We start from the raw sequence: 57,671 nt of genomic DNA on the forward strand, positions 1-57,671 counted from the left end.
ATATTCGATGTTCGCGGTGAAGCGGCTGGACGAACGGGTGGTGGCGGCGGCCGAACCGATCACCGGCCCGTGGGCGAGCGAATTACGCGGGCTCGCCGCCGAATTCGGGGTGCACGTGGTCGCCGGCGTCGTCGAGGCGCCGGGCGGTCAGATCACCGATCGGATCTACAACACGCTGATCGCGGCCGGTCCCGATGCCGAGTTCGCGGCGATCTACCGCAAGGTGCACCTGTACGACGCGTTCGGATTCCGTGAATCGGACGTGGTCGCTCCGGGGCCGATCGAGGATCCCGCCACGTTCACCGTCGACGGCGTCACCTTCGGCCTGCAGACCTGCTTCGACCTGCGCTTTCCGGAGGGCTGCCGCCGGGTGGCGGCCGCGGGTGCGCAGGTGTTACTCCTTCCCGCGCAATGGATTCCGGGCCCGGGCAAGCTCGATCAGTGGACCACGCTGCTGCGGGCCCGCGCCATCGAGAACACGGTCTACGTGGCCGCCGCGGACCACTGCGCCCCGCGCGGTGCGGGCGCGTCGATGATCGTCGACCCCTCCGGCAATCTGCTGGCCGAACTCGGTGATTCCCCCGGTATCGCCACCAGCCGCGTCGACCTCGATCACCTGCGGCAGATCCGCACCACCAACCCCAGCCTGAGCCTGCGCCGATTCACCGTCGAGCCACAAGTCACCGCCGAGCCATAGACTGGACGGCACCATGATCTATCCGGATCGTCGGTCGGCCGGTCGCACGCTGGGTGAGTCGCTGTCGCACCTGCGGGCGTGGCATCCCCTGGTGCTGGGACTGCCGCGTGGTGGGGTGCCGGTCGCGGCCGCCGTGCGCGAGGTCATCGGCGGGGATCTGGATGTGCTGCTCGTCCGCAAACTCGGCGTGCCGTGGCAACCCGAACTGGCGATGGGCGCGATCGGCGAGGACGGGGTCCGGGTTCTCAACGACGATGTGGTGCGCCAGACCGGCGTGCGATCCGAACAGATCGCCGCCGTGGAGGAGGCCGAGCGCGCGGAGTTGTCGCGGCGGCAGCGGGTGGTGCGCGCGCAGGTGCCGCGGGTGCCGATCCACGATCGCGCGGTGGTGATCGTCGACGACGGGATGGCCACGGGCGCGACGGTCGCCGCGGCGTGCCGCGTGGCGCAGTCGCACCGGCCACGGTGGATCACGGTGGGGGTGCCGGTGTCGTCTATCGAGGCGATGGAACGGCTGCGCGGCCTGGCGCGGGAGACGGTGTGCCCGTGGATTCCGCGCTCCCTCGGCGGAGTCGGCGGGGCGTATCGCGATTTCCATCAACTCGATGACGACGAGATGCTGGATCTGCTGCGCACGGCGCACCAGCCCGGCGGCTGAGCCCGTGCAGGGCAGACGTTTTCACCATTCGTTGTCGTCGGCGACCACTCGTTCCGCGGCCGCGACCAGCGGGCGCAATTGCGCGGCGAAGGTTTCGGCGGTGACGCCGGCGATATCGACCTCCGCACGGGTGCGGACCGCGTAGCGGCCGTCACCAGTGACGTCGATCCAGCACAGCACGCCGAGCGGGCGCATGCTGTCGTCGGCGCGACGCGCGGAGACCACGATCTGGCCGATGCCGTCGCGGGGCTGTTTGAGCAACCGCCGCATCCGCGCCGTGGTGGAGGGGCCGGCGACCGGCACGGTCACCAGATCGCGACTGTCCTCGCGCACCCGGTCCAGCGGTGCCGTGCGGCGCGGTTCCGCCCCGGGCGGGCACTCCGGCAGCAGCGAGACCACCCGGGCCGCGAGGGTGCTGGAGTTCCCGACGAACAGCCGCACATCGCCGCCGCGGTCGGGCGCGCTGCCGTGGCGCTGGGCCGCGACCACCGTGATGTGGCCGGCGGCCGCGCCCAGCACCCGGACGGGCCGGGCCTGCCCCGCGCCGTGTTCGCCGAAGACCTCGACGCATACGGCGGGCCGGGCGAGCAGTCGCAGCGCCGCCTCCAGATCGGGGTCCACGGTGCGATCGCACCATTCGATCAGCTCCGGGAGCTGCGCGGCCCGTTCGGCGCTGTCGCGGGCGGACAATCGCACCGCGAGCGGATACGGGATCCGGTCACCGTCGATCCGTTGCCACGCCATCGCGAACTGGTCGGGCGTCAGCGTCCATTTCACCGCCGCCGGCCCGCCTGGTCACCCGCCGTCACCGCGCGATCAGTCATCCTCGGACCATTCGCCCAGTACGGGTGGGGTGGTCGGGGCGAGGTGCCCGACCAGTTCGCCGCCCGGCTCGGCCGGTTCGAGGAAGGTCGGTTCGTCGTCGAATTCGGGGTAGTAGTCCTCGTCGTCCTCGTCGTCGCGGCGGATCGGCTTCGCCGCCACCGGAGTCGACGGGCCCTGTCGCACGGCATCGCCCGCGGCGAACGCGCCCCCGGCCAGGCCGCCCACGATGCCCGCGCCCATGCCGGACATCGAGTCCGCGCCGGAGTTGCGGTCCTGGTCGTGGTCGTCGCGTTTTGTCGAATCGGAGCTCTGCGCCGTCGACGCCGGGCCGGTGGCCGACCCTGCGGGACCCACGGCCGCGGGGGCCACGCCCGGAGCGGCCGGCGCCCCGGTTCCGGGTGCGGGTTGCCCGTCGTTGGCCGGTTTCGATTGCGCGACAACCGGATCGGCGGTTGCCACCGGGGTATCGGGGACCGCGGCGGCGGGAAGGGTGCTGGTCACCGGAGTGGCGGCCGGTGCCGTGGGCTCTATCAGCGTCGTCGGTGCGACCGCGGCCGGCGTCACGGTTACGGGCCGGTCGGGGGCCGGCTGGTCACCGCCGGGCCGATCACCGCCAAGCTGATCACTGCCGGGCTGATCACCGCCGGGCCGATCGCCGCCGGGTTCGCTCGGCCGATCCGCCGGAACCGCTTCCGGTCCCTGGGGTCCGTCCACAGTCGGCGTCACTCGCGAGCCCGTCGCCCCGCCGACCAGGTCCGCACTGCCCCCACCCGGTGCGGTCGCCTCGTAACCCGGCGGCACGACAGCGGGATTCGGGTACATGCCGCCGTCGGGAAACGCCGGCACGCTGTCGCCGGTGCGCAGGAAGACACCGGCATAGACCGAATCCATCACCCGCACGGCGTCCTGGCGCACGTTCTCGGCGCTCTTCTGCACGGCGGCGTTGGCCGTCGCCTGTTTCGGATCCAGCAGCGCCGCTTCCAGATCCGGATGGGCGGTCGCCTGTTGCGATACCGAGGCACGCAATGTCTCGGCTGCGTCGGTGGCCTGCGCGAGTCGTTGGCCGACAACCGCCATCACATCGGACAGCTGCTGGCCCAGTCGTTCGAAGGCGGTCACCGCGTCGGCGGCCAGTTGCGCGGCCCCACCGCGCCAGCCGTCGGCGATGGCACCGCGGATTTCGGTGTGCGCGGACTGGACGGCGTCGGCCATCCCGGCCGCCGAACTCTGCCATGCCTGACGGCCCGCGCTGATGATCTCGGGATTCAATTCCTGCACCCCGCGCTGGATATCGCGATGGGTGAGGTTGTCGAACACCTCGACCGTCGGGGCGTAATCCGGATCGGTATGCCCCTGCGCCGGCGGTGTCCCGTTGCCGCTGACCCTATGCATGTCCGACCCCCACCGGCTGCGACGGCTGTACCACCGCCGGAGGTGGTGCGGTCTTTCCGATCGCCGCGGCGGCGTCGGCGTCGTGCTGGGCGTAGGCGGCTGCGGCAGCACGCAGGGTCTGTGCGAATTGCCGTGCGGCATCGGCGTATTCGCGTAAGCGATCGGCCGCGTCGGCGGCCTTTCCTTCGAAGCCGCGGCGCAGCGACCGGCCCGACTCGAAGCCACCGAATCCGGGCAACGACGCGGCCGCACCGAGTGCGCGGATCTGCTGCTCGACCTGGTCGGCCAGTGTCTCGTAGCGGCGCGCGCAGCGTTCGTGGGTGCCGTCGCCGACGAGTACGCCGTCGATCCACAACTCTCCGTCGTCCACCGCCTGGGCCAGCGCACCGACATCGTTGCGCAGATTCCCGGCCTCTTGTGACTGCATCGCGGTCCCCCTTTCTCAACCCACTTCCGTGGCGCCGTGACGACGGTCCGCGACCTCGCGAATCCACTCCGCGATATCGGCGGTGACCGCCGCATGCACCGGCTCGTGCAGCAAATCGTGCCCGGCATCGGTGTACTCGTGCAACCCCACCGACCGGTGCCGGGCCGACCACACGCGCGCGGAGTCGATCGGTGCGCGGCGGTCGTCGACGCCGTGCAGCGCCAGGATCGGCAGCTCGGGCGGCACCGCAGCGGGCGATTCGACGGCCCGCTTCGGGGTTCCGGTCAGCACCATGCCCGCGCACCCGGACATCTCCGGCAACGACATCGACGCGAGACAGGTCGCGGCCCCGAGGGAGTGGCCCGCCAGGAACAGTGGCGGACCGGGCTGCTCGGCGCGCATCACCCGGACCAGCGCGGCCGCGTCGGCCGCCAGTTCGGGCAGCGTTCCCGGCGCCCCCGGGTCGCCTTCGCTCAGCCCCTGGCCGGCGGTGTCCAGACACCAGACTTCGATATCGCGCGCACCCAGGCCACGGCCGAGCCGATGGTAATGCCCGCTGTGCTGGCCGGTTCCGGGCAGGAACGCCACCAGCGCCACCGGCCGCTCCACCGGCCACCGGCGGTAGTGCAGTCGACCGCGGGCACCCTGGAAGTACGGCATCACCCCATTGTCACGGGCGGGTCGCCGGTGCGCGGGTCCGGCCCGGCGACGTGAGACCGATATCCGACACGCCCCCCTCACGCCACGCCGTACGACCTCGAAAGATTACGCTGTTGCGCGACTCGGCACGCGAGCGGTGCGTCGGCCGCGTGCGGGTGTCCGGAACTCAGGAGGGCCGCGATTGATTCTGTTCGGTGATCGTGTCGTGTGCAGCACCGATGACCTGGTGAGGGCAGCGCGCTGCGAATTCGCGCTGCTGCGCGCGCTCGATACCGAACTGGGCCTTGTCGTTTCGCCGAATACGACCGATCCGGTGAGCTTTCCGCTCGGCTCGCGGGCACTGCCGGACGACGTGTTCGACGATGTGTACGCGGCCCTCGGCGCGAGCGTGATCTCGATCGATCCGCCGGCCGCCGCCACGGCCGCGGAGTTGCGCGGCGTGCACGACCGGACCGTCGCCGCACTCGGCAGCGATGCGCCGGCGGTATTCGGGGCCACATTCTTCGACGGGACCTTCGCGGCCGGATGCGCCGTTCTCGTCCGCCGCGACGACCCCGCACCGGTGCGCGTGCGGCGACCCGCGGCGCTGCCGGACATCGGCGCGTCCGGCGAGGCTCCGGCTGGGGGCGTCGCCGACGAGGCCCACGAAGCGTCGCCGATCCCGAGTTCCTGCTTCGTGCTGTACGTCCGCTCGACGTCGTCCGATGTGGCGGCGCTCATGGAGGCGGCCGCGTGTGCGCGGATGGTGCGCGACAACGGGTTCGACGTCGATCCGTGGGTCCGGATCCGGGACGGCGCGGGTGCGGAACGGATCTACGAACTCGGTCCGGCCGACACGGTGTACGCGGCGCGGCGGATTCGGCTCGCCGCGATCCTCACCGCCAAACAGGACGAACTGCTTCCCGTGCAGTGGGGAGACCGCCGCTACCTCGCCTGTGGGCGATGCGCGAGCTGTACCGCCGAACTGGTGGCCGGGCGCGATCTGCTGCTGGTGGCCGGGATGCGACCGTCGGTGCGGGCGCAACTGCGCGATGCCGGCATCACCACGGTCGATCGCCTCGCCGCCGCGGATTCGTCGGTGACCGGTGTTGCGGTGCAGACCTTTTCGACGCTGCGACGGCAGGCCGAACTGCAGTTGCGCCGCGAGCGCACCGGGCGCCCGGCCTACGCCGTCACCGATGCGGCCGCCTTCGGTGAGCTGGCCCGGCCCGACGCCGGGGACGTCTTCGTCTCGGTCGCCGGATCGGCCGTCGGAGTCGGAGTCTCCGCGCGCGGCGCGGACGGCGGCGACGGCGTGTTCCTGTTCCACGCCTTCACCACCCACGATCCGGTGGCGCTGCTGGAATTTCTCGCCGACCGCCAGCAGCATCATCCCGACCTGCGGATCTACCACTTCTGCTCGCCGATCCGGACGCTGCTGGCCGACCTGTGCGCGCGCTGCGGCGCCGACGAGGAGACCGCCGACGATCTGCTCGGCGCGCTGCTGGACCTGTACCCGATCGTGCGTTCCGCGCTGCTGATCGGCGCTCGATCCTACGATCTGCCGGAAGTACTCGGCCTGCTCGACCCCGAGGCGGAACCGGTCCGCGCCGATCTCGAATCCTCCTGTGCGGCAACGCTGCGGTTGCGCGAGCGACTGTGCGAGCTCGCCGCCGAGCACGACATCCAGCCCTGCCCGGTTCCGCGCCGCACCCTCGCCGAACAACCGGCCGCGGTGGAGGCGGCGCTGCGCGAATTCGCCTTCGACTACGACGAGACCCGCAGTGCCGGACAGCAAGCCGCCGCCATGATGGCCGCGGTACTGGGGTATCACCGGCGCGAGCGGCAACCGCTGCACTGGGCGCACGAGGACCGTCTGCATCGGCCGATCGGCGAATGGGCCGACACCCCGGGCGTTCTCGTCGCGGACTGGGCCAGCGTCGACACCAAATGGCAGCACACCGACGACCGCCCGATGCGGCGCTACCTGAAGCTGACCGGCAGGCTGGGCACCGGCCGCCCGCCGCCTCCGGGCACCGCGGTACGCACGCTCTACGATTCGCCCGTCCCCGACCTTCCGGCCACCCCCGGCCGGCGCGCCACCGCGGCCGCGACGGTGCTCGGCTTCGCCCTCGACGATAACTTCGACGATGTGGTGCGGGTGGAGGAGTTGCTGCCGCCGGGCTGCGCTCCGTACGACGAACTGCCGGTCGCCATCGTGCCCGATCCGCCGGGCCGTGACGACAATCTGGAACAGGCGCTGAACGCCGTCGCGCACGAACTGCTGGTCAGCCTGCCCGACGTCCCGCTGACGGCCGCCTTCGATCTGCTGTGCCGGCGCCGGCCCCGGCTGCACGGTGCGACCGCGCTGCCGCAGGTCTTCGGTGACTACGCGGCCGCGATCACCGCGGCGGTGCTCGATCTCGACCGCTCGTACCTCGCGGTGCAGGGCCCCTCGGGCACCGGCAAACTCGATACCGCGGCCCGGGTGATCGAGCGGCTGGTGACCCGCTACAAATGGCGCGTCGGTGTGGTGGCGCAAACACATTCGGCCGCCGAGGCGTTGCTCGACGCGGTGGTCCGCGTGGGCGTCCTGCCCGAACTGGTCGCCAAATCGGATGTGCACACCGTGGCTCCGGAATGGCTGGGAATCGCCGCCGACCGCTATCCGCGCTTCCTCGACAACGCGGTGAACGGCTGCGTGATCGGCGGTCTCACAGGCGATTTCACCGATCCCGAGCAGGTGGCGCCGCAGAGTCTGGATCTACTGGTGATCGCCGACGCCGGATATTTCCCGCTGGCGCAGGCGATCGCGGTCGGCGCCTCGGCGCGGAATCTGCTGCTGATCGGCGATCCGGCTCCGCTGCCGGGTACCGGCCTGCACCCGGAGCGCGTCCACGAATCGGCCCTGGGCCGCATCGTCGGCGACAACCCCACGGTCCCTACGGCTTTCGGTTATTTCCTGGAACGCACTTGGCGGATGCATCCGCAGGTGTGCGGGCCGGTGTCGTCGCTGCGCTACGGTCGCCGGCTGCGCTCGAACGAGACGGTGACACTGGCGCGCGAACTCGAGGGCGTCGCGCCGGGCGTGCGCGCGGTGCCGGTCGAACATCACGGCAACAGCACCGAATCCGCGGAGGAGGCCCGCGAGATCGTCCGTCAGGTCCGGTCCCTGCTGGGCCGCACCTGGCGCCAGGGCGTGCTGACCCGGCGGCTGCATCCGCACGACATCCTGGTGGTCACGCCCTATCACGCGCAGGTGGCGCGCATTCGAATGCTGTTGTCGCGGGCCAGGATCGAGGATGTGGTGGTCGGCACCGCCGATCGGTTCCGCGGGCGGGAGGCTGCGGTCGTGCTGATCTCGATGACGACCTCGGCCCCCGCCGACGCACCGCACGGCATGGACGATCTGCTCTCGCGGCACTGGCTGACCACCGCCGTCTCCCGGGCGATGTGGGCGGCGATCGTCGTGGCGTCCCCGCTGCTCACCGACTACCTACCCGATACACCCGAACAACTGCCCGATCTGGCCGCCTATCTCGAACTGACCGGGAGCGACTAGCCGAAGTTGCGGCCCTCGCCGCGATAGGTCGGCACCGTGGTGCGCCGGTCGCCGGCGTCCACGATGTGGATGGCGTCGAAGCGTTCGCAGAGCTCACCGGCCTTGGCGTGGCGCATCCACACCCGATCCCCGACGGACAGGTCCGCGGCACCGGTGAACGGCGTCTGCACCTCTCCCGCGCCCTCGGTGCCGATCAACCGCAAACCCTTGGGCCACACCGGCTTCGGCACCCGCGAGGCACCGGCCGGGCCGGAGGCGATATAGCCACCGGCGAAGACGGTGGCTATATCGGCGGCCGGGCGGCGCAGCACCGGCAGCGCGAAATACAGCGCGGGATGGGGCGTGAAGGCGCGATATCCGTCGAACAGCGTCGGCACGTAGAGACCGGATCCGGCGGTCACCTCGGTGACCTCGGGCGCCGCCACACTCACCTCGATCGACCCGCTGCCGCCGCTGTTGACGATCTCGAGTTCACCGGCCACCGAACGCACCGCCTCCAGCACCTGCGTACGGCGCGTGCCGATTTCGGCCGCGGAGAGCCGTTTGACCAGCCGCACCGCGGGATTGGTGTCGGGCAGGCCGGCGATCTGGGCCTCGTAGGTCATCACCCCCACCACCCGGAAGCCGCGCTCGCCGGCGGCGCGGGCCAGCCGCTCGGCCTGCTCCGGTGTCCGGATCGGCGATCGGCGCACCCCCAGGTGCAGCGGGCCGATCCGCAACGAGGCGTCCACGTCCAGGCAGACGCGCGGGCTGATTCCGGCGCCGCCGACCGCGGCGCGAATCAGATCCAGCTGCGCGACGTCGTCGACCATCAGCGTGATCGAATCGAGCAGGGTGGCGTCGCCGGCCAAGTCGGCCAGCGCGGCGCGATCGACGCTCGGATAGCCGAGCAGGATGTCGCGCGCCCCGTGTCCGGCCAGCCACAGTGCCTCGCGCAACGAATAGGACATGATGCCGGCGAATCCGCCGCGGCCGGTGAGCCCCGGTCCGAGCACTTCCTCGAGGACCGCGCGGCAGCGCACCGATTTGCTGGCCACCCGGATCGGCACGCCGCGGGCCCGGCGCACCAGGTCCGCTGCGTTGGCGCGCAACGCGCTCAGGTCCAGCGCGGCCAGGGGCGGATCGAGGTCCGCGGTGGCGGCGTGCAGGTCGGCGATGGGCGACGCGTCTGTCACCACATCAGACAATCACGAAACTGGTCACACGTCCAGGAGAACCGGGCGCGTCGTTACCGATCGACCGCCTTGGTGATCAGCGTGGCGACCAGATCGTCCAGCACCACGAGCGTGGTCTCGTCGTCACCGTCGGCGAGCCACCGCAGCACCGCACCCTGGATCACGGCCAGCACATACGCCGATATCGCCGCCACCGGCTCGATCCACTGGGTGTTCGAACGCTCGGCGCACGCGTCCAGCGCGGCGGCGACCTCGGCGTCCAGGTCACGCAGCCACTCCGTCGCCGAGAGCCCGGAGCAGTCGGCCTCCCCCTCCCAGCGGCGGCGTAAGGAACTGATCGTGAGATCCAGCGTGTGCACCTGCCGTTGCGGCGTGGCCCGGATGGCCGACCACATCGCACTCACGCCGGCGTGCAGAACCACCCGCAACGCGCGCGTGCCCGTGCAGTCGCAGGCGGCCGACGCGGCGTCGATGGCCTCCTGCACGATCGGCCGCGGCCGGACCCGAATCATCTCTCCACTAGCGCTCAACGACGACTCCCTCGGCGAAAGAACTCGCGCACCTCGCCTGCGCGGCTCGTTCAACGGGCATCGGATCCGCGGTGATCTCTTCCGAGGTCTACCTCGGGCGACCCGTTCAACATCCGTCAATGTTAGAGGGTTTTCGGGGATCGCGACCAGGTTCGATAGGCCGTTCCGTACTGAAAGATTGTTTTGTTACCTCTCCGACACACCCCGCGCGGTGGTTCGGCGGCGAATCCCCCACGGTCAGCGCGGGCGGCGCCCAAGCGCAAACGCCCAGAACTCTACGGCCTCCGGGCCGGAATCGTTATATCGATGTGGGCGAGCACACAGGTGGGCCAAGGCTCACTCCCCGCCTCGAACACGCCGATAACCTGGAGTCGTGACAACGGTGCGCCCCGATCATCTCCACATTCCCGGCACCTTCAACTACCGCGACGTCGGCGGCCTGCGCACGGCGAGCGGGACCAAGATTCGCAGCGGAGTTCTGCTCCGGTCGGCTCAGCTGTGCCGGCTGGACGAACGCGGACACGCCATCCTGCGCCGGCTCGGCGTCGCCACCGTGCACGATCTGCGCGGACCCGGCGAGGCCGACCGAATGGGCGTCGACATCCTTCCCGACGGCATTCGGCTGGAGGTGACACCGTTCCACTCCGGCGTCGGCGCCGCCCGGGCGCCGCACGAGGCTCCACAGGAGACGGCGCTGCCGCCCCATGAGGCCGCCGGACAGGACAACGCGGCCACGACCAGCCGCCACCTCGATCTGCTCGAGGTCTACGCGGAATTCCCCTCGATGCCGGAGGCGGGCGTCGCGATCACCGCCATGGCCCGGTCGCTGGCCCGCGGCGACGGCGCGGTGCTGGTGCACTGCGCGGCCGGCAAGGACCGCACCGGCTGGGCGGTCGCCACCCTGCTGCGGGCGGTCGGCGTCACCGAGGACAACGTCCTGGCCGACTATCTGCTCAGCAACGAGGCGGTCGAATCGCTGGCCGCCGACGTGGCACGCAATTCCGGCGAGCCGCTGCCGCCCGCCCTGCTGGGGGTGAGCATCGAATACCTCGCCGCCGGCACCGAGGCCATGCACCGCCGCTACGGCACCCTCGACGGCTATCTCGACGCCATCGGCATCACGCCGCAGCTGCGTGCCGCGTTGCACACCCGCATGCTGGAGTGATCCGGTACGACCGGCCCGCACCGGCTACCCGGTGCGGTGGACCAGACCGTCGGTATCGATGCTCACCTGATTTCCGGTGTGGAACCAACTGCCCGTGAACCGCGATTCGGTGGTCTGCGGGTCGTTCCAGTAGCGCGGGGTGATATTCGGGCCGCGACAGAGCAACTCGCCGCTGCCCACCCCCGCCCGCGGCCCCCACAGCGCCAATTCCGTACCGCCGAACGGGAATCCGAGAACGTCGCTGCCGGACGTCGCGCCGCTGTCCACCAGAGCCAATCCGATACCGCTGGTCTCGGTCGCACCCCACACCGACCACTGCCGGGCCAGCGGGAACACCTCGCGCAGCGCCTCGGCGACGATTTCCGCGGTGCCGGCGTCGGTCGCGGCCAGTTCGGCGCGATGTCCCGCGCTGCACACCTGACGCACGCCCTCGGCCCGCAATCCGGCCAGTTCGGGTAGCAGGCCCGCGAAGATGCGAGGCGTCGCGGCCACCATGTCGATACGTTCGGCGACGATCGTCTCGGCGATCATGGCCGGATCCGGGGCGAGGACGACCGTGCCGCCCACGGCGAAGGTCGGCAGCAGTTGATCGACACAGCCGCTCGCATGCGCCAGCGGCATCAGAACCAGATTGCGCAGTCCGTCGGTCGGCAGGTCGAAGGCGCCCACCACCGAGCGCACCGCCGAGAGCAGATTCTCGTTGGTCAACTCGACGCCGCGCGGACCGCCCGGCGCCTCCGAAAGGCCCTGGGCCGCAGCGCCGCTGGTGTAGCACAGCAGGGCGAGCTCGCTCAGTGACGCGCCGTCGTCGATGAAGGCCGCGCCGTCGGGGAAGTCGGCGTACCCGGCATCGGCGCCGCCGCCGTCGAGGACGAAATCCGCGCAGCTGTCCGCGATCACCTGGGCGGCCACGCCATCGGGCAGCCCGTCGTGCACCAGCACCGGCACCGCACCGGACAGCAGGGCGCCGAGGAAGGCCTGGACCCAGCGCGCGCCCACCGGCATCCGCACGGCAACCCGGTCGCCGTAGCCGATTCCGTGTTCCTGCAGTCCGCCGGCGATCCGGGAGGCGGCATGCCACAGCTGCCGGTAGGTCAGCCGCGGTCCGCCGATCTCGACGACCGCCTCCCGGCCCGAGAACGCGTGTACCTGCACATCGAGTAGTTCGGTGAGGGCCGGATTCAGATTTCCGTACCGCAGTACGCCGTCGGCTCCGCGAGCAAGAGGGTTGCCACACCATGGATTTCGCGTCTGCGGATATTCGATCAGAAGCTGCGTCATCAAGTCCCTCCGGATGCCTCGATCAACAGGCACCTGTGACTATATGACGCAGATCACAGCCGTGGGGCGTTAGGCGACAAACTTGTCCGGGTGATCACCGCCCGGTGTAGCTCGCCTTCCCCGGGCCGACCTCCAGGAAGCTGCGCACCGCACCCCGCAAATCCTCGGTGTCGAACAGTTCGCCGGAGACCTTGGGCGTCACCGAATCGGCATGCTCGACGCCGCCGGAACGCCATGCCGCGATGATCTGCTTGGTGGCCGCGTGGGCGCGGGTCGGGCCGTCGGCGAGGCGGGTGGCCAGCGCCCGGGCCGCGGCGTCGACGTCCTCGTGCACCGCGTTGACCACACCCCAGTCGGCGAGGGTGGCCGCGTCGTACAGGTCGCCGGTCATGACCAGCTCCCGCGCCCGGCCGGAACCGGCACGCTCGGCCAGCCGCTGCGGCCCGCCCATCGACGGCGTCAGGCCCACGACCGTCTCGACCAGCCCGAACTTGGCCTTCGGCGAGGCCAGCAGGATGTCGCAGGCCAGCGAGATCTCGAAGGCGGCGGTCAGGGTGAGGCCGTGGGCGGCGAAGACGACCGGGCACGGCAGCGCCTCGACCGGGTGGATGATGCTCTGGAACAAGCGCTGCCACAGTTCGGCGCCCTGGTCCACGCTCAATCCGTCGAATTCGTGGACGTCGACCCCGCCGGAGACGACCTTGCCCTCGGCGCGGATCAGCAACGCGCGCGGCGGGTTCGCGGTCAACTCGGCGAGATCGGCGGCGAGCGATCCCAGCAGCGCCGAATCGAACAGGTTCAACGGCGGATGATCGATGGTGATGATCGCCAGCTGGGCGCCGGCCTCGGTCTCGGTCCGCTCCAACCGGGTGGGTTTCGAATCGCTCATCGGCCGAATCTATCCAGAACCCGTCATAACCGGTACCCCGGCCGCCGGTCTGCCAGACTGGTGCGGTGGATACCTCGCCGACCGAGAACGCCGGTTCGAACACCGCGACCTATGTCGAGCCCGGCGAATTCAAGCGCGACACGAACTACATCACGACCCGCATCACCGCCGACGGCCGCGACGGTTATCCCGTCGAACCGCAGCGCTACCGGCTGATCGCGGCGCGGGCCTGCCCGTGGGCCAACCGCACGCTGATCGTGCGGCGGCTGCTCGGCCTGGAGCAGGTGATCTCGCTGGGGTTGTGCGGGCCGACCCACGACAAACGCAGCTGGACCTTCGACCTCGATCCGGACGAGGTGGACCCGGTGCTGGGCATCCACTTTCTGCGCGACGCCTATCTCGCGCGCGACCCGGAGTATCCGCGCGGCATCACCGTCCCGGCGGTGGTGGACGTGCCGACCGGACGGGTGGTCACCAACGACTACGCGCAGATCACGCTCGACTTCTCCACCGAGTGGACGCAGTTCCACCGACCGGGCGCGCCGCAGCTGTATCCCGAACCGCTGCGCGCCGAGATCGATCAGGTGAACCGGCGCGTCTACACCGAGGTCAACAACGGCGTCTACCGCTGCGGTTTCGCCGGCAGCCAGGACGCCTACGACGCCGCCTACGATCGGCTGTTCACCGCGCTGGACTGGCTGTCGGAACGGTTGAGCGAACAGCGTTATCTGGTCGGCGACACCATCACCGAGGCCGATGTGCGGCTGTTCACCACGCTGGTGCGGTTCGACCCGGTGTATCACGGCCATTTCAAATGCAATCGGAACAAGCTCACCGAACAGCCGGTGCTGTGGGCCTATGCGCGCGACCTGTTCCAGACCCCGGGCTTCGGCGATACCGTCGATTTCACGCAGATCAAGCGGCACTACTACATCGTGCACAGCGATATCAATCCGACCGGGATCGTGCCGAAGGGGCCGGAACTGTCGGGCTGGCTCACCCCACACGGCCGAGAAGCGCTGGGCGGCAAGCCCTTCGGCGACGGCACGCCGCCTCCACCGCCACTGCCGGCGGAACGAGTTCCGGCTGCCGACTGGGTCTGAGCCGGTGCGGAGGCGGTCCGCCTCCGCACCGGATCGGTTCGTGCGGTCGCTGCGTTATGCGGAGGCTCCCGCGTAGGTGCCGAAGCTCCAGAACACGCCCTCGGGATCGCGGCAGGTGAACCCGCGCGAGCCGTAGTCCTCGTCGCGGAGTCCGCGCACGATCGTCGCACCGGCGGCGCGGGCGCGTTCGTAGAGCGCGTCCGGATCGTCGACGACGATGTACACCGAGCCGGTCCCCGGCGGCTGCTCACAGAGCGCGGAATCCTCGCGCTGCGAACCGAGCATGATGCCGCCCCCGCCGGGCCAGCCGAGTTCGGCGTGCTGGACCACGTCGTCGGTGGCGTAGCGGGCGACTTCGACGAATCCGAAGGCACGCTGCAGGAAGTCGATCGCGGCCGGGGCGTCACGGTAGACGAACGTCGGCCACAGCGGGGCCGTCGTCGTCGCGCTAGCGGTCGTTGCGGTATCGGTTGTTTCGGTCATGGACCCAGCCTTTCTCGCCCGGCGCCCCGTCGTCTTGGACGAATGGGAACACCTCGCGCGCACGCCACACCGACGGCGGACAGCCGGCCAGTTCGCGCCACTCGCGGGCCATGTGGGCCTGGTCGTAATAACCGGTCGCGGCCGCCACCTCGGCGATGCTCACCTCGGGCCGGCGCAGCATCCGGTGCGAGACCTCGAACCGGGTCAGCCGCGCGGCCTCCTTGGGCGTGATGCCGAACTCGCCGGCGAATCGCGCGGCCAGATGTCTTCTGCTCCAGCCGATGTCGTGCGCCACCCGGTCGACCGCGGGTGCGCCCGCGGGATCGGTCAGCAGCCGCCAGGCCCGGCGGAGGTTGGCGTCCATCTCGCGCCGGCGCGGATCGATCGCGGCGACCCGCGCGCAGAAGACCTCGTCCAGCACGGCGAACCGCGCGCGCCAGTCGGAGGTCGCGGCGATCCGCTCCCGCACCCGCTCGGCGTCGGGCCCCAGCAGATCCGACAGATCGACGATCCACTCCCCCAGCTCACCGGCGGGTATTCCGAACAGCGCCCGCGCACCCAGCGGTGTGACCGCCAGCTGAATTCCGTGCTGGTAGCCGTTGTGCGCGACCAGTGTCGGCCGCAGCGTCAGCCCGCCGGCCAGCGCGTCCCAGCGGCCGCCGGCCTGGTCGGGGTGGGAGGACACCGGCACGTCGATCGGTTCGTCGATGGTGAGAATCACCGTGATCGCGGTACTCGGCATGCCGACGTGCACGCCCGGATCGAATCCACGCAGCAGATATCCGTCGTAGCGGCCGAGGTAGGGCCGCAACGACGGGGTGGGCAACCGGCGCGCTCCCGCGGAGACACCACTCACCCTCTCCACGGTAGGCGGCGCGCGGGCGCGGCGGAACCGGACCCGGGTGCGGTTCGTTGCACGAACGACGGCCGTATCGGCCACCGTCGCCGACTTCGTCCGCGGCCGTCGGATCGGCACCACTAGAGTTTGTGCCGACCGGACGAGAGGGGTGCGTTACCGATGTTCGACAGCGGCGTGGAAAAGGCCGTGCGGTCACTGCTGGACAACGGGGCACAATTGCAGGCTCCCGCGGTCGCGAAGTACGTCGACCGGTTCCGCCGAGCACACCCGGGCGAGAGTCCGGCTCAGATCCTCGACCGGCTGGAGAAGATCTATCTCACGACCGTGACGGGCAGCGGCACCGCGGTCGGCGCCACCGCCGCCGTCCCGGGAGTCGGCACCCTGACCTCGATCGCGGCGATGAGCGCGGAAACCACGTTCTTCCTCGAGGCCTCGGCCGTGTTCACCCTCGCCGTCGCCGCCGTGCACGGCGTCGCCCCCGAGGACAAGGAACGCCGGCGCGCGCTGGTGCTGGCGGTGGTGCTCGGTGAGAGCGGTATGGAGATCGTGCAGCAGAGCGTGGGCCATTCGGCCAAGAACTGGGGCACGCTGCTGGCGGAGCGGATCCCGGGCATCAAGGGCATGAACGAATCGCTGATGAAGCGCTTCGTCATCCAGTTCGTCACCAAGCGCAGCATGCTCATGTTCGGCAAGATCCTGCCGGCCGGAATCGGCGCGGCCGTCGGCGGATTCGGCAACCGCGCCCTGGGGAAGAATGTAATCGCCAACGCGCGCAAGGCATTCGGACCCGCGCCGATGCGGTGGTCCGGCGGTACCGCGCGCGGCACCGTGATCGACGCCGATCCACTACCGGCACTGGGTAATACGGACGGCACTGCCCCCGGTTCGACGGCCGAGCAACGATGAGCGCGGCCCGCTCGCTCGCCGTCTCGATCAGCGGACTGCACAAGCAGTTCGAGGGTGTGGTCGCCCTGCGCGATGTCGGGTTCTCGGTTCCGGCCGGAACCACCGCGGCCCTCGTCGGCCCGCCCGGATCCGGAAAGTCCACGCTCGTCCACATTCTGCTCGGACTGCTGCGAGCGGATTCCGGCATCGCCGAGACCGCCGACGGCGGCGGGATCGGCGCGGTGCTGCAGCCGCGCGGGCTGCACCCGGCCCGGAGCGTGCGTGCCCAAGTGCGGGTGTACGCGGCCGCCCTGGGTGTGGACGACGAGCGGGTGGACGCCGTGCTCGCCACGCTGCGCCTCGCCGAGGCCGCCACGACGCGGGTGCGGGACGTCCCCGACGGCGTGCGCACGAGGCTCGCACTGGCCCAGGCACTGCTCGCCCAGCCCCGCCTGCTGGTGCTCGACGACCCGTTCGACGGTCTCGAATCAGCCGAGCGGGCATGGCTTTTCGACTATCTGCGCGCTCATGCCCGGCGCGGTGGCACCACCCTGTTCACCTCGCAGAGCCTGGCCGCGGCGGTGCCGGTCTGCGATCAGGTAATCGTGCTCTCGGCCGGTTCGGTGGCCTATCAGGGCAGTCCGCGGCGGCTGCGGCGCAACCATCCGGATCGGCTGGTGGTCGCGGCGTCGAGCCCGATCGCGCTGGCCACCACGCTGGCCGCCCAGGGCTTCACCGACGCGGTGATGCGCGGCGACGGCAGACTCGCCGTCGCCGAGGCGTCACGCGCCGAGATCGAGGCGGCCGCGGCGCTGGCCCGCGTGCATCTCGGCGAGGTGGTGGCCGAACCCGTCCACCCGGATCGGGTGCTGGCCATCCTCACCAAATCGTCCGCGCCGCCGGCCTATCCCGCCCCCGCCCCTGCGACCATGTACGGAACGCGATGATGCTGCCGACCCTGCCTACCGTTCCCGCCGAGGTGAGCCGGGCGGCGACCGCCGAGCTCCGCAAGATCACCGCGGTGCGCTCCGGATGGGTGCTGCCGCCGGTGCTCGCGGCCGTGGGCTTCGTCGTCGCCTCGGCGTCCGCGCTGCGCGGTTCGGGTCCGCAACCCCGCGAGGCGCTGGTCACCGGGACGGCGACCGTCGGGTTGTATCTGGCGATCGCGGTGGCGGTGGGTTCGGCGGCGATCGGCGGCGCGGTCGCGGCCGGCGACGAATACCGCTATCGCAGCATGGGACTCACCGCGCTGTTCACCCCCGACCGGAACGTGCTCTTCGGCGCGAAAGCCGGTGTGGCCGCGGCCTATTCGCTGGTTGTGGCGGTGTGCGCGGAGGTCGGCGCGGCGCTGGGCCTGCTGGCATTCGGTCGGCACACCGTCGAATTCGGCTGGCGACTGGCCGGGGTGTTCGGCGGCGGCCTGCTCGCGGCGGTGTGCTGGGGCGTGATCGGCGTGGGCCTGGGATTGCTGGTGCGCTCGCCCAATCTGGCCGTGATCGCGATGGCGGGATGGCTGTTCATCCTGGAACCGCTGATCTGGCTGGTCGCCAAGGGCGCCGGGATCGCGGGCGTCGTGGTGCTGCTGCCGGGGTCGGCGACCATCGGCTCGGTCGCGATCGGTTCGTTCCCCGAGAGCCCGTTCCTGCCGCCGAATGCGGCCTCGGCCGTGGTGCTCGTGATCTGGGCGGTCGCCGCCGGGGCGGCCGGTTGGTGGTACCTGCGCACGCGCGACATCTGATTTCGACAGCCGATCCGGCCGGAATTTCCCGCACGGGGTGCGGGAAACGCGGGGTGTCGGGGCGCGTCGGTACCGTCGAATCGACATGAACGACACCGACACCCTCCACCCCGAACCCGGCCGCGACGCGGGCTCGGCCGCAGGGCCGCCGTCCCGCGCGCGGCGCCGCCGGGTGCCCGACGCGGGCCGCGGCGGCTGGTTGCGGCGGCTCTGGACCGCCTGCGCGGGTCACCCGCGGGTGCTGGCCGGCGTCGTTCTGGCCGTGGTCGCGGGAGCCGGTGCGGAGGCCGCGGCACCGCTGGCCGCCAAGGCGGCATTGGACCGAGCCCGGCTGGGCGAGGTCGGGGCACTCGCGCCGATCGCCGGAATCCTGGTCGCCCTCGCCGTAGCCCGATTCGCGGCGACCTACGGGCGGCGCTGGCTCGCGGGGCGGCTGGCCCTCGACGTCCAGCACGAGGTGCGGGTGGACCTGCTCACTGCATTGCACCGCTACGACGGACCGCGGCAGGCCCGGTTGCGCACGGGTCAGGTGGTGTCGCGCTCGATCAGCGACCTGCAACTGGTGCAGGGACTGCTCGCGATGGCGCCGTTGTCGGCGGCATCGCTGCTCATCTTCGTCTTCGCCGCGGCCGCCATGCTGGTGCTCTCACCGCCGCTGGCGCTGGTGTCGCTGCTGACCGTGCCGGTCCTGGCGCTGGTGGTGTATCGCGTGCGGCCGCGGCTGCACGCGGCCACCTGGTCGGCGCAACAGCGAGCGGCCGATCTGGCCCAGCACGTCGAGGAGACCGTCACCGGCGTGCGGGTGGTGAAGGGCTTCGGCCAGGAAACGCGGATGGTGCGGATCCTGGAGGAGCACGGGCGGCGCCTCTACGCCCATCGAATGCGCGCGGCCCGCATCGATTCCCGGTTCGCGCCGACGGTGTCGGCGATTCCGCAGGCCGGGCTGGTGATCGTGATCGCCCTCGGCGGCACGCTGGCGCTGCACGCGGTGATCGGCGTGGGCACCTTCCTGGCCTTCGCGACCTACGTGACCATGATGGCGTCGAGCACCCGGATACTGTCCAACGTCCTGGTCATGGCGCAGCTGACCCGGGCGGCGGCCGAACGCGTCTACCAGGTCATCGACGACGCTCCGGAGACCGTCGACCCACCCGATCCGCAACCCCTGCCGGAGGGGCCGCTCGGCCTGCACATCCGGGGCCTCACCTTCGGATTCGAACCGGGCCGCCCGGTGCTGCGCGATCTCGATCTCACCGTGCGCCCCGGTGAGACGGTGGCGGTGATCGGGCCGGCCGGGTCCGGAAAATCGACGCTGACACTGCTGTTGCCGCGATTTTATGCGCCGGAGTCGGGGCGGATCAGCCTCTTCGGGGCGGACCAGGATCCGGAGACCGCCGGAATCGATATCGCGCGGGTGCGGGCCGCCGACCTGCGCGAGGCGATCGGCGTGGTCTTCGACGAGCCGTTCCTGTTCTCCGACACCATCTCCGCCAATATCGCCCTCGGCACTCCGGATGCCGATCCCGAGCAGATCCGAGCGGCCGCGCGCGCGGCCGCGGCCGACGAATTCATCCGCGCACTGCCGGACGGTTACGACACCGTCGTGGGCGAGCGCGGACTCACGCTCTCCGGAGGCCAGCGGCAACGCCTGGCCCTGGCGCGCGCCCTCCTCGCCGATCCGCGCATCCTCGTTCTCGACGACGCCACCTCGGCGGTCGACGCCGTCACCGAGGCCGCGATCTTCGACGCCCTGCCCGCCCACGGCCGCACCACACTGATCCTCGCGCACCGCGAATCGACCCTGGCACACGCGGACCGGGTCATCCGGTTGCCGGGACCGGGCGGGAGCTTCGCGGAGCCGGGTCTGGATGCCGCCGCATCGGGCGACGGATTCACACCCCGCGGGGCGACCGTCCCGGATGCCGAACCCGTTGCTGCCGAAGGAGATTCGAGCCCCGAGCCGGATGCGCCACCGGAGATGCGGGCCGCCCTGGCGAGCCTGGCTCCGGCCACCGAACTACCGGGGCTCGACGACCGCGAACTGGAACAGCCGGATCCGAAATTCCGGCTGGTGCGGTTGCTGCGGCCGGTGCGCTGGCTGCTGGCGGCCGTGGTCGCGCTGCTGGCCCTGGACGCGGCCATCTCGGTGGCGTTCCCGGCGCTCACCCGGTTCGCGCTCGACGACGGCGTCGGACAGCATCGCGGCACCGTCCTGGCGGCCGCGGCCGTCGCCGGGGTGGTGCTGGTGCTCGTGAGCTGGGTGGGCGAGGCACTGGGAACCCGGCTCTCCGCGCGCGGCGGTGAACGGGTGCTGTACGGGCTGCGGGTGCGCAGCTACGCCCATTTGCAACGACTCGGCCTGGACTACTACGAGCGCGAACTGTCCGGCCGGATCATGACGCGGATGACGACCGATATCGATGCGCTGTCGACCTTCCTGCAAACCGGGCTGGGCACCGCCCTGATCAGCCTGGTCACGGTCCTGGGCATCGTGATCGCACTGCTGGTGATCGACGCCGCGCTGGCCGTCGTGGTGTTCGTGGCGCTGCCGCCGTTGCTCGTGGCGACGATGTTCTTCCGCCGCGTGTCGGCCTCGGCGTACTCGGCCTCGCGGGAACGGGTGGCCACGGTCAACGCCGACTTCCAGGAGAACGTCGCCGGCCTGCGTGCGACCCAGGCCTACCGGCACGAGGCCGAGGCCGCCCGCCGGTTCACCGGCTACTCCGACCGATACCGCCGAGCCCGGTTGCGGGCTCAGCGCGCCATCGCGCTGTATTTCGCGTTCGTGCTGGCCTGGGCGGATCTGGCCCAGGCGGCGGTGGTGTATCTCGGGGCCCGCGAGGTCGCGCACGGCACCACGACCGCCGGCACCCTGGTCGCCTTCGTGCTCTACCTGAGCCTGCTGTTCGGGCCGATCACCCAGCTCTCCCAGGTTTTCGACGGTTACCAGCAGGCCCGGGTCGGGCTGCGGCGCATCGAAACACTGCTGCACACTCCGTCCTCGATCGCCGCCGATCCGGCCGATCCGGTCGAGATCGAGGGCGGCCTGCGCGGTGACGTGCGCTTCGACGACGTCACCTTCCGCTATCCCGATGCCAGAACACCTGCGCTGGACAGTGTTTCCCTGCACATTCCGGCCGGCTCGACCCTCGCGCTGGTCGGTGAGACCGGGGCCGGCAAATCGACGGTGGTCAAACTGCTGGCGCGCCTCTACGACCTTCCCCGCTCCCAGCCCGGCGGCGACGGAGCCGGTGCGGCAGTGCTCTCCGGATCCACGCACTCCGGATCCATTCGGGTCGACGAGATCGACATTCGTGACTACCGGCTCGCGCGGTTCCGTGCCCGGCTCGGGGTGGTCCCTCAGGAAGCTCACCTGTTCACCGGCGATGTCGCCAGCAACATCGCGTTCGGGAAACCTTGTGCCACAACGGCAGACATCGCCAGAGCCGCCGCGGCGGTCGGCGCACTCGACATGATCGAGACGCTGCCCCGGGGCATGGCCCAGCCGATCGGTGAGGGCGGGCGCGGGCTGTCGGCGGGCCAACGGCAGCTGATCGCGCTGGCACGCGCGGAACTGGTCGACCCGGATCTCCTGCTGCTCGACGAGGCCACCGCGGTGCTGGATCCGGCCAACGAGGAAAAGGTGCTGGTAGCGAGCAGATCACTGGCTCGCGGGCGCACCACGGTGATCGTGGCGCACCGTTTGGCGACCGCCGCGCGGGCCGATCGGATCGCGGTCGTCGCGCACGGCCGGATCGTGGAATTCGGCACGCACGCCCAGTTGCTGGCAAAGCGCGGAATCTATAACCGACTCTGGGAGGCAGCCGATTCCGACGAAGGAATATTCTCGACCCGGGACGAGTCGTCACCTATGAGGCTGGGTCTGTCCGGGGGTCGTTAACCGGACAGTGGCGCGGCGGTGCGCCTTCGCATGGCCGCGCTGGGGCACGCTGTCACGGCTGGGCCTATCCTCAGAAAGGGCGCATCGGCGCACATCGTGCCGATCGACCCGTGCCGGGCACGTCACAAACGTCGCAGCGCGAAGAACGAAATGAGGCGAACACCTGCTGTGAGCAGCTCAACATCCCAGTTCGGACAGAACCAGTGGCTCGTCGACGAGATGTACCAGAAGTACAAGCAAGATCCGTCGTCGGTCGATGAGAGCTGGCACGAGTTCCTCGCCGACTACACACCGGAGTCGCCGGGTGAGATAGCCAACAGCACTCCCGCCGCATCCGCGCCGACCGCCGCCCCCAGCGCGCCTGCCACTCCCGCTCCGGCCGCTTCCAAGGTCCACAACGCCGCGCCGAGGACCGCGCCCACCCCGGCGCCCGCTCCGGCTCCGGCTCCCGCCCCGGCGCCTGCCGCCCCGGCCGCCTCGGCTCCGGCCGCGCCGAAGGCCACCGCCGCCGTCTCGGCGGCCGCCGCGCCGCCGCAGGCCCGCGGCAGCAAGCCACAGGCCAGCACCACCCCGGCGCCGACCTCCAACGCCGCGCCCACCAAGACCGCTCCGGCCGAACCGGCCGCCGACGAGTCGAAGGTGCTGCGCGGACCGGCCGCGGCGATCGTCAAGAACATGTCGTCGTCGCTGACCATCCCGACCGCGACCAGCGTGCGCGCCATCCCGGCCAAGCTGATGATCGACAACCGGCTGGTCATCAACAACCACCTCGCCCGCACCCGCGGCGGCAAGATCTCGTTCACCCACCTGCTCGGCTACGCGATCGTCCAGGCGGTCAAGGCGTTCCCGAACATGAACCGCCACTTCGCCGAGGTCGACGGCAAGCCGAACGCGGTCACCCCCGCGCACACCAACCTCGGCCTGGCGATCGACCTGCCGGGTAAGGACGGCAGTCGCACTCTCGTCGTCGCGGCGATCAAGAACACCGAGACGATGTCGTTCGCGCAGTTCCACAGCGCCTACGAGGACATCGTCCGCCGCGCGCGCGACGGCAAGCTCACCACCGAGGACTTCACCGGCGTCACCATCTCGCTGACCAACCCGGGCACCATCGGCACCAACCACTCGGTGCCGCGACTGATGCCGGGCCAGGGCGCGATCATCGGCGCGGGCGCCATGGAGTACCCGGCCGAATTCCAGGGCATGAGCGACCAGCAGCTCGCCGAGATCGGGATCGGCAAGCTGATGACGCTGACCTCCACCTACGACCACCGCATCATCCAGGGCGCGGAGTCGGGCGACTTCCTGCGCACCATCCACAATTTGCTGATCTCCGACGAATTCTTCGACGAGATCTTCCACGGCATGGGTGTGCCCTACGAGCCGGTCCGCTGGCGCAAGGACATCAAAGAGCGCGGTGTCGACAAGAGCGTGCGCGTCCAGGAGCTGATCGCGGCGTATCGCAGTCGCGGCCATCTGATGGCCGACACCGATCCGCTGCGGCTGGTGAAGGACAAGTTCCGCAGCCACCCCGACCTCGACGTCACCCAGCACGGCCTGACCCTGTGGGACCTCGACCGCGAATTCAACGTCGCGGGCTTCCACGGCCAGGAGCGGATGAAGCTGCGCGACGTGCTGTCGGTGCTGCGCGACGCGTACTGCCGCCACGTCGGTGTGGAGTACACCCACATCCTGGAAACCGAACAGCTGCAATGGATTCAGCAGCGGGTCGAGCAGAAGCACGAGAAGCCGACCGTCGCGCAGCAGAAGTACATCCTGTCGCGGCTGAACGCGGCCGAGGCGTTCGAGACCTTCCTGCAGACCAAGTACGTCGGCCAGAAGCGCTTCTCGCTGGAGGGCGCCGAGTCCACCATCCCGATGATGGACGCCGTCATCGACCAGTGCGCCGAGCACGGGCTCGACGAGGTCGTCATCGGCATGCCGCACCGCGGTCGCCTGAACGTGCTGGCCAATATCGTCGGCAAGCCGTACTCGCAGATCTTCACCGAGTTCGAGGGCAACATGAACCCGGCCGCCACCCACGGCTCGGGCGATGTGAAGTACCACCTCGGCGCGCACGGCACCTACATCCAGATGTTCGGCGACAACGACATCGAGGTCTCGCTGACGGCCAACCCGTCGCACCTCGAGGCCGTCGACCCGGTGCTGGAGGGTCTGGTCCGCGCGAAGCAGGATCTGCTCACCAAGGAAGACCTGGTCACCAAGGGCGAAGAGGCGCGCACCTTCTCGGTGGTGCCGCTGATGCTGCACGGTGACGCGGCCTTCGCCGGCCAGGGTGTGGTCGCCGAGACGCTGAACATGTCGGGCCTGCGCGGCTACCGCGTCGGCGGCACGGTGCACATCGTGGTGAACAACCAGATCGGCTTCACCACCGCCCCGGAGAACAGCCGCTCCACCGAGTACGCCACCGATATCGCCAAGTCGATCGGCGCGCCGATCTTCCACGTCAACGGTGACGACCCGGAGGCCTGCACCTGGGTGGCCCGGCTGGCCACCGACTTCCGCGAGCGGTTCCACAAGGACGTGGTCATCGACCTCATCTGCTACCGCCGCCGCGGCCACAACGAGGGCGACGACCCGTCGATGACCCAGCCGTACATGTACGACGTCATCGACACCAAGCGCAGCGTCCGCAAGTCCTACACCGAGGCCTTGATCGGCCGCGGTGACATCTCGATGAAAGAGGCCGAGGACGCCCTGCGGGACTACCAGGGCCAGCTGGAGCGGGTGTTCAACGAGGTCCGCGAACTGGAGAAGTATCCGCCGGAGCCGAGCGAATCGGTCGAGCAGGAGCAGACCGTTCCGGGCACCGTCGTCACCGCCGTGGACAAGTCCGTGCTGCAGCGCATCGGCGACGCATTCCTCGGCGTGCCGGACGGCTTCAGCGTGCACCCACGCGTCAAACCGGTGCTGGAACGCCGCCGGGAGATGGCCTACGAGGGCAAGATCGACTGGGCCTTCGCCGAGCTGCTGGCCTTCGGCACGCTGATCGACGAGGGCAAGGCGGTGCGCCTGACCGGTCAGGACTCGCGTCGCGGTACCTTCACCCAGCGGCATTCGGTGATCATCGACCGCAAGACCGGCGCCGAGTACACCCCGCTGCACAACATCGGCAGCGAGAACCCGGGCTGGTTCGCGGTGCACGACTCGGCGCTGAGCGAATATGCCGCGGTCGGTTTCGAATACGGCTACTCGCTGGGCAATCCGGATGCGCTGGTGCTGTGGGAGGCGCAGTTCGGCGACTTCGTCAACGGCGCGCAGTCGATCATCGACGAGTTCATCTCCTCCGGTGAGGCCAAGTGGGGTCAGCTCTCGGAGGTCGTGCTGCTGCTGCCGCACGGTCACGAGGGCCAGGGTCCCGACCACACCTCCGGTCGCATCGAGCGGTTCCTGCAGCTGTGTGCCGAGGGTTCGATGACTGTGGCGGTCCCCTCCACTCCGTCGAACTACTTCCACCTGCTGCGCCGGCACGCGCTCGACGGCATCCGCCGTCCGCTGATCGTCTTCACCCCGAAGTCGATGCTGCGCAACAAGGCCGTGGTCTCCAACATCGAGGACTTCACCGACGCGAAGTTCCGCTCGGTGCTCGAGGAGCCGACCTACGAGAGCGGTGACGGCGACCGGTCGAAGGTCAAGCGGATCCTGCTGACCAGCGGCAAGCTCTACTACGAGCTGGTCGCCGAGAAGGCCAAGAAGAACCGTGACGACGTCGCGATCGTGCGTATCGAACAGCTGTACCCGATCCCGTCCTACCGGCTCAACGAGAAGCTCGCGACCTACCCCAACGCCACCGATCTGGCGTGGGTGCAGGAGGAGCCGGCCAACCAGGGCGCCTGGCCGTTCTTCGGGCTGAACCTGCCGGAGATCCTGCCGGACCGGTTCAACAAGCTGCGCCGCATCTCCCGCCGCGCCATGTCGGCCCCGTCCTCGGGTTCGTCGAAGGTGCACGCGGTGGAGCAGCAGGAGATCGTGGACGAAGCCTTCGCCCCCACGGAGTAGGTAGTTCCTCACCCCGGACGCCGGGCCGGATCGCTCTGTCGAGCGGTTCGGCCCGGCGTCTGTCGTATTCGGGGCGCTGTCGACTCCCGGACGCTGTCACATTCGGGCGTCGTCGATCGTCGTAGTGATGTGGCCGGCTCTTGTGCTAACACTCTTCCGCGTCGTATATTCGGCGTGGAATATTTGAGCCGGAACATGTCGGTCCGCCCGCGTAGTGTGCGGCGGCAGCGACGAAGGGAGTCGAGACCGATGTCCAAGCAGCCGGGTGCCACGTTGACGCCGTTGGCGATCTCGGTACTGGCGCTGCTGGAAGAAGACCGCATGCATCCGTACGAGATGTATCAATTGCTGCTCAAACGCCGGAAGGACAATCTGCTCAAGATTCGCCCCGGCTCGCTCTATCACACGGTGACCCGGCTGGCCGAACAAGGACTGGTCCAGGCGGAGGGTACCGAGCGTTCGGGTAACCGGCCGGAACGCACCACCTACTGCATCACCGAAGCGGGTACCGCGGCGCTGCGTACCCGGATCGCCGATATCGTGCGGCAGCCGACTCGTGAATATCCGATCTTTCCCATCGGCTTGGCGGAGGCACACAATCTTCCGGTCGACGAGGTGATCGCCCTGATCACCGAGCGGATCGGCTGGCTGGACAACGACATCACCGAACTCGACGCCATCCGCGAATGGGCGCGCTCCCGCGAGGTACCACGGCGGTACTGGATGGTGATCGACTATCTGCGAGGTGTGGCACAACACGAAGCCACGTGGCTGCGCGGTCTCATCGAGGAGTTGCGCGACGGTTCGCTGCCGTGGCTGGAATTCGACGAGGCCGGCACCCGTTGCCCCGACAGAACCGGTGACCTCGGCCACGACTGGGGCGCGGCTTTGACCGACGACGTACTCGCCGAGCTGCGGAAAGGTGGTGCGACCACTGCCCAGCACTGATCGGGCGCAGGTGCGCGTCGCGCCCCGAGACCTTCATACGAACCACCCATCGGTCGTCGTCGATCGATGCCGGGAACAGGAACGAAATCTATGACATCGCAAAGAAATCCGTGGCTGGCGCTGACCGCGCTGGTCGTCGGATTCTTCATGATCCTGCTGGATATGACCATCGTCGCGGTGGCCAATCCGGCGATCATGCAGGATCTGCATACCGACATCAACAAAGTCATCTGGGTGACCAGCGCCTATCTGCTCACCTACGCGGTGCCGCTGCTGGTCACCGGGCGTCTCGGCGATCGCTTCGGCCCGAAGAACGTCTATCTGGCCGGTCTGGCGGTCTTCACCCTGGCCTCGCTGTGGTGCGCGGTATCGGCCAACGTGGAGATGCTGATCGCGGCCCGCGCGGTGCAGGGCCTCGGCGCGGCGTTGATGACGCCGCAGACCATGGCCGTCATCACCCGCACCTTCCCGCCGGACAAGCGCGGCGCGGCGATGGGGCTGTGGGGCGGCGTCGCCGGCCTGGCCACGCTGGTCGGCCCGATCCTCGGCGGCGTGCTGGTCGACTGGCAGGGCTGGAACTGGATCTTCTACATCAACGTGCCGATCGGCGTGGTGGCGTTCGCGCTGGCAGTGTGGCTGGTCCCGAATCTGGAGACGCACCAGCACAAGTTCGACTTCGTGGGGGTGGTGCTCAGCGGTATCGGCATGTTCCTGCTGGTCTTCGGCATCCAGGAGGGCAATACCCGGGATTGGGACGCCTGGATCTGGACGATGATCATCGCTGGCCTGGTGGTGCTCGGCCTGTTCGTGGTGAACCAGGCGCGCAACAAGGACGAGCCGCTGGTGCCGCTGAGCCTGTTCCGCGACCGCAACTTCTCGATGTCGAGCGTCGCGATCGCCGCGATGGGCGCCGCGGTCACCTCGCTGATGGTCCCGGCGTACTTCTACCTGGAGGCGGTGCGCGAATACACCCCGACCCGCGCCGCGCTGGTCTTCGCGCCGATGGCCATCGTCACCGGCCTGACCGCGCCGTTCATCGGCAAGATCTCCGACCGGATGCCGCCGCGCATTCTGCCCACCCTCGGATTCGGAGTGTTCGCCCTGACCGTGTTCGGCTTCGCGGCACTGATGAAGCCGGACAGCTCCATCGTGCTGTTCCTGGCGGTCGCGGCCGTCGCCGGTCTGTCGAACTCCTGCATCTGGGCTCCGCTGGCCTCCACCGCCACCCGCAACCTGCCGATTCATCAGGCGGGCGCCGGTGCGGGCGTCTACAACACCACCCGCCAGGTCGGTTCGGTGCTCGGTAGTGCCGCGATCAGCGCGCTGGTCTCGGCCCGCATGTCCGCTCAGGGGCTGGGCAGCGGCCAGTTCGGCGAGGGCGGTGGCACCGGAATGGGCCATATCCCGGAGCAGATCATCGACAAATTCAGCACGGCCCTGGGCCAGGCGATGATCCTGCCCGGCGCGATTCTGCTGATCGGTGTGGTGGCGTCGGCCCTGTTCGTCGGCAGCTCGGCGAAGAAGCAGCAGGCGGCCGAGGCGGGCACCGAACCGGAGAAGGCCGGCATCCCCGGCTGAGCCCGCGAGAGAAACCGCTTCGGGTGATGCTGTGAGCGGTTATCCGATCCGGATCGTCCGGATCGGATAACCGCTCGCCCCGTCCGGGATGACGTCGGCGACGTCCGCGGTCTGCACTGTTCCGGTGCCGTCGGTGGCGCGGGCGCGGACGGTGTGGGTGCCCGCGGGAGCGTCCCAGTCGAAACTCCACTGCCGCCACGTGTCGACGGACGGTTCGGCGGCCAGGCGGGCGGGTTGCCACGGTCCGTTGTCGATCTGAACCTCGACGGCGCCGATGCCGCGATGTTGAGCCCAGGCGACACCGGCGATCGTCACCTTCCCGGCGCGGACGGCGCCGCGTGGGGTGTCGATACGGGTGCCGGTTTTGATCGGCCCGCGTTCGGACCAGCCGCGCCGCGTCCAATAGGCTTGGGCGCGATCGAATCTCGTGATCTCGAGTTCGGTGACCCACTTGGTGGCCGAGACGTAGCCGTAGAGGCCGGGCACGACCAACCGGGCCGGATATCCGTGTTCGACGGGCAACGGCTCACCGTTCATGCCGACCGCGAGCAGGGCGTCGCGACCGTCGGTGAGCGCGGCGAGCGGACTTCCGGCGGTGAAGCCGTCGGCGCTGCGCGACAACACCATATCGGCGTCCGGATGCGGGCCGGCCTCGGCGATCAACTCGTCGAGGCGATACCCCAGCCAGCTCGCGTTGCCGATCAGATCGCCACCGACCGGATTCGAGACGCAGGTCAGCGTCACCAAGCGTTCCACCGACGGCCGGCGCGCCAGATCGGCGTAGTCGAGCCGGATTTCGCGGTCCACCATGCCGTGGATCCGCAATGACCATGTCTCCTTGCTGACCTGGGGAACGGTCAGCGCGGTATCGATCCGGTAGAAGTCGGAATTCGGGGTGAGATACGGCGCCAGTCCCGGTACGCGCAGGTCTGCGGCCGGATCCACCGGCGGCACCGGCACATTCGGTGGCGGCAGCCGCACCGCCGCCCGCTCCCCCGCCACACTGCGCGCGCTCGCCCCGAGCACATGCCCGGCGATTCCCGCCGCGACCGCCAGCACCCCCACCCCGCCGATCCCGCGCATCACCTGCCGCCGATCGACCTGCGCCACATCGGTTTTCATCGCACGAGGCCAGGCAGCTCCGCGCGCACTCAGGCCGGCGTCGTCTCCGTGGGATCGCCCCGGCGTCCCCGCGGGGCGAGCACCGCCCGCGACCGGATCTTCTGCACCCGTCTCCGCACTCCTGGCCTCACCGGCACCGCCACCCGAGGCCGAACCGACCGCTGCGCCGTCGATACGGATGTCCGCCGCGCGCGTCCGGTCGTCCTGCGCCGCAGTGGATTTCGACGAATCGTGCGCAGCTGCCCCTCCACCGGCACCACCCCGCGCCATCGCCGGTGTACCGGCCGCCTCGTAGCGCCGAATCGGCCACCGCAGCGACCCAACAGCCAGCGCCACCCCGATGACCGACGGCAACGCCCAGGTCCAGTTGGCGGCCGGGCGTTCGAGTGCGGCCCACGCCGCCGCAACCCCGAAGACGCCGAGTACCACCGACCCGATCGGCCGCGTGGTTCGCTCGATCACGCCGACGAGCGCCGCGACGATCAGCGCCACCACACCCATCAGCAGGTACAGCATCATCTTGTCGTTCGTGCCGAAGGTGTCGATCGCCCATTCCCGCACCCCATCGGGCGTGTGGTCGACCACCGTCGCCCCGATCGCCGCCAACGGCGCGCTCCCCGCTCCGACCGGTACCGACACCAACTCCGCGACACCCAACGCCAGCCCCGCGGAGACGATCCCGCAGGCCGCGCGCAGTCCCGATCCGGCCATAACGGCGAGCGTACTGCGAATTCCGGCGCACCGGTCCGCCGCGAGAAGTACGGGCGCACCCCACTGCCGGCGCGGCCCCGGCCACTCGAAGCAATGGCAGGCGACCCGCGTTCGGTCGGGTACCGCCCCGAATCACGCGCGAGTGATCCAGCCCATGTCGGCGGTTCCACGGCAAGCACCCAGCCGCTTCTCAGGAATCGCGCGCTTAATTGAGAGAGGACCCGAATGCGTCGGGGCCGGGTCCGAGCCGACACACAGGATGTGACCGAACAGGACGTGATGAGCGTGTATCCGAACGAGGGCAATCGGCCGCACCAACCCGGACCGTACGATCCACGGCCGGGGGCGTACGGTCCGCACGGATATCCGGGTCAGCCGCCCTACCCGGGGCAGTATCCGGGTCAGCAGCCCTACCCGCCGCGAGGACGCGCGCCACGGCACGGTGTGACGTTCGGCATGCTGGCGGCCCTGGTCGCGGTGGTGGCGCTCACCATCGCGTTCGTCGGCTCCCGCATCGACGCCCACGGGCCGGGCCAGGCGGCCCCGTTCGGCCACGGCCAGGGTTCGGTGGTGCAGCCGGTCGATTCGCAACCGCAGTCCGCGGCGTTGGAACAGGCGGCGAACGCGGTGGTGCCGGGCATCGTCGTGATCAACACCGAACTCGGCATGCAGAACGGCGCGGGCGCCGGAACCGGCATCGTGCTCGGCTCGGACGGCACCATCCTCACCAACAACCACGTCGTGGAGGGCGCGACCGACATCTCGGCCACGGATCTCGGCAACGGCCGCACCTACACCGGCAGCGTCACCGGATTCGACCGGCAGGACGATCTGGCCGTGGTGAAGTTGCGGGGCGCCTCCGGTTTGCAGACGGCGCCGCTCGGCGATTCGGACCAGGTGAAGGTCGGCGACGCCATCGTGGGTGTCGGCAACGCGGGCGGCACCGGCTCCCCGACCGCCGCGGCCGGACGCGTCACCGCGCTGGACCGTGCCATCACCGCCAGCGACGAATCGGCCGGCGCCGCCGAGCAGTTGACCGGTCTGATCCAGGTGGCCGCGAACATCCAGCCGGGTGATTCCGGCGGTCCGCTGATCAGCAGCTCCGGCCAGGTGGTCGGCGTGAATACCGCCGCGTCCCAGGGTTTCCAGCTCGGCGCGAGCGGTGGTCAGGGCTTCGCGATCCCGATCGACAAGGCGAAGACGGTCGCCGCGCAGATCAGGGCGGGGAAGAGTTCGGACCGCGTGCACATCGGCGACTCGGCGTTCCTCGGTATCACGATGAGCGATGCCAACGGTGCCGGTGCGCTGGTCCGCAATATCGTGAGTGGCGGTCCGGCACAGGCCGCCGGCCTGGCCCCGGGCGATGTGATCACCGGCCTGGACGGCCACGGCATCGATTCGGCGACCACTATGACGAACACGATGGATCAGCATCACCCGGGCGACACCGTCACCCTCACCTGGGTGGACCGCTCGGGACAGAGCGAGTCCGGTCAGGCGTCGCTCGCACAGGGCCCCGTGGGCTGACCCGGCACCGACGACATCGGCCCCGCCGACATCCCAGCGAGGATGCGGCGGGGTTCGCGCATCGGCCGAGAGCCTCTCAGTCCGCGACCGGCGCGGGTCGCTCCCGCCCCGACGAGTTCAGCCGGATCTCGATCTCGTCGGCCTTCTTGTCCGGGACGGGCTCGGACGTGACCCGCACACCCACCACCGCACCGGATTCCCGGTCGACGAACGACAGCGGCGGCTTCCCGTCCTGCAGATATTTGTCGCCCCACTGCATCAGCGACAGGAATATCGGCAGCAGATCCTCACCGGCCGCGGTGAGGCGGTACTCGGCGCGCTCGCGCCGGCCGGGTTCGCGATACGGCACCCGTTCCACGATGCCCGCCGATTCGAGCTGTTTGAGCGCACGCGACACCGCCGGTGCCGACGTTCCGATCCGGGTCGCGAAATCCTCGAATCGTGTTGTCCCGTAGAAACATTCGCGGACGACGAGAAACACCGTGCGAGTGCTGAGCAGCTCGAGCACCCGCCCGGCCGAACATCGGTCACCGATCGACCAGGCATCCCGGTCGCTCAGCCGCGGCTCGAACATCATCGACACGGGACCATGTTACCTAACGCTTGCGTTACCCAGCCAGCTGTGCTGTCATCTACCTAACGAGATCGTTACCCAGAGGGTGAGCAGCAGCCCCGAGCGATCCGAAAGGACGAGAGATGGCCGGAATCGAAGGCGCGGTCGCACTGGTGACGGGCGGGCAACGGGGGCTCGGCAGAGCCTTCACCGACGAACTGCTCCGGCGCGGCGCCGCCAAGGTCTACACCACCGCCCGCTCTCCGAAGGCCGCCGACGACCCCCGCGTCGAACCGCTCGCCCTGGACGTCACCGACGCCGATTCGGTTGCCGCCGCGGCACATCGAGCCCGCGACGTCGAGATCGTGGTGAACAATGCCGGCGTTCTCCTCCCCGCGCCGCTGCTGACCGCCGATATGGCCGATATCGTCACCACGTTCGACACCAACGTCTTCGGCCCGCTGCGGGTGGCGCGGGCGTTCGCGCCGATTCTGGCGGACAACGGCGGCGGCGTCCTGATCGACATCCATTCGGTGCTGTCGTGGGCCGCGGGCGCGGCGGCCTACGGCGCGTCGAAGGCGGCGCTGTGGTCGCTGACCAATTCGCTGCGGCTGGAGCTGGCCGCCCAGCGCACGCAGGTGGTCGGTGTCCATCTGGGATTCGCCGATACCGAGATGGTGCGGCGCCTCCCGGGTGACAAGCTCGCGCCGAGCGTGGTGGCCGAGGCCGCCTTCGACGGCGTGCTGCGCGGAGATACCGAGGTGCTGGTCGACGACATCACCCGCGGGGTGAAGGCGGCACTGTCCGGTCCCGTCGAGGGCCTCGCACTGACCATCTCCCGCTGAACCTGTTTCCGCACACCATCTTTCGAAGGAATCACCGATGCCACTGTGGCATGTCTATCATCCCGCCGACACCTATTCCGACGCCGACAAACAGGATTTCGCCCGGGACATCACCGCGCTGTACAGCTCCTTCGGCCTGCCGGAGTTCTACGTCGTCGTGCTGTTCCGGGAGATCGAGCAGACGTCCTTCTTCGTCGGCGGGAAGCCGTCGAACACCACCGTGCGAATCGTCGTGGAACATCTCGCCCGCCATCTGGACGACCCGCAGCTGCGCAAGCGGTCGACGCAGCGGCTCAACTCGATCATGGAGCCCTACACCGGCGCCCGCGGACTGCACTGGGAATTCCACACCTACGAATCCCCGCGCGACCTGTGGATGATCGACGGATTGTTCCCGCCGGACGCCGGCAGCGAGGCCGAAAAGGCGTGGGCGCGCGCCAACGAACCCAGTCCCTACAGTTAGCCGCCGTAGAGATTGATCATCCACGGCACCGAGAATTTGTCGGTGACCATGCCGAACTGCTGCGCCCACTCGGTCTTGCCCAGCGGCATGGTGACCTGCCCGCCCGCGGACAACCCGGTGAAGATCCGGCCGGCCTCGGCCTCGTCGTCCACGTCCAGGCAGACGCTGAACGGCACGTTGTCGTGGTTGATCTTCTGATCGGGCGGACAGTCCGAGCCCATCAGCAGCTGATCCTCCCGCCAGGTCAACGCGGCGTTGGCGATTCGCTTGCCCACTTCGTCGGGCAGATTCCCGCCACCACCGCCACCCATGTCGCGATAGCGGACCATCTGCAGTTCCCCGCCCAGTACCGACTGATAGAAGGTGAATGCCTCCTCGGCATCACCGTCGAACAACAGATATGCGGTAGCCGACTTCACGATTGCCTCCTCCGGAATGGATACGGGCCTGCGGCCGGCGGCCGCGGCCCCATAGAGGAGACGGCGGCAGCCGGAGAAAATCATCGCGGGTGATCGCGCATATCGTCGCATGTCGCGAACGCGAACGGCCCGCCTTCGCGAAGAAGGCGGGCCGTTCGTCGTACGGGCGGGCTCAGCCGTAGATCGCCTCGACCTCGTCCGCGTAGTTCTTCATCACCACGTTGCGCTTGAGCGACATCTTCGGCGTCAGCTCACCGCTCTCCTCGGTCCAGTCGACCGGCAGGATGCGGGTCTTCTTGATCGCCTCCGCATGCGAGACCAGCTTGTTGGTGTCCTTGACCGCCTTGTCGATCTCGGCGGTCAGTTCGGGCAGCTCGATCAGCTTCTCGATCGGGGTGTCCTCGGGCACGTTGTTGCGAGTCTTCCAGCCCGGCAGCGCCTCCGGGTCCAGGGTGATCAGCGCGCCGACGAACGGCTTGCCGTCGCCCACCACCATCACCTGGCTGATCAGCGGATGCGAGCGCAGGGAGTCCTCGAGCATCGCCGGAGAGACGTTCTTACCGCCGGCGGTGACGATGATTTCCTTCTTGCGGCCGGTGATCGTGATGAAGCCCTGCTCATCGATCGCGCCGAGATCGCCGGTCTTGAACCAGCCGTCGTCGAAGGCGTCCTCGGTGGCGGCCGGGTTGTTCCAATACCCGGCGAACACGACCGGGCCGCGCAGCAGCAGCTCGCCGTCGTCGGCCACCTTGGCGGCGTGACCACCGAGCGGGCGGCCCACCGAGCCGACCTTCAGGTGCTCGGGGGTGTTCACCGACACCGCGGCGGTGCTCTCGGTCAGACCGTAGCCCTCGTAGATCGTGACGCCGATGCCGCGGAAGAAGTGGCCCAGCCGCGCGCCGAGGGGCCCGCCGCCGGAGACCGCGGATTTGCAGCGCCCGCCCATGGCCTCGCGCAGTTTGCCGTAGACCAGCTTGTCGAACACGGTGTGCTTGACCTTGAGCACCAGGCCCGGGCCACCGTTGTCCAGCGCCTGGCTGTACTCGACGGCGGTGTCGGCGGCGAGATCGAAGATCTTGCCCTTGCCACCGTCGTGCGCCTTCTGCTTGGCGCCGTTGAACACCTTCTCGAAAACCCGTGGCACCGAGAGGATGAAGTCCGGCTTGTACTCGCCGAACTGCTCGACCAGCGTCGACCAGTCGGCCGTGTGCGCGACGGTGACACCGGCGTCGAAGGCCGCCAGCGCGACCGCGCGGGCGAAGACATGGGCCAGCGGCAGGAACAGCAGCGAGCGGTGGCCCGGCTTGAGGAACTGCGGCATCGCGGCGCGGTCGGCGGCGGATTCGGCGTAGAGGTTGGCATGCGAGAGCATGACGCCCTTGGGCCGGCCGGTGGTGCCGGAGGTATAGATCAGCGACGCCGGTGAGGCGGCCTTGACCTGCTTGCGGCGCTCGTGCACGGCCTCGTCGCCGAGGTCCTTGCCGCGGGCGACCAGGGTGTCGATCGCACCGTCGTCGATCACCAGCGGCTCACCCAGTTCGGGCAGACCGTCCTCGATTTCGGCGATGGTGGCTCGATGCCGGGCGTTCTCGACCACGATCAGCTTGGTGCCCGAATCCGACAGGATCCAGCGCGCCTGTTCGGCGGAGGAGCTGTCGAAGATCGCGACGGTGCAGCCGCCGGCCGCCCAAATGGCGAAGTCCAGCACGACCCACTCGTACCGGGTGGAGGCCAGGATGGCGACCCGGTCGCCGAGTTCGATGCCGGAGGCGATCAGTCCCTTGGCCACCGCGGTGACATGCTTCGCGAACTCCGCCGCGGTGACATCTGTCCAACCGCCCTTGCCGTCCGGCCTGTTGAACACCACCAGGCCGGGCGTGCGCTCGGCGTGCCGGAAGGCGCCATCGGACATATTGGCGTCTTCGGGGATGGTGTAGGTAGCCGGGACTTCGAACTCTCGCATCGGTGCCCTTCCACGTGGTCTACTCGCCAGTAATTTACGCCAGCCGCAACGGCAGGCTCCGCCCGGCCGCCCGGTCGAGAATTTCGACGTGGATGCGGCCGGGCGGAACGTGTCCTACGGCTTCTATCCTATGGACCCGGTTTGCGCTGGTTGCAGCGATTGACCGAGGAATCCTGCCAGTTCACGCGCCGCGAGCGCGGCCGGCGCCACCAGCGACGCCTGCAGCTGCGAGACGTGCCAGAGCCCGCGCGTCACCGAGAACTGAACCGGCACCTCCGCCACCCGCAGCGCGGCCGCCAGGCGCACGCACTGCGAATGCAGCAACTCGCCCTCGTCGACCTGGACGTAGGTCGGGGGCAGCCCACTCAGCGACCCGAGCAGCGGCGCGTAGCCCGGATCCAGCGGATCGCCGTCGCCCAGGTAGGCGGCGGCGCACAACCGCGACCACGCCTTGTTGACCACCAGGTCCCGCTCGCGCGCCGGCAGCTCGTTCGGATCGGCCCACGGGGCGATCAAACCCAGTGCGGCGGGCCGCATTCCGTGCCGGTCACGCAGGCGCAACGCCAGCGCGAGCGACAGTCCGCCGCCGGCGGAGTCGCCCGCGACCGCGATCTGCTGCGGCGCCAGGCCGGTGGACACCAGCTCCAGGAATGCCGCCTCGGCATCGTCGAGCGCGGCCGGATACGGATGCTCCGGCGCCAGCCGGTAGTCCGGAACGTAGACCGGACAACCGATGTCGCGCGCCAGATGCGCCGCCAGCGACCGATGGGTGGCCGGCGACCCGATGGTGTACCCACCACCGTGCAGATACAGCACCGCACTCGAGCTGTCGGCCGCACCGGCGGTCACCCGCTCGGCGGGACGGCCGCCCAGGCGCATCCGATGCACCCGGGTGCCGGCGGGCAGCGTCTGCAGCACCGAACCGGCGTCGAGCAGGGAGCGCTGCGCCTCCCACGGCAGCCGGCTGTGCATGGCGAACCGGAACATCGGCCCGAGGACGGCCCGCACGACGGGCAGCGGCAAGGACACGGATTTCGAAAAACCAGGCATCACAGTCTGTTCCCGCGGCGAATCAGGGCAGGAACCGGCTGTTGACGACGTTCGCGATGCGCTGATAGTAGGACGCGGTGGTGCGCACGAACAGATCGAGCGCCTTCGCCTCCCAGCCGATCAGCACGCGCCCGTGGCCCTTGCGCACGGCCTCGGTGATGGTCTGCGCGGCCATCTCCGGGGTGTGCAGAGCGAGCTGCTTGTCGAAGAACGAGGAGAACTTCTGGGCGTCGATCCCCTCCGCGTAGGTGGCGTTGCGCGCCACGGCGGTCTTGATACCGCCGGGATGAACACATGTCACCTTGACCGGATGCTTGCGCGCCATCATCTCCTGGCGCAGCGATTCGGTGAACCCGCGCACCGCGAATTTGGCTGCGTTGTACGCACTCTGGCCCGGCACCGCGATCAGGCCGAACAGACTGGACACGTTGATCACGTGGCCGTCGCCGGATTCGATGAGGGCGGGCAGGAACGCCTTGGTGCCGTTGACGACGCCCCAGAAATCGACATCCATGATGCGCTCGATGTCTTTGAACTGGGAATCGACCACCTCGCCGTGGAAGGCGATACCGGCGTTGTTGTAGATCTGGTGCACCACGCCGAAGTGCTTTTTCACCTCGTCGGCGTAGAGCAGCACCGCTTCACGCTCGGCCACGTTGAGCCGGTCGGACTTCACCTGCGCACCCAGCGCCTCGACGCGGCGGACGGTTTCGGCCAGGCCCTCGGTGTCGATGTCGGAGAGTGCGAGTTTCGCGCCCCGGCGGGCCAGATTCTCGGCCAGCGCGCGGCCGATACCCGAGCCGGCGCCGGTGATCACACATACCTTGCCCGTGAAATAAGCGTCATTGCTCACTGTGCTGTTACCACTTTCAGATCGGAGCGGTCTGCCCCGTCGGTCGATCGGGTCGTGTCGTATGCCGCGACGTCGAATTTCTCGGTCAGCTTGCGGAAGCGGAAGGTGAAATCGGGCCACAGCGTGGTGTTGTTGCCGTGTTTGTCGAGATACCAGCTGGCACAACCACCGTTGAGCCAGACACTGTTGGACATGCGGTTCTGCAGATCGCGGTTGTAGCTGTCCTGCACATCCTTGCGCACCTCGACCGTGCGCAGGCCGCGCTGGTCGAAGGTGTCGATCGCGTCGGCGATGTAGTTGATCTGCGATTCGATCATGTACACCATCGAGGTGTGGCCGAGGCCGACGTTCGGCCCGAGCAGGAAGAACATGTTCGGGAAGTTGTGGATCGCCGCACCCTTGTAGCCCTGCTGCCCGATCTCGTCGAACAGTTCGGTCAGCGTGCGGCCGTCGCGGCCCGCGATCGTCTCGTACACCGGCGAATCGGTGACGTGGAATCCGGTCGCCACGATGAGGGCGTCGATCTCGCGCTCGGTGCCGTCGGCGGTGACGATCGAATTCGCGCGGATCTCGCGAATGCCGTCGGTGACCACGTCGACGTTGTCGCGGCCGAGCGCCGGGTAGTACTCGTTCGAGATCAGCATGCGCTTGCAGCCGATGCGGAAATTCGGCGTGACCTTCTCCCGCAGCTGCGCGTCCGGCACCTCGAGCCGCAGCTTCAGCCGGGCGAGGCCTTCCAACGCGAGCATGGCCGGCGGGAATTTCGCCAGGCCGACGACCTGCGTCTCACGGGCGGCGTAGATGGCCGCGCGCGACAACTTCTGCACGCCCGGAACGTATTTGAAGGCCAGGCGCTCGGGCAGGGTGTACGGGCGGTCGATCCGCGGCAGCAGCCACGGCGCGGTGCGCTGGTACACGTCGAGGTGGGCCACCTTCGGCGCGATCGACGGCACGATCTGGATGGCCGAGGCGCCGGTGCCGATCACCGCGACCCGCTTGCCGGTCAGATCCGCGTCGTGATCCCAGCGCGCGGAGTGGAAGATGCGGCCCTGGAAGTCGTTGATGCCCTTGATATCCGGAAGGTTCGGCTCGCACAGCGCGCCGACGGCGGAGACCAGGATGTCGGCGGTGAACGCACCCTTGCTGGTCTGCACCTCCCAGCGGGCCTGCTCCTCGTTCCACCGGGCGCCGGTCATCTCGCAGTCGAAGATGTGCTTGTCCCGCACGCCGTGACGATCGGCCACGCCCTGGATGTAGGCCTGGATCTCCGGCTGCTTGGAGAACGAGCGCGACCAGTTCGGATTGAGCGCGAACGAGTAGGAGTACAGCTGCGACGGCACATCGCAGGCCGCACCAGGGTAGGTGTTGTCGCGCCAGGTTCCGCCGACATCGTTGCCGCGCTCCAGCACCAGGTAGTCGTCGCGACCCTGCTGGCTCAAGCGGATGGCCAGGCCCAGGCCCGAGAATCCACTGCCGACGATCAACGTATGCACATGACGCGCCCCCGCGACACCGCGGCTCCGCCCATCACGGCCTTCGCGGCGCTCTCCGTGGTCACGCAAGCTACCGCCTCCGAGCCCGTCGCTACGGCCGTTGTCTGTAACCCTACGACTCATGTATCCAAGCCTACGATCCTATTGAGCAGGAGTCAACAGTATTGACTACCGTTCAGTAGGATGGCAACCGTGAGTGACAACGGTCCCGGCACCAAACGGGTGCGGCTGAGCCCGGGCGAACGCCGCGAACAGCTGGTGTCCCTGGGCGTGAAAATGCTGCGCGACCGCACGCTGGAGGACATCTCCATCGGGGAGATCGCGCGGCAGGCCGGAATCTCGCGCGGCCTGCTGTTCCACTACTTCGCGTCGAAGCAGGATTTCCAGCGCGCCATCGTGCGCCGCGCCAACGAGGAACTACTCGCTCGCACCATGCCCGACCGCAGCCTCGATCTGTTCAGCATGCTGCGCGACGCGGTCGAACGCTATATCGATTACGTCAGCGAGAACCGGATCTCCTATCAGGGCCTGCTGCGCGGTCCCGCCAGCGGCAGCCCCGAACTGGTGGCCCTCGCCGACGCCACCCGCGATGCCATGGTGGACCGCATCCTCGCCGAAACCCCGCTGGCGGCGGACGATCCCGAACTGCCGCGGCTTCGCCTGGTCTTCCGCGGCTGGATCGCGTTCGTCGAGGAGACGACGCTGATCTGGTTGCGGGAGGAGCAGATCAGCCGTACCCAGTTGATCGACACCCTGGTCGGCGCACTGCCCGCGCTCGCCATGCATCCGGTGCTCACCGAATGGCTGGCCGGTTCGGCCGGCGGCAACGTCCTGCCCGCGTGAGCTCAGTCCTCGTGCGCGTAACCGGCGCGATCGCCGCGCCGCGGTAGCCAGAGCGCGGTGACCACCGCGGCGACCAGAATCATGATCGCCGACACCAGCAGCGCTACCTCGAGCCCGCGGTGGAAGGCCTCGTAGGTGGCGTGGATGACCCGGTTCACGATCGGTCCGTAGGCAGCCGAGGCCGCCGCGTCACCCCCGGCCGGAACATTGCCGGTCTCGATGGCGTCGATGACGATGGCCTGGAAATTCGCCGGAACGCCGATCTGCCGCAATCGATCTCGCAGATCCGAGTTCAGGAACGAGTTGACCAGCGAACCCAGTGCGGCCACACCGACCACCGCCCCGACCTGACGCATGGTGTTGGTGGCCGCGGCGGCCATGCCGGAGTGTTCGGCCGGAACCCCGGACAGAACGGCCGAGGTCAGCGGCACGACCGCGATGCCGAAACCGAGACCCGCGAGCATCAGGGCCAGCGCCAGGGGCGTGAATTCGACCGTGACACCGAGGAACTGGCGAGTGAGCAGGATACCCGCGGCGCCGAGCACACACCCGGCGATCATCGGCGTCCGGGAGCCGCGCAGCGCCACCCAGAATCCGGAGATCAGCGAGCCGACGATGATCGCCACGGCCATCGGGCCGAAGACCGCGGCGGTTCGCCAGCCCGAATAGTCCAGCACCTCCTGCAGATACAGCGCGGTGAAGAAGAAGATCGAGAAGATCCCGAAGTAGACCGCGAACGCGACCACCAGCGCACTGCGCACCAGCGGGCGCTCCAGATAGCGGAAGTCGAACATCGGATTGGCCGCGCGCGACTCGACCACCAGGAAGGCGACGAAGGCGATCGCTCCGATCACGAACAGCGTGATCACCGAGGCGGCCGAATAGCCCACCTGCTCACCGGAGATGGCCGCGTAGATCACGCAGCCGAGAAATGTTGCGCCCGAGACGAATCCGGCCCAGTCGACCGGGCCCGGTTGCGGATCGGCGCTCTCCGGCACGAACTTCAGCGCCGCCGCCAGCACCACCACGCCGACGATCAGGTTGAACCAGAAGATCGAACGCCAGCCGAACGCCCCGACCAGCACACCGCCGATCACCGGCCCCAGCGCCAGCGCCAATCCGGAAACCGCCGCCCACGCGCCCAGTGCCTTCGCGCGGGCGCCGCGATCGGGGAAGAGGTGCCTGATCACCGACAGCGTGCCCGGTTCGGAGGCCGCCGCACCGACACCCATCACCGCACGACCGGCGATCAGGATCGTGACACTGCCGGCCACCGCGGACGACACCGAGCCGATCGCGAACACGATCAGTCCGCCGACCATGACGCGTTTGCGCCCCCATCGGTCGCCGAGGGTGCCCGCGGTGAGCATCAGGCTCGCGAACACCAGCGTGTAGGCATTCACCACCCACTGCAGCGACACCACACCGGCATGCAGGTCGGACTGGACCGCGCCGAGGGCGACGCTGACGATCGTGGTGTCGAGGAAGGTGACGAACAGGACGGCCGTGACCACCGCGAGCGCCACATAGGGACGCTCGGCTCCGGTCGATGGAGGTTGCGCCGCAACGGGATCCCTCGCCGACGACGTCATCGCGACCTCAACTGGTCGGCGCAGGAACGATGGTGGGCCCGCCCGGCGCCGCCGTTGTCGCGCCCGGAGCCGGCGACGCACCCGGGGCCGGCGTCGCCGAGGCCGCACCGCAGACCGGCGGGGCCGCGCCCTCCAGCGTGAGCAGCGCACAGAAGGTCGCGGCAGTCACCTTCCAGGTGCCCTCGATCCGCACGGCGCCGCCCTGCTGACCGGACAGCGCCGGAGCGCCGTTGAACAGCACGTCGAAGGTGACATCGGCGTGGTCGGTGCTGGTACTCGCGACATTGGTGACCTTGGCCGAGGCGGATTTGGCCATCGGCGAATCGGCCTGCGCCTTGATCGCGGCGGCGAATGCGGGCCCGTTCTCCAGGAGGGCGACCTTCTGGTCGGCGGAGGTGGATCCGTCGAAGAAGCGCTCGAAGTTCCGGCTGACCGCCTGGGTCACCGTCGGCGTGCCGCTACTCGATGTTTCGGCGGACTTGCCGCCGGAGTCGTTGCTGCCGCACGCCGCGGTCACCAGCGCGGTAAGAGCGCATGCCGCAAGCATTTTCGCCACGATCGCACGATCGAACATCATGCGGCCTCCCTCGGTGACGGTAGGCTCGGTGATCAACTCGCTCGAAGACTACTCGCCGGACCGGGACTACGGACGCTTATCGGACACGAATGTGGTATCGGCGAGTTCGGCCAGTACGTCGGGCAACTCGGCGGCGACCGCCCGCGCCTCGAGGATCGCCGGATCCACCGAGAGCCCGATCCCCACGTCGCCGTTCCAGCTCAGCACCCCCGCGACCAGCGGCACTCCCGGCGCCGAGGGCAGAATCGGAAACACTTGGGTGATCGGCATATTCGCGAAAGTCATCGCCAGATCGGGACCGGCCATGTTGGAGACGATCGCGTGGAAGAACCGCCCGCCGTATACCGACCGCGCGAAGGCCCCCACCGCCGGTTCGGGAAACACCCTGAGCACCCGGTCCATCACGAAATGCGAGGCGAGCGCCCGGGTCCCGGAATGCAGCCGGTCGCTGCGGGTGCGGATCTCGGCCAGTCGTTGCGCCGGGGTCGCCGCCGTCAGCGGGATGTCGATCATCACGGCGGCGGTGGAATTGCCCTCCGCCCCCGACGTCGGGTCGCGCACCATCAACGGCACGGCCACCCGGATCTGCCCGCCGAGTCGCTCGCCCAGGTCGGGACGAAGACGCTGCAGCGCGGTGACGGTGACGCTCAGCAGCACATCGGTCACCCGGGCGCGATGCGAACGAGCTACGGCCCGAACGGTTTCCAGATCCAGTGAGCAGACGGTGAACACGCGTCGCAGACAGTCGTCGGGCAGTGTTCCCCTCGGCTGGGCGTCGGCGGCCAACTGCGCCAGACCGGCCGCGGTGCCGGCGACGGCGGTCCCCCAGCTCGGCGGCTCACGCTCGGCCACCGGCAGATCGATGGTCGGTCGCAGCAGGCGCAGCGCCTGCACCACCGTGCCGATGCCGTCGGCGACCACGTGATGCAGCAGGAGGACCACACCGATCGCGCCCGCCTCCGGGTCGCGCACCAGGACGAGCCGCCACAGCGGCCGATCCTTCGGCAGCACCTCGGCGGCCAGATCCGTGACCACCCGGCTGATGCCGTCCACGCGCCGTGCCACCGCGCTCGGCGTCATGGTCGCCTCGGCCGTCGCCGGACCACGTGATTCCACCGCCGCGGACTCCCCGGTGCCCGCTGCCGGGCCGACGGCGACACCGGTGGTGAGCACTGCGCTGAAAGTCGCTGGGCCATCGGGATATTCACGATCTCCGTCCGCCGCGAGCCCAGCCCCTCGACGGCCCGGGTCGCCGACGGCATCCGACGAGCTACCCGCGATCGTGCGCTCGGTGACGTGCCAGTCCCAGTCGACCGGACTGTCCACCCAACGTGCCCGGCGCCACCGCCCCGGCTGGTCCAGACGCTGCTGGAACCGCGGCAGATGTGCCAGCTCGCCCTGGACCAGCTCCCGGACCGCGGCGAGGCCGGGCCCGCCGTCGGCCCGCGGCCGGAACACGACCATGCCGCCCACCTGCTGCGGAATGCCGGACTTCTCGATATGCAGGAAGAAGGCGTCGGCGGGTGGCACCACGGGCGGTCGCGCGTACCAGCGGTCGACCGACTGGATGCTCACCGCGACGAAGGCCACCGCGATCACCGCATCGAGGATGAAGTGATTCGCGGTCGCGACGATCACATAGGTGGTCAGTCCGACGTGGAAGGCGCTGAGCATCTGCACCGCCCAGCCGCCGGAGACCCGGGCCAGCACCACACTCACCCACAGCGCCCAGCCGACGTGCAGCGACGGCACGGCCGCGAGTTGATTCGCGCCCGACACCAGCGACGAACCCCAGGAACCCCAGGTGTGGCCGTCGACGACGGTGTCGGTGAAGTGCAGCTCGGGCAGCAGCCGCGGCGGAGTGACCGGGAAGAACGCGAAACACGCGATGGCCAGGACGTTCAGCAGCAGAAACGAGTCGCGGGCGCGGGCGTATTCGGCGCGGCGGCGAAAATACAGCCAGAACAGCAGCGCGAAGGCACTGATGATGTAGGTGAAGGCGTATTCGTAGTTGGCCAGGGTCGCGAGCAGCGCGCGCGATTCCAGCCAGCGGTTGAGCGGGCGCTCGACGTCGATGGCGAGCCACTGTTCGAGATCGACGATGCGATGGGCATTGCGATCGGCCGATTCGCGGCGAGCCGGGGTGTGCAGGGCGTCGACCGCCAGGTACAGGCCGAAGACCGCGAGCCCGACCACACAGTCCCGCCACAGCACCGGACGCGACGGATTGCCCACACAACCGTCATAACACATGTGTCGCAAGCTTTTACGACATCAGGCTGGGCGATTCGTCGGTTATCTCCTTGTTACCGGCGTAGAACGCGCGGGCCAGCGGCGAATGGGCGAGTCCGCCGATACCGGCCGCGATCAGCGCTCCGGCGACCGCGATCCCGGCCAGCGACCCGGCGGTGTGCGGGAGCGCGACCTTGAAGGCCAGCACGCCGACCACGTAACTGACGATCGGATTCGTCACGCTCATAGCCGCGATCGCCCACGGCAGCGGACCGGCGGCGAAGGCGGTCTGTTCCAGTACCAGCCCACTGAGTGTGGAGACGGCGAGCAGATAGCCGGGCCAGTCGGTGGCGGTGGCGGGAATGCCGCGATAGATCAGATCCTCGGTGGTCAGCTTCATGAAGACGGCGCTCATCGCGAAACAGACACCGGCGGCCACCGCGACGAGATTGGCCGCCACCCAGATCGGACAGCGGATGCTGATCAGGGCCAGCAGCGCCACCAGCCCCGCGGCGGAGAAGGTGGCCAGCAAGACGCGGCCGCGATCCGGATCACCCTCCAGCGGCGCCACGCCGCCGACGCCGAACAGCACGCCCAGCCCGGCGCAGACCAGCAGCGCGAACCAGATGTCGCGGCCGCGCGGGCGACGCCGGCGTCCGAACGCCTCGAGCGGAACCGCGAACAGCAACTGCGTCGACATCAGCGGCTGCACGGCGGCCACCGAGCCCAGATGCAGCGCCGCCGCCTGGGTGAGGAAACCCGCGAGATTCGTGATCCAGCCGCGCAGCCAGGTGCCGCTGCGCAGCAGACGGTGCATGAGTGTGGTCATACCGAAGACCCGGGCCGCCCGGGGTTGTTCGGCGACCACGATGCGCGCCGCGCGCTGTTGCAGATAACCGGCCGCGGCGAACAAGAACGCGGCCAGCACTCCCAACGCGATGACCAGGACCATGCGGACCCCCGCTCAGGTGATCTATTCGCACTGTACGCCCGAATCCGTGCCGAACCTGATCATGAACGACGCGCCGGAACGGCGGACGGACGGGGTGCTCAGAGGGCGTGTTCGTCGAGCCAGGTGCGGGCGAGCTCGGCCGCCGAGGCGTGTTCGTCACGGACGCGGCGGACCATGGTCGCGAGGTCGGCCGTGGTGAGCTCGCCGGCGACGTAGTTGAGTTTCTTGATCTGCCGCTGGTCCAGGGCGCCCTGCCGCAGCAGCGGGACGACATTCTGGGCGCGGAAGGCATACGCCGGATCGGTGACGACGGCCGGATCGCCGGGCCCGCCCGGCAGTAGTGGGACGGCCGAGGTGAACACACCCGCATCGACGGTGCCGTCGCGCAATGCCTTGCGCAGCTCGGCATCACCGGGAAATTCGACGTGGCGGGTGATATCGCAGCCGTAGACCGTGCGCAGCGGAGTCACTACGTCGCGCTGCGGGTCCGGCGGCGTCCGCAGCGGGTCGAGTTCGCGCCCGCCGGCGATACCGACGGTGAGGTCACCGCAATGCGGTGCTAGGTCGGCCGCATTCGCCGGGTAGCGCGCGGCCGCGGCGGGGCCGAGCGCGAACTGCGGTCGCAGATCGGTGGCGTCGGCGAGATCGGACACCGCCAGCCCCTCCGGGACGGCCCGGCTCAGATCGTCGGCGACCGAGCCGACATAGCGCGCCTCGAGCGTCACCGGCGTCCCCGCGGTCATGTCGACCGGTGGGCCGGGGTCGTGATGCTGTGCGACGCTCGCCGCCGTCGCCCGATCCGGCGCGGTCGCCGAGGACGAGGAGTCGAAGGTGGTCAGCAGATCACCACTGGTGTCGGCGACCAGCGTGATCGTGCCCGCGTCCAGGGCCGCCAGATAGTCCGCGCGCTGTCCGAGATGCTTCTTCACCGACGTCGGCGTGCCGGCGCGTGCGAGCGCCTGGGCATAGATTTCGGCGAGTACCTCCGACTGCGCCGAATCACCGGCGCCGACGGTGATCGTCGGCGCGCCCTCACCGTGGGCACATGCCACCGCCAGCGTGGCAGCGGTGACGGCGACCAGAACCCGGGCCGTCACTCGCACCGATCCGGCCAATCCCATCCGGCGACACCCACTCCCGATAGTCAGCGACAACCACATCCGCGGCCGAGGGGCGCCCCGGCACACGAATCGTAGGTGGGCCGCATCCGGGCATCCGATCCGCACCCGTCGTGCGACAACCATGGCCAACCGCAGTTACCGGTGTCAGGCTTCGATTCCCCGAGTGCCCGCATCTCCGTACGAGATTGCCCTCCCGCGGTCGCGAACGTCCGTTCGCGCGGCGCAGCGAGGCGATGTCGCGCGCCGCCCGCCGGCTCCGCTGCGCGAACCGGACTCTCGAGCAGTATTCAGCGAGGTCTCAGGCGCGGCGACGAATAATGTGCGAGTGCAGCCGGGACGCATTCTCCTGATCGAAGACGCCGACGCCATTCGCACGGCGGTCGCGACGGCCGTGCGCGCCGCCGGGCACGAGGTCCTCGCCCGCGAGCACGGCGATCGGCTGGAGTCGGATCTGGAGCGGTTTCGTCCCGATGTGGTCGTCCTCGACGTGATGCTGCCGGGTCGCGACGGTTTCGGCCTGCTCGAGGTGGTGCGCGCCCGCAGCAGCGCGGGAGTGGTGATGCTGACCGCGCGCGACGGTGTGGAGGATCGGGTACGCGGACTGCGTTCCGGTTCCGACGACTATGTGGTCAAACCGTTCGACCTGGCCGAACTGACGGCACGGGTCGAGGCGCTGCTGCGGCGAATGGGACGTATGCACAGCCGTATCGCCATCGCCGATCTGGTGCTGGAAACCGATTCCGGCGTGGTGCTGCGCGGCAGCGAACCGATCAGCCTCACCGCCACCGAATTCAAACTTCTCGCCTATCTCGCCGCGCACCGCGACCGAGTCGTCACGAAAACTCAAATCCTCACCGCGGTCTGGGGTTACGAGGACTACGACCCGAATCTGGTCGAGGTCTATGTCAGCGCGGTGCGCCGCAAACTGGAGGAACACGGCCCGCGCCTGCTGCATACGGTGCGCGGCATGGGCTACGCGTTACGGGCGACTTCGCGATGAGCGACGACCCGGCCCACCCCGCGCCCACCCGACCCGGCACTCCGGACCCCGCCGGAGAATCGAGCAGTCTCGAACCCGCGCCGGGACCGGACCACTTCTCCGCGCCCGCGGCAGCAGAACCCGGACCGCGTGCACTGCCGACCATTTCGCTGCGGCGCCGGGTAACCCTCACCGCCGCGGTCATTTCCGGGCTCGCACTGATCGTGGTGGCGCTGGCGGTGCACAGTCTGTTCGGGATCGTGGTGGCGCGCAGCGCGAACACCGTACTCACCGACCGGGTCCAGCTGGCCCGGCAACTCGCGCAGCAGAACACTGCGCCCGCGGAGTTGATCGCCCGCGTGGACAATCGCTCGGTGCGCGCCCGGCTGGTCCTCGCCGACGGCACCGTCTACGGCAGCCTCTCGCCCCGGCACGCCGGGGACGGCGGCCCCCGGACCCGAACCGTCACCCTCGGCGGTGGCGGCACAGTGGACCGGGCCCGGCTCACGCTGCAGGTCGACACCCCGCTGCTGACCGCGGTGCGGTCACGGCTCGGCCTCGTCCTGATCGGGGTGACCGCCACCGCCATCGTGGCGATCACGGCCGCGCTGTGGGTGGGATTGCGCCACGCGCTGGCGCCCCTGGATTCGATGACCCGGCTGGCCCGCGAGATCGCTCGCGGTGGCCGCGGCCGCCGCCTCTCCCCCGCTCGCACGGATACCGAATTGGGGCGCACGGCAGCCGCTTTCGACGAGATGCTGGACGCCCTGGAGGGTGCCGAAGCCCGGGCCCGGGCCTCCGAACAGCAGATGCGCGCCTTCGTCGGCGATGCCGCTCACGAACTGCGCACCCCGATCGCGGGGATCAAGGCCATGGCCGAAGCGGTCCTGCACCAGCCCGCCGACACCGGATCCGAAGATCGCGAACGCATGTATCTGCTGCTGGTCCGCGAAGCCCAGCGCGCCGGACGCCTGGTCGAGGATCTGCTCGACATGGCCCGCATCGACGCCGGGCTCGCCCTGTATCGGCAATCGGTCGACCTGTACGACCTCGCGCACGCCCAGGTCGACCGCATGCGGATCCTGCACCCCGACATCGATTTCCGGCTCACCGGCCACTCCGTGCTCGCCGTGGCCGATCCCGAACGCGTCGGCCAGATCCTGGTGAATCTGCTCGCCAACGCATGCCAGGCCACGCCCCCTGGCGGCGCTGTCTCCATCGCCGTAGGAACGGTTACCGAGACCGCCGGATCAACGCCCGCCGGGCCGATGCCGATCCCGGTGAGACCCGCCGACCGGGCCGGTCCCGCCCGTGCCCCGGACACCACCCCATCGGTCCCGGCCATCCCTACTCTGCCGGGCACCGGCACCGGCGGAGTCCGGGCCGAGATCCGCGTCGCCGACACCGGTCCCGGTGTGCCGCCCGCCCAGCGCGAACACATCTTCGGGCGCCTGGTCCGGCTGGACGCGAGCCGGGACCACCGTCGCGACGGGGCCGGGATGGGGCTGGCCATCGCACGCGGGCTCGCGCGCGCCCACGGCGGCGACCTGCGCTGCGTGGAACCGCCACCCGGGACATCGGGTGCGGTGTTCGTGCTGACGCTGCCTACCCGGGACCCCGGTCCCGGGTCGCCGGACGGGCCATCGGCCGCCTGAGGATCGGCTGAAGATCGGGTACTGCCACTCGGCGTTTTCAGGGTCCTTTCAGATTCGGCGCGCAGATTCGGAACCGACATGATCCCGTCACGAATGGAGTTACCGGTATGAAGCGCACTGTCGCCGCCCTGCTGGCCGGCACCGCCGGAATCGCCGCCCTCGCCGTCGCCGTCCCCGGCGTCGCCTCGGCCGACGCCCCGCAGTGCAGCCCGCAGGCACGGGCCCAGGTCCAGGCCCAGACCGCCCCGCAGGTCGCCGCGTTCCTGGCGAGCCATCCGGATCTGGCCGCCGAACTGGCCAAGGTGAAGGCGATGCCGAAGGATCAGCGCAAGGCCGAGATGCAGGCCTACCGCCAGGGCCACCAGCAGGAGCTGAAGGATTTCCGCGGGGTGCGGCAGCCGATGATCGACTACCACAAGTCCTGCCACAAGAAGTAGCGGCCGCGCATCGGCATCCGAATACGGCGAGGGCGCCCCGGGAGTTCCCGGGGCGCCCTCACTGTGTGGGATCCTGGTGTTACGCAACACCTTCCGCGCGCGCGGCCGCGGCCACGGCCTCGGCGACCGCCGGAGCGACCCGAGGATCGAGCGGGCTCGGGATGATCTTGTCGACCGAGAGTTCGTCGGCCACCACGCCGAAGATGGCGTTGGCGGCGGCGACCTTCATGCCCTCGGTGATCCGGCGCGCACCGGCATCCAGCGCACCCTTGAACACGCCCGGGAAGGCGAGCACGTTGTTGATCTGGTTCGGGAAGTCGCTGCGGCCGGTCGCCACGATGGCGGCGTAGCGGTGCGCGACCTCCGGGTGGATCTCCGGGTCCGGGTTCGACATGGCGAACACGATCGACTCCGGCGCCATCGAGGCGATCAATTCCTCGGCGATGGTCCCGGCCGACAGGCCCAGGAACACATCCGCACCGGCCAGCGCCTCGGCCGCACCGCCGGTGACGCCACGCGGGTTGGTGCGCTCGGCCAGATCGGCCTTCACCTCGTTGAGGTCCGCGCGGTCCCGGCTGACGATGCCCTTCGAGTCGAGCACCACCACATCCGACACGCCTGCGGCCAGCAGGATGTTCGAGCAGGCCACACCCGCCGCACCGGCACCGGAGACGACCACCTTCAGATCGGCGATATCGCGGCCCTGCACCTTGGCCGCACCGTTGAGCGCCGCCAGCACCACGATGGCGGTGCCGTGCTGGTCGTCGTGCATGACCGGGCAGTCCAGCGCCTCGATGACGCGCTTCTCGATCTCGAAGCAGCGCGGAGCGGAGATATCCTCCAGGTTCACCGCACCGAAGCTCGGACGCAGGCGCACCAGGGTCTCCACGATCTCGTCGACATCCTTGGTGTCGAGCACGATCGGAATCGAGTCCAGCCCCGCGAACTTCTTGAACAGCGCGGCCTTGCCCTCCATGACCGGCAGCGACGCCCGCGGGCCGATATCACCCAGGCCGAGAACCGCGGTGCCGTCGCTCACCACGACCACCAGCCGGTCGGTCCACGTGTAGCGCTTGGCCAGCGCCTCGTCCTTGTGAATGGCGCGACTCACCTGCGCGACGCCCGGCGTGTACGCGATGGACAGATCCCGCTGAGTCTCCAGCGGTGCGGACAATTCCACCGAAAGCTTGCCACCGAGATGGCCGGCGAAAATTTCCTCGTGCGTGATAGCGGACAGATCGGTCGTATCGGTTTCACGGCTCGCTGTAGTGGCATTCGGTGCGTCAGTCACAGATGACACGATTTCACTCCTGCTCGGTCCGGGCTGAACCGGCTCACGGTTACCGCCGGGTTTTCGTATTGAAGGTCTTCGGAATTCGAACGATGTGCGCCGACCATGTGTTCACGTGGTCGCGCAAAACCGTTCGGTGATTACATCGCGGCGTGCCGTGGGGTGCTACCGAGTACGGCACACACGCGTTTGCGCCTTTGCGGGCTTGCTTTTGCGATCTGGCCGCGCACGATCCGTCGAGCGAGAACCGGACGGGTGGTCCGGGCAAGGCTGCGGGGTGATCCGCGGATCGGAGCCGTGCGTCACGAACCGAAGGTCACCAACCGTCCCGGACCGGGCGGTGGCGTCGGCCGGGAATCCGCAACATTCTGCCAGTACGGACAGTGAGTTGCCAAATCGCTCCTCGACCGGGGCATGATCCCCTCGCTGCGGGGCCGGCCCGGGGGCGGGTGTCTACTGCCATCTTCCGAGGGTAGGGCCGCCGAATTACCTGCGCGTAAGGGGAAACTCGCCCCTGCCGGGAAACAGCGGTGAACAGTCCCACCGCCACCCGGAAGGCCGGTGTGAGCTCATGCTGTGCCCATCCGGCGTGTCATGCCGGGCGCACCCAGATCTCGTTCACACCGCCGGCCAGCAGGCGGCGGCGCCAGTTGCCGGCCGGGCCGGGATGGTCGGTGCGCCGATGCAGGCCCCGGGTCTCGGTGCGCGCCAAAGCGCTGTACTTCGTCCAGCGGGCCACCGCCAGCAAGGCCGCGGCCTGCCGGGCCCGCACCTGGTCGGCGCCCGTGCCGCCGAGCCCGTATTCGGTGACCGGCCACATCGCGTCGAGTTCGGCGATGCTGTCGCGCAGACTGCCCGCACTGCGCCAATAGCTGCGCCGCAGCGGCAACGTATGTTCCTGGACCAGCCCGATCACCGCCCGGGGGTCGATATCCGCGCGGGCATCGGCCCCGGGGTGCGAATTCAGCCCGGCCCCCGGAACCGGTCGCGCCTCGCCGACGCGGCCCCGGTGGCGCGCGAAGCGTGCCGCGCCCGAGCCGGCCCACATTCCGGACGAGATCGCCCATCCGCCGCCGTGCCCGTCGAATCCGCCGACCGCACCGGTGATCGGTTCCCGCGAAGCCACGTCCCCCGCGGCATACAACCCGGGAACCGTTGTGGCGCAATCGAATCCGACCAATCTGATCCCACCGGAACCACGCACGGTACCCTGCAGGACCGGCCGCAGACGCACCCGCCCGGCCGGCGGCGAGTCGCCGGCACCGGTGCTCGCGGGAACCGCCGTGGTTCCCGGCGGCGCCGCCGACGCCGGGCCGTACCGGACCGCGGACGCCGGCGGAATGTCGGCGTAGACCGCCCGTCCCTGCGCCAGCGCGGTGAGGGCCGCGGACCGGGCGGTGAAGTCGTCACCGTCGATGCGAGCCCCCGATTCGTCGTACAGCGACGCGAACCGCGGCTCGCGCAGATCGCTCATCGTGGCCAGACCGTACGCGCCGGAGAACTCCATGCCCGACAATTCGGTGCCCGCCTCCACCGCCATCAGCAGGCCCTCACCGGTATCGACATCGGTTCCGGCGCCGCCGGCCAGAAAGGCGCACCCACCCGTCGCGAGCACCACCGCACCCGCGCGAATCGTCCAGCCGCGGTATCGGTCGTCACCGGCGAGCCCACCGGCCCCGCACACCACGCCGTCGGCATCGACCAGCAGATACAGCGCCGGATGATGGTCGACGACCTGAACACCCAATCGGAACAGCGTGCGCCGCAGGGCCGCCAGATACCGCCGCCCCTCGAGGTGGACGCGCGCCGCGGGCCCGTCTCCGGCCTGCCGGTAACCCCAGCGCAGCAAATGGGCGATGCGGCGATGGGTCTCCCCGAGCACCCGGTCCATCCACTCGGGGTCACCGAGGTCACCGCCGCGCGACAGGCTGTGCGCCAGCGCTCGCTCCCGCTCCGGCCCGGGCGGGATATCCCACAGCGCGACAACGCCTTTCGATGTCGGGCCACATTCCCCGCAGCGCCCCTTGTCGACCAGGATCACCCGCGCTCCGGCGATCGCCGCCGTCAACGCCGCCCAGGCGCCTGCCGGACCGCCACCCACCACCAGCACATCGGCGGTCGTCTCCGCCGCGATCTCGGATTCCGCGCGAATAGTGGACCGGCTACGCACGCTCACAAAGGAAAATATTCGGCCACAATTCACCCGGCCGCAACTGTTACGCGGGGTTCAATTCCACCATTGCGTAACCAATAGGTAACCCGCCGCCACAAAGACGACCAGGGATCCGAAAAACGCCGGAATTCCCCGACGTCGGTCGGAAAAAATTTGCGCGCCGAGCGCCAGCCCCGCCATTCCGATATGCCAGCCGACGCTGCTCGCACCCGGCCCGGGAAATCCGCGCCGCACCCCCAGGACCGCCGCGCCGACGACGACCGCCGCCAGCACCACCAGTCCGGCGGCCACGGTTCCGCTGAGCGCCCGCACCACTCTCACGAGGCGATCACCGCGACGCCGCTCGCCTTCTCCGCCAGACGCTCGAATTGCTCTGCGTCGGTGGTGCATTCGCCCAGGCCGACCGGTTTATCGGCGCCGTGGTAATCCGACGATCCGGTAGCGATGAGGTCCAACTCGCGCGCCAGCTCGCGCAGCACCGCCCGGTCGGCGGGATTGTGGTCGGGGTGATCGATCTCGAGACCGCCCAGCCCGTGCCCGGCCAGATCCCGGATGTCGTCGATCGCCAGCAGCCGCCCCCGGGTGCGGGCCCGCGCGTGCGCGACCACGGTCACCCCGCCGGCCGCGGCCACCATCTCCACCGCCTGCCGCAACGGGGTGTCGGCCTTCTCGACGTAGTAGCGGCCGCGCGGAGCGAGCAGATCGTCGAAGGCCGCGCCGACCGTCGGCACCACGCCGGCCTCGACCAGTGCCCGCGCCAGATGGGGGCGGCCCGCCGCCGGGCCCGCCGCGGCGAGGACCGCATCCGGGTCGATCGGCAGGCCGTCGGCCACCATGAGATCGGCCATCGCGCGCACCCGCGAGACGCGTTCGGTGCGCAACCGCTCGCGTTCGGCGGCGAAGGCGGCATCGGCCGGATCGAACAGATAGGCCAGCAGGTGCACCGGCACCGGCCAGCCGTCCTCCCCCATCCCGACGCAGGACATCTCCATCCCGCGCACCAGCCGCAGTCCCGCCGGCAGCGCGGCGACCGCCTCGTCCCATCCGGAGGTGGTGTCGTGATCGGTGATCGCGACCACGTCCAGGCCCGCCGCGGCGGCCGCGCGTATCAGATCGCCGGGAGTGTCGGTGCCGTCGGATGCGGTCGAGTGGGTGTGGAGGTCGATACGCACGCGTTCCATCTTGCCCAACTAGCATCCGAGGCGTGCCCTCGATACCGCCGTTTCCCCCGTTCCGTGGCTCCGGGAGGTCTCGGCGCGGGCCGCAGCTGCCCCGGATCCCGGTTCCCACCGCCCGCGCGATCGTCGACTGCGGCGTCTATATCGACGGCCACCGCCAGTCCGGGCATGTGACCCCGTCGGCCGCGCTGGCACAGGTCCGCGAGCGCGGCGACGGCTTCGTCTGGGTGGGTATGCACGCTCCCGACGTGGATCAGATGTCCGAGGTGGCCGAGATCTTCGGCCTGCACGAACTCGCGGTCGAAGATGCCGTGCACGCCCATCAGCGCCCGAAGCTGGAACGCTACGACGACACTCTGTTCCTGGTGTTGCGCACCGTGAAATACCTCGAACACGACCCCAACTCGGTCAGCGAGATCGTGCAGACCGGCGAGATCATGGTCTTCGTGGGGGCGAATTTCGTGGTCACCGTCCGCCACGGCGAGCACACCGCGCTGAAGGTGGTTCGCGAGGAGATGGAGAAGCACCCCGAACGTCTGGCGCTGGGGCCGGGCGCGGTCCTGCACGCCGTGGCCGACCACGTGGTGGATTCGTATCTCCTGGTGACGCAATCGGTCGAAGACGATGTGGCGGGTATGGAGGAAGAGGTCTTCACCCCGCGCAGCCGGCTCACCATCGAGGCCATCTATCAGCTCAAGCGCGAGGTGGTCGAGCTGCGACGGGCGGTCAACCCGCTGGCACTGCCGCTGCAGGTGCTCAGCCGCAGTTCGGAACTGCCGATGCCGAAGGAGATCCGCCGCTACCTTCGTGACGTCGCCGACCACCACACCGCGGTCGCCGAGCGGATCAGCGATTTCGACGAGGCGCTCAGCGCGCTGATCAACGCGGCGCTGGCGAAGGTCAGCGTGCAGCAGAACACCGATATGCGCAAGATCTCGGCCTGGGCCGCGATGGCCGCGGTGCCGACCATGATCGCCGGCATCTACGGCATGAATTTCACGCATATGCCGGAGCTGTCGTGGGCCTATGGATACGGGATGGTGTGGATCGTGATCCTGGTCGTCTGCGGTGCGCTGTTCGTCACGCTGCGGCGCAACAAGTGGTTGTGAGGCGCGGAGGAGTATGCCGTGGCCCGCGCGGACTAGAGATTCGCGGCGGCCCGATGCGGATCCCGGATGTCGATCCCCGCTTCGGCCCACGCCTCCCGTAGCGCCGCGGCGCCGCGCACTCGCACCCACGCCGCCTCGGTGGCGGTGATCGGCGCGACCGACAGGAATCGCACCGGATCGGCGGGGTCCGGCAGGGGCACCTCGACGATAGCGGCCTCGCCCAGCAGGACCGCGGTGAAGGGAGCGTTGTGCCACAACGGTTCCCCGAGGTCGAGCAGCGCATCCGGTTGCAGCACAACGCCTTCCACCGCGGGCGCGGCGATCAGCACGCCGAGTCCGCGCGGCAGCCCCGCCTGGACACCGGCTCCGCCGCGCAACGTCAGCACCAGTTCGGCGCGCGGGCCGCGCACCGGGTCGGCCAGCGCCGCCGCGGCATCGGTCATCGGATGCCGGGAGCCGCCGAGGGTGACATAGTGCACGAATTCGCCGTCGGGGATGCGCAGGATGTCGATCGGCTCCAGGCCCAGGAAGGTCACCGACGCGGAGTCGAAGCGGGTGTCGTCGAATCCCGAACCCGTCCGGGGAATGCCGAAATGCGTCAGTACCGCGGACCGCACCTGATCGAGTTCCATAGCCCTAGAGCGTGCCAGAGCCCTACAGCGCCAGGCGCGCCAGCATATCCCGCGCCTGCTCGGCCACCTTCGGATCGCACAGCACGTCGTAGCGGCCGGCGACCAACTGCATCGTGGAGGCGAAGTCGCGGGTGCCGCGGGTGGCGGCGTACGGGATCACCGCCGAGATGAGCCCGAAGATGATGCCGCCGACCAGGCCCACCACCAGCGGGCCGATCACGCCGCCCGTGGTGAACAGGCTCAGCAGCAATCCCAGGAACAGGCCCAGCCAGGCGCCCGAAACCATACCGCCGCCAATGACTTTGCCCCAGGTCAGCCGGCCCAGCACGCGTTCGACCTGCATCAGATCGACGCCCACGATGGTCATGTTCTCCACCGGGAACTGGTTGTCGGCCAGATAGTCGACCGCCCGCTGCGCCTCGGCGTAGGTCGGATAGGAGGCGACCGGCCACCCCGACGGCGGCGTCGGCAAGCCGGGCCGATTGCGATTCGAACTACCCAACGGATTGGTCATAACTCCACGATCCTAGGTCGATATCGCCGCTGCGGCTGGATGCGGCGACCCGGCGGCCGCCCCGCGTGTCCGATTTTACCGCCGGAGGGGAGCAAATCGGACATCGCGCGGCCGAGGATCACACCCGGCGTACGGCCCCCATCGACCCGGACGAGCCGGCCGGTCACGCCTCAGGACAAGCGGACCTCGGCGGTGGCCCGAATATCTTTCGGCCCGCCGACTTCGCGACGACCACCACGACGGCGGTACGCGTCTCGGGATCGAGGGATTTGATCCGGCCGGTGAATTCGACGACGCCGGCGGACCGGGCATCCACGATCGTGTAGTTCGACAGCCGCACCGCGTATCTGATCAGCGCTCCGGGGTCGCGGAGCCATCCGGTGACGAAGCCCGCGCCGAGCCCCATCGTGAGCATGCCGTGCGCGATGACGTCGGGCAGGCCCGCGAGCGCGGCGACGCCCTCGTGCCAGTGGATGGGGTTGGCATCACCCGAGACACCCGCGTAGTTCACCAGATCACCGCGGGTGATTCGCGCCGTGCGCGGCGGGAGCTCGTCACCGACCGCAATGTCTTCGAAGCGAACCACGTTGTGCAGCAATCGCTTTCGCGACGCCTCGGAGACGCGGTGGTCA

49 protein-coding genes (2 of these 49 only partly in view) are annotated in these 57,671 nt (G+C 69.4%); 20 read left to right on the top strand and 29 right to left on the bottom strand.

All coding sequences use genetic code 11. The features are described 5' to 3' along the window. Both NA3_RS24135 and NA3_RS24140 read left to right on the top strand, forming a co-directional pair. Nucleotides 1-697 carry the 3' portion of a carbon-nitrogen hydrolase family protein gene (locus NA3_RS24135; RefSeq protein ID WP_062966044.1) on the top strand. Its footprint begins 113 nt before the window's first position, so only the last 697 of its 810 coding nucleotides appear in the window; its start codon lies beyond the left edge, outside the window; it ends in the stop codon at nucleotides 695-697. A gap of 13 nt (nucleotides 698-710) precedes the next feature. Beyond that, a complete protein-coding gene (locus tag NA3_RS24140) occupies nucleotides 711-1,355 on the top strand; it encodes a phosphoribosyltransferase (protein WP_062965926.1) in 645 nt (214 codons plus the stop codon). Nucleotides 1,356-1,376: 21 nt separating this feature from the next. On the opposite strand, the gene NA3_RS24145 is transcribed toward NA3_RS24140, so the two are convergent. From NA3_RS24145 to NA3_RS24160, 4 genes are read right to left on the bottom strand one after another with little or no spacing between them, the layout of a single operon-like run. Continuing rightward, nucleotides 1,377-2,132: an ESX secretion-associated protein EspG gene (locus tag NA3_RS24145; RefSeq protein WP_062965927.1), complete on the bottom strand. Its 756-nt coding sequence runs from the start codon at nucleotides 2,130-2,132 to the stop codon at nucleotides 1,377-1,379. A gap of 39 nt (nucleotides 2,133-2,171) precedes the next feature. Continuing rightward, the gene (locus NA3_RS24150; RefSeq protein WP_062965928.1) at nucleotides 2,172-3,572 is read right to left on the bottom strand and encodes a WXG100 family type VII secretion target; all 1,401 of its coding nucleotides are present in this window, start codon (nucleotides 3,570-3,572) and stop codon (nucleotides 2,172-2,174) included. Then, nucleotides 3,565-3,999 (bottom strand): hypothetical protein, encoded by a 435-nt coding sequence (locus tag NA3_RS24155; protein WP_062965929.1) that lies wholly within the window; start codon nucleotides 3,997-3,999, stop codon nucleotides 3,565-3,567. Before NA3_RS24155 ends, NA3_RS24150 begins: the two co-directional genes overlap by 8 nt. Before the next feature lie 15 nt (nucleotides 4,000-4,014). Further along, nucleotides 4,015-4,659 carry an alpha/beta hydrolase gene (locus NA3_RS24160; RefSeq protein ID WP_062965930.1) on the bottom strand — a complete coding sequence of 215 codons (645 nt, stop codon included), beginning with the start codon at nucleotides 4,657-4,659 and terminating at the stop codon, nucleotides 4,015-4,017. A 205-nt stretch (nucleotides 4,660-4,864) separates the two neighbouring features. On the opposite strand from NA3_RS24160, the gene NA3_RS24165 reads away from it, so the two are divergent. Next, nucleotides 4,865-8,200, top strand: coding sequence for a bifunctional RecB family nuclease/DEAD/DEAH box helicase (locus NA3_RS24165; protein ID WP_227995542.1), 3,336 nt, complete (start codon nucleotides 4,865-4,867; stop codon nucleotides 8,198-8,200). Here the strand turns inward: NA3_RS24165 and NA3_RS24170 are convergent. Continuing rightward, nucleotides 8,197-9,375 (bottom strand): amino acid deaminase/aldolase, encoded by a 1,179-nt coding sequence (locus NA3_RS24170; protein ID WP_062966045.1) that lies wholly within the window; start codon nucleotides 9,373-9,375, stop codon nucleotides 8,197-8,199. The genes NA3_RS24165 and NA3_RS24170 overlap by 4 nt on opposite strands. A 53-nt stretch (nucleotides 9,376-9,428) precedes the next feature. Continuing rightward, nucleotides 9,429-9,905 (bottom strand): TetR family transcriptional regulator, encoded by a 477-nt coding sequence (locus NA3_RS24175; RefSeq protein WP_227995543.1) that lies wholly within the window; start codon nucleotides 9,903-9,905, stop codon nucleotides 9,429-9,431. 373 nt (nucleotides 9,906-10,278) lie between these two features. On the opposite strand from NA3_RS24175, the gene NA3_RS24180 reads away from it, so the two are divergent. Then, nucleotides 10,279-11,070 carry a tyrosine-protein phosphatase gene (locus NA3_RS24180; RefSeq protein WP_062965933.1) on the top strand — a complete coding sequence of 264 codons (792 nt, stop codon included), beginning with the start codon at nucleotides 10,279-10,281 and terminating at the stop codon, nucleotides 11,068-11,070. A gap of 24 nt (nucleotides 11,071-11,094) precedes the next feature. On the opposite strand, the gene NA3_RS24185 is transcribed toward NA3_RS24180, so the two are convergent. Beyond that, nucleotides 11,095-12,351 carry a class I adenylate-forming enzyme family protein gene (locus tag NA3_RS24185; RefSeq protein ID WP_062965934.1) on the bottom strand — a complete coding sequence of 419 codons (1,257 nt, stop codon included), beginning with the start codon at nucleotides 12,349-12,351 and terminating at the stop codon, nucleotides 11,095-11,097. 94 nt (nucleotides 12,352-12,445) lie between these two features. After that, on the bottom strand, nucleotides 12,446-13,240 hold the full coding sequence (locus tag NA3_RS24190) for an enoyl-CoA hydratase/isomerase family protein (RefSeq protein WP_062965935.1): 795 nt from the start codon (nucleotides 13,238-13,240) through the stop codon (nucleotides 12,446-12,448). A gap of 65 nt (nucleotides 13,241-13,305) precedes the next feature. Here NA3_RS24190 and NA3_RS24195 point away from each other — a divergent pair, with 65 nt between their 5' ends. Further along, nucleotides 13,306-14,343: a glutathione S-transferase family protein gene (locus NA3_RS24195; RefSeq protein WP_062965936.1), complete on the top strand. Its 1,038-nt coding sequence runs from the start codon at nucleotides 13,306-13,308 to the stop codon at nucleotides 14,341-14,343. A 54-nt stretch (nucleotides 14,344-14,397) separates the two neighbouring features. Here the strand turns inward: NA3_RS24195 and NA3_RS24200 are convergent, their stop codons facing one another. Together NA3_RS24200 and NA3_RS24205 are read right to left on the bottom strand one after the other, a co-directional pair. Continuing rightward, nucleotides 14,398-14,826 (bottom strand): VOC family protein, encoded by a 429-nt coding sequence (locus NA3_RS24200; RefSeq protein ID WP_062965937.1) that lies wholly within the window; start codon nucleotides 14,824-14,826, stop codon nucleotides 14,398-14,400. Then, a complete protein-coding gene (locus tag NA3_RS24205) occupies nucleotides 14,792-15,682 on the bottom strand; it encodes a helix-turn-helix domain-containing protein (RefSeq protein ID WP_062966046.1) in 891 nt (296 codons plus the stop codon). The genes NA3_RS24200 and NA3_RS24205 overlap by 35 nt, the downstream gene beginning before the upstream one ends. 162 nt (nucleotides 15,683-15,844) lie before the next feature. Here NA3_RS24205 and NA3_RS24210 point away from each other — a divergent pair, with 162 nt between their 5' ends. From NA3_RS24210 to NA3_RS24240, 7 genes are all read left to right on the top strand, one after another. After that, nucleotides 15,845-16,591, top strand: a complete 747-nt coding sequence (locus NA3_RS24210) for a hypothetical protein (RefSeq protein WP_062965938.1) — start codon at nucleotides 15,845-15,847, stop codon at nucleotides 16,589-16,591. After that, entirely contained in the window at nucleotides 16,588-17,517 is a 930-nt protein-coding gene (locus NA3_RS24215) for an ATP-binding cassette domain-containing protein (RefSeq protein WP_062965939.1), read from the top strand. The genes NA3_RS24210 and NA3_RS24215 overlap by 4 nt, the downstream gene beginning before the upstream one ends. Next, nucleotides 17,514-18,308 carry an ABC transporter permease gene (locus tag NA3_RS24220; protein ID WP_062965940.1) on the top strand — a complete coding sequence of 265 codons (795 nt, stop codon included), beginning with the start codon at nucleotides 17,514-17,516 and terminating at the stop codon, nucleotides 18,306-18,308. Before NA3_RS24215 ends, NA3_RS24220 begins: the two co-directional genes overlap by 4 nt. An 85-nt stretch (nucleotides 18,309-18,393) precedes the next feature. After that, nucleotides 18,394-22,209 carry an ABC transporter ATP-binding protein gene (locus NA3_RS24225; protein ID WP_084491825.1) on the top strand — a complete coding sequence of 1,272 codons (3,816 nt, stop codon included), beginning with the start codon at nucleotides 18,394-18,396 and terminating at the stop codon, nucleotides 22,207-22,209. Between the two features lie 150 nt (nucleotides 22,210-22,359). After that, nucleotides 22,360-26,229, top strand: coding sequence for a multifunctional oxoglutarate decarboxylase/oxoglutarate dehydrogenase thiamine pyrophosphate-binding subunit/dihydrolipoyllysine-residue succinyltransferase subunit (locus tag NA3_RS24230; protein WP_084491826.1), 3,870 nt, complete (start codon nucleotides 22,360-22,362; stop codon nucleotides 26,227-26,229). A 249-nt stretch (nucleotides 26,230-26,478) separates the two neighbouring features. Beyond that, entirely contained in the window at nucleotides 26,479-27,177 is a 699-nt protein-coding gene (locus NA3_RS24235; protein WP_062965941.1) for a PadR family transcriptional regulator, read from the top strand. Nucleotides 27,178-27,267: 90 nt separating this feature from the next. After that, on the top strand, nucleotides 27,268-28,755 hold the full coding sequence (locus NA3_RS24240; RefSeq protein WP_062965942.1) for a DHA2 family efflux MFS transporter permease subunit: 1,488 nt from the start codon (nucleotides 27,268-27,270) through the stop codon (nucleotides 28,753-28,755). Nucleotides 28,756-28,794: 39 nt separating this feature from the next. Here NA3_RS24240 and NA3_RS24245 read toward each other — a convergent pair whose 3' ends face one another. After that, nucleotides 28,795-30,588 carry a molybdopterin-dependent oxidoreductase gene (locus NA3_RS24245; protein WP_062965943.1) on the bottom strand — a complete coding sequence of 598 codons (1,794 nt, stop codon included), beginning with the start codon at nucleotides 30,586-30,588 and terminating at the stop codon, nucleotides 28,795-28,797. Between the two features lie 456 nt (nucleotides 30,589-31,044). Here NA3_RS24245 and NA3_RS24250 point away from each other — a divergent pair, with 456 nt between their 5' ends. Beyond that, nucleotides 31,045-32,115 carry a S1C family serine protease gene (locus NA3_RS24250; RefSeq protein ID WP_265338194.1) on the top strand — a complete coding sequence of 357 codons (1,071 nt, stop codon included), beginning with the start codon at nucleotides 31,045-31,047 and terminating at the stop codon, nucleotides 32,113-32,115. Nucleotides 32,116-32,191: 76 nt separating this feature from the next. On the opposite strand, the gene NA3_RS24255 is transcribed toward NA3_RS24250, so the two are convergent. Next, on the bottom strand, nucleotides 32,192-32,692 hold the full coding sequence (locus NA3_RS24255; RefSeq protein ID WP_062966050.1) for a winged helix-turn-helix transcriptional regulator: 501 nt from the start codon (nucleotides 32,690-32,692) through the stop codon (nucleotides 32,192-32,194). 119 nt (nucleotides 32,693-32,811) lie between these two features. Between NA3_RS24255 and NA3_RS24260 the strand changes: the two genes are divergently transcribed. Beyond that, the gene (locus tag NA3_RS24260) at nucleotides 32,812-33,513 is read left to right on the top strand and encodes an SDR family oxidoreductase (protein ID WP_062965944.1); all 702 of its coding nucleotides are present in this window, start codon (nucleotides 32,812-32,814) and stop codon (nucleotides 33,511-33,513) included. A 37-nt stretch (nucleotides 33,514-33,550) separates the two neighbouring features. After that, on the top strand, nucleotides 33,551-33,976 hold the full coding sequence (locus NA3_RS24265; RefSeq protein WP_062965945.1) for a tautomerase family protein: 426 nt from the start codon (nucleotides 33,551-33,553) through the stop codon (nucleotides 33,974-33,976). On the opposite strand, the gene NA3_RS24270 is transcribed toward NA3_RS24265, so the two are convergent. The 5 genes from NA3_RS24270 to NA3_RS24290 form a co-directional block, all read right to left on the bottom strand. After that, nucleotides 33,973-34,395 (bottom strand): VOC family protein, encoded by a 423-nt coding sequence (locus tag NA3_RS24270; RefSeq protein ID WP_062966051.1) that lies wholly within the window; start codon nucleotides 34,393-34,395, stop codon nucleotides 33,973-33,975. The two genes, NA3_RS24265 and NA3_RS24270, sit on opposite strands and share 4 nt — an antisense overlap. A 172-nt stretch (nucleotides 34,396-34,567) precedes the next feature. Continuing rightward, the gene (locus NA3_RS24275) at nucleotides 34,568-36,358 is read right to left on the bottom strand and encodes an AMP-dependent synthetase/ligase (protein ID WP_062965946.1); all 1,791 of its coding nucleotides are present in this window, start codon (nucleotides 36,356-36,358) and stop codon (nucleotides 34,568-34,570) included. Between the two features lie 123 nt (nucleotides 36,359-36,481). Continuing rightward, on the bottom strand, nucleotides 36,482-37,408 hold the full coding sequence (locus NA3_RS24280; RefSeq protein ID WP_062965947.1) for an alpha/beta hydrolase: 927 nt from the start codon (nucleotides 37,406-37,408) through the stop codon (nucleotides 36,482-36,484). A 22-nt stretch (nucleotides 37,409-37,430) separates the two neighbouring features. Beyond that, on the bottom strand, nucleotides 37,431-38,261 hold the full coding sequence (locus NA3_RS24285; protein WP_062965948.1) for an SDR family NAD(P)-dependent oxidoreductase: 831 nt from the start codon (nucleotides 38,259-38,261) through the stop codon (nucleotides 37,431-37,433). Then, complete coding sequence (locus tag NA3_RS24290) at nucleotides 38,258-39,877, bottom strand: flavin-containing monooxygenase (RefSeq protein WP_084491828.1); 1,620 nt, start codon at nucleotides 39,875-39,877, stop codon at nucleotides 38,258-38,260. Before NA3_RS24290 ends, NA3_RS24285 begins: the two co-directional genes overlap by 4 nt. Before the next feature lie 60 nt (nucleotides 39,878-39,937). Between NA3_RS24290 and NA3_RS24295 the strand changes: the two genes are divergently transcribed. Then, on the top strand, nucleotides 39,938-40,597 hold the full coding sequence (locus tag NA3_RS24295; RefSeq protein WP_062965950.1) for a TetR/AcrR family transcriptional regulator: 660 nt from the start codon (nucleotides 39,938-39,940) through the stop codon (nucleotides 40,595-40,597). A 2-nt stretch (nucleotides 40,598-40,599) separates the two neighbouring features. On the opposite strand, the gene NA3_RS24300 is transcribed toward NA3_RS24295, so the two are convergent. From NA3_RS24300 to NA3_RS24320, 5 genes are all read right to left on the bottom strand, one after another. After that, nucleotides 40,600-42,189 carry an MFS transporter gene (locus NA3_RS24300; RefSeq protein WP_084491829.1) on the bottom strand — a complete coding sequence of 530 codons (1,590 nt, stop codon included), beginning with the start codon at nucleotides 42,187-42,189 and terminating at the stop codon, nucleotides 40,600-40,602. A 7-nt stretch (nucleotides 42,190-42,196) separates the two neighbouring features. Continuing rightward, nucleotides 42,197-42,766: an MTB12 C-terminal domain-containing protein gene (locus NA3_RS24305; protein WP_128145556.1), complete on the bottom strand. Its 570-nt coding sequence runs from the start codon at nucleotides 42,764-42,766 to the stop codon at nucleotides 42,197-42,199. A gap of 66 nt (nucleotides 42,767-42,832) precedes the next feature. Further along, nucleotides 42,833-45,001, bottom strand: coding sequence for a bifunctional phosphatase PAP2/O-acyltransferase family protein (locus NA3_RS24310; protein WP_062965953.1), 2,169 nt, complete (start codon nucleotides 44,999-45,001; stop codon nucleotides 42,833-42,835). Nucleotides 45,002-45,032: 31 nt separating this feature from the next. Further along, on the bottom strand, nucleotides 45,033-45,950 hold the full coding sequence (locus NA3_RS24315; RefSeq protein WP_062965954.1) for a DMT family transporter: 918 nt from the start codon (nucleotides 45,948-45,950) through the stop codon (nucleotides 45,033-45,035). A gap of 98 nt (nucleotides 45,951-46,048) precedes the next feature. Next, the gene (locus tag NA3_RS24320) at nucleotides 46,049-47,071 is read right to left on the bottom strand and encodes a glycine betaine ABC transporter substrate-binding protein (protein ID WP_062965955.1); all 1,023 of its coding nucleotides are present in this window, start codon (nucleotides 47,069-47,071) and stop codon (nucleotides 46,049-46,051) included. 325 nt (nucleotides 47,072-47,396) lie between these two features. Here NA3_RS24320 and NA3_RS24325 point away from each other — a divergent pair, with 325 nt between their 5' ends. From NA3_RS24325 to NA3_RS24335, 3 genes are all read left to right on the top strand, one after another. Continuing rightward, the gene (locus NA3_RS24325) at nucleotides 47,397-48,071 is read left to right on the top strand and encodes a response regulator transcription factor (RefSeq protein WP_062965956.1); all 675 of its coding nucleotides are present in this window, start codon (nucleotides 47,397-47,399) and stop codon (nucleotides 48,069-48,071) included. Then, nucleotides 48,068-49,705: a sensor histidine kinase gene (locus tag NA3_RS24330; RefSeq protein WP_062965957.1), complete on the top strand. Its 1,638-nt coding sequence runs from the start codon at nucleotides 48,068-48,070 to the stop codon at nucleotides 49,703-49,705. The genes NA3_RS24325 and NA3_RS24330 overlap by 4 nt, the downstream gene beginning before the upstream one ends. A gap of 107 nt (nucleotides 49,706-49,812) precedes the next feature. Further along, nucleotides 49,813-50,142 carry a hemophore-related protein gene (locus tag NA3_RS24335; protein ID WP_062965958.1) on the top strand — a complete coding sequence of 110 codons (330 nt, stop codon included), beginning with the start codon at nucleotides 49,813-49,815 and terminating at the stop codon, nucleotides 50,140-50,142. 79 nt (nucleotides 50,143-50,221) lie between these two features. Here NA3_RS24335 and NA3_RS24340 read toward each other — a convergent pair whose 3' ends face one another. The 4 genes from NA3_RS24340 to NA3_RS24355 form a co-directional block, all read right to left on the bottom strand. Then, a complete protein-coding gene (locus NA3_RS24340; RefSeq protein WP_372464277.1) occupies nucleotides 50,222-51,442 on the bottom strand; it encodes an NAD(P)-dependent malic enzyme in 1,221 nt (406 codons plus the stop codon). Nucleotides 51,443-52,025: 583 nt separating this feature from the next. Then, nucleotides 52,026-53,609 carry an FAD-binding protein gene (locus NA3_RS24345; RefSeq protein WP_372464278.1) on the bottom strand — a complete coding sequence of 528 codons (1,584 nt, stop codon included), beginning with the start codon at nucleotides 53,607-53,609 and terminating at the stop codon, nucleotides 52,026-52,028. A gap of 51 nt (nucleotides 53,610-53,660) precedes the next feature. After that, nucleotides 53,661-53,921 carry a hypothetical protein gene (locus NA3_RS24350; protein ID WP_227995545.1) on the bottom strand — a complete coding sequence of 87 codons (261 nt, stop codon included), beginning with the start codon at nucleotides 53,919-53,921 and terminating at the stop codon, nucleotides 53,661-53,663. 2 nt (nucleotides 53,922-53,923) lie between these two features. Continuing rightward, nucleotides 53,924-54,778: a PHP domain-containing protein gene (locus NA3_RS24355; protein ID WP_062966054.1), complete on the bottom strand. Its 855-nt coding sequence runs from the start codon at nucleotides 54,776-54,778 to the stop codon at nucleotides 53,924-53,926. Nucleotides 54,779-54,810: 32 nt separating this feature from the next. Here NA3_RS24355 and NA3_RS24360 point away from each other — a divergent pair, with 32 nt between their 5' ends. Next, a complete protein-coding gene (locus NA3_RS24360; RefSeq protein ID WP_062965959.1) occupies nucleotides 54,811-55,893 on the top strand; it encodes a magnesium and cobalt transport protein CorA in 1,083 nt (360 codons plus the stop codon). Between the two features lie 32 nt (nucleotides 55,894-55,925). Here NA3_RS24360 and NA3_RS24365 read toward each other — a convergent pair whose 3' ends face one another. From NA3_RS24365 to NA3_RS24375, 3 genes are all read right to left on the bottom strand, one after another. Then, nucleotides 55,926-56,525 (bottom strand): suppressor of fused domain protein, encoded by a 600-nt coding sequence (locus NA3_RS24365; protein ID WP_084491831.1) that lies wholly within the window; start codon nucleotides 56,523-56,525, stop codon nucleotides 55,926-55,928. A gap of 22 nt (nucleotides 56,526-56,547) precedes the next feature. Further along, on the bottom strand, nucleotides 56,548-57,039 hold the full coding sequence (locus tag NA3_RS24370; protein ID WP_062965960.1) for a YflT domain-containing protein: 492 nt from the start codon (nucleotides 57,037-57,039) through the stop codon (nucleotides 56,548-56,550). A gap of 163 nt (nucleotides 57,040-57,202) precedes the next feature. After that, nucleotides 57,203-57,671, bottom strand: the 3' portion of a protein-coding gene (locus NA3_RS24375; RefSeq protein ID WP_084491832.1) for a fused (3R)-hydroxyacyl-ACP dehydratase subunits HadA/HadB. It continues 584 nt past the right edge of the window; only the last 469 of its 1,053 coding nucleotides appear in the window; its start codon lies off the right edge, out of view — the gene reads right to left on this strand; the stop codon is at nucleotides 57,203-57,205.

It is taken from the genome of Nocardia africana NBRC 100379, assembly GCF_001612635.1.
In the GTDB taxonomy this organism is placed as follows: Bacteria; Actinomycetota; Actinomycetes; order Mycobacteriales; family Mycobacteriaceae; genus Nocardia; species Nocardia africana.

Coding starts and splice junctions, on each gene's coding strand:
- NA3_RS24320 (WP_062965955.1), bottom strand. CDS start 47,071: ATGGGATTGGCCGGATCGGTGCGAGTGACGGCCCGGGTTCTGGTCGCC.
- NA3_RS24140 (WP_062965926.1), top strand. CDS start 711: ATGATCTATCCGGATCGTCGGTCGGCCGGTCGCACGCTGGGTGAGTCG.
- NA3_RS24365 (WP_084491831.1), bottom strand. CDS start 56,525: ATGGAACTCGATCAGGTGCGGTCCGCGGTACTGACGCATTTCGGCATT.
- NA3_RS24255 (WP_062966050.1), bottom strand. CDS start 32,692: ATGATGTTCGAGCCGCGGCTGAGCGACCGGGATGCCTGGTCGATCGGT.
- NA3_RS24200 (WP_062965937.1), bottom strand. CDS start 14,826: ATGACCGAAACAACCGATACCGCAACGACCGCTAGCGCGACGACGACG.
- NA3_RS24300 (WP_084491829.1), bottom strand. CDS start 42,189: ATGACGTCGTCGGCGAGGGATCCCGTTGCGGCGCAACCTCCATCGACC.
- NA3_RS24235 (WP_062965941.1), top strand. CDS start 26,479: ATGTCCAAGCAGCCGGGTGCCACGTTGACGCCGTTGGCGATCTCGGTA.
- NA3_RS24315 (WP_062965954.1), bottom strand. CDS start 45,950: ATGGTCCTGGTCATCGCGTTGGGAGTGCTGGCCGCGTTCTTGTTCGCC.
- NA3_RS24210 (WP_062965938.1), top strand. CDS start 15,845: ATGTTCGACAGCGGCGTGGAAAAGGCCGTGCGGTCACTGCTGGACAAC.
- NA3_RS24330 (WP_062965957.1), top strand. CDS start 48,068: ATGAGCGACGACCCGGCCCACCCCGCGCCCACCCGACCCGGCACTCCG.
- NA3_RS24260 (WP_062965944.1), top strand. CDS start 32,812: ATGGCCGGAATCGAAGGCGCGGTCGCACTGGTGACGGGCGGGCAACGG.
- NA3_RS24225 (WP_084491825.1), top strand. CDS start 18,394: ATGAACGACACCGACACCCTCCACCCCGAACCCGGCCGCGACGCGGGC.
- NA3_RS24245 (WP_062965943.1), bottom strand. CDS start 30,588: ATGGCCGGATCGGGACTGCGCGCGGCCTGCGGGATCGTCTCCGCGGGG.
- NA3_RS24215 (WP_062965939.1), top strand. CDS start 16,588: ATGAGCGCGGCCCGCTCGCTCGCCGTCTCGATCAGCGGACTGCACAAG.
- NA3_RS24280 (WP_062965947.1), bottom strand. CDS start 37,408: ATGCCTGGTTTTTCGAAATCCGTGTCCTTGCCGCTGCCCGTCGTGCGG.
- NA3_RS24155 (WP_062965929.1), bottom strand. CDS start 3,999: ATGCAGTCACAAGAGGCCGGGAATCTGCGCAACGATGTCGGTGCGCTG.
- NA3_RS24370 (WP_062965960.1), bottom strand. CDS start 57,039: ATGACCAATCCGTTGGGTAGTTCGAATCGCAATCGGCCCGGCTTGCCG.
- NA3_RS24305 (WP_128145556.1), bottom strand. CDS start 42,766: ATGATGTTCGATCGTGCGATCGTGGCGAAAATGCTTGCGGCATGCGCT.
- NA3_RS24295 (WP_062965950.1), top strand. CDS start 39,938: ATGGCAACCGTGAGTGACAACGGTCCCGGCACCAAACGGGTGCGGCTG.
- NA3_RS24150 (WP_062965928.1), bottom strand. CDS start 3,572: ATGCATAGGGTCAGCGGCAACGGGACACCGCCGGCGCAGGGGCATACC.
- NA3_RS24190 (WP_062965935.1), bottom strand. CDS start 13,240: ATGAGCGATTCGAAACCCACCCGGTTGGAGCGGACCGAGACCGAGGCC.
- NA3_RS24185 (WP_062965934.1), bottom strand. CDS start 12,351: ATGACGCAGCTTCTGATCGAATATCCGCAGACGCGAAATCCATGGTGT.
- NA3_RS24335 (WP_062965958.1), top strand. CDS start 49,813: ATGAAGCGCACTGTCGCCGCCCTGCTGGCCGGCACCGCCGGAATCGCC.
- NA3_RS24275 (WP_062965946.1), bottom strand. CDS start 36,358: ATGCGAGAGTTCGAAGTCCCGGCTACCTACACCATCCCCGAAGACGCC.
- NA3_RS24250 (WP_265338194.1), top strand. CDS start 31,045: ATGCTGGCGGCCCTGGTCGCGGTGGTGGCGCTCACCATCGCGTTCGTC.
- NA3_RS24265 (WP_062965945.1), top strand. CDS start 33,551: ATGCCACTGTGGCATGTCTATCATCCCGCCGACACCTATTCCGACGCC.
- NA3_RS24230 (WP_084491826.1), top strand. CDS start 22,360: ATGAGGCGAACACCTGCTGTGAGCAGCTCAACATCCCAGTTCGGACAG.
- NA3_RS24240 (WP_062965942.1), top strand. CDS start 27,268: ATGACATCGCAAAGAAATCCGTGGCTGGCGCTGACCGCGCTGGTCGTC.
- NA3_RS24220 (WP_062965940.1), top strand. CDS start 17,514: ATGATGCTGCCGACCCTGCCTACCGTTCCCGCCGAGGTGAGCCGGGCG.
- NA3_RS24160 (WP_062965930.1), bottom strand. CDS start 4,659: ATGCCGTACTTCCAGGGTGCCCGCGGTCGACTGCACTACCGCCGGTGG.
- NA3_RS24290 (WP_084491828.1), bottom strand. CDS start 39,877: ATGAGTCGTAGGGTTACAGACAACGGCCGTAGCGACGGGCTCGGAGGC.